Origin of the sequence: Paenibacillus xylanilyticus (assembly GCF_013359935.1) — a bacterium.
GTDB classification, from domain to species: domain Bacteria; phylum Bacillota; class Bacilli; order Paenibacillales; family Paenibacillaceae; genus Paenibacillus; species Paenibacillus xylanilyticus.
In genome coordinates this window covers 1-55,049 of sequence record NZ_JABMCB010000124.1, presented here as the reverse complement: position 1 = coordinate 55,049, position 55,049 = coordinate 1, and the positions used below count along the sequence as shown (strand labels likewise).

Sequence of the window (55,049 nt, the reverse complement as noted above, 5' to 3'; positions counted from 1 at the left end):
TAGTCGCCAGTATGGAAGGCACAAGGCCTATGCTGGTTGAGCTGCAGGCACTCATCTCGGCAACTCATTTTCCATCTCCCCGCCGTATGGCAACAGGGATAGACCATCATAGGCTGAACCTGATTATTGCGGTTCTCGAGAAGCGGATGGGCATGTTTTTGCAAACACAGGACGCATACCTGAATGTGGCCGGAGGCGTTCGGCTCGATGAACCGGCAGTAGATTTGGCGGTTGCGGTGAGCATTGCATCCAGTTTGAGAGATGTGCCGACCAAGCCGGATGACGTTATTTTTGGCGAGATTGGTTTGACAGGTGAGGTTCGGGCCGTATCACGGGCTGAACAACGTGTGAAGGAAGCCGAGAAACTGGGCTTCAAGCGAGTCATTTTACCGGAGAAAAGCTTAAAGGGCTGGAAACATCCTCGCGGGATACAACTGATCGGTGTGAATACCGTGGCAGATGCACTAGCGGTTGCTTTAGATTAGGGGGCATAACAAGATGAAGGATACGAGCCAACTGGATAAGATGAATGATTTGTTGAGGCTGATCGCACCAGGGACACCTTTCCGCGAAGGTCTGGAAAACGTGCTGCGCGCCAAGACGGGGGCACTGCTTGTTGTAGGATACAGCCCTGAAGTAATGGAAGTCGTTGACGGGGGATTCTCAATTAATTGTGATTTCTCCCCCAACTATCTATATGAGCTCGCCAAGATGGACGGTGCCATTATTCTTAGTGAGGATTTAAAGCGTATTCTGTACGCCAATACCCAGTTGATCCCGGATTCGTCCATCTCTTCCTCAGAGACAGGGATCCGTCACCGGACGGCAGAGCGGGTAGCAAAGCAAACGGGTAAATTGGTCGTATCGATATCGCAGCGCCGGAATATTATTACCTTGTATCAGGGAACGCTTAGATATTCGCTGAAGGAAATCGGAGTTATTTTAACGAAGGCGAATCAGGCGATCCAAACGCTTGAGAAATACAAAGCTGTACTGACGCAATCCCTTACGAATCTGAGCGCCTCCGAGTTCGAGGAATTGGTAACCATCCCTGAGGTAGTGAATGTGATTCAGCGTACCGAAATGGTGATGCGCATCAAAACGGAAATTAAGCGCTACATCCATGAACTCGGGAATGAGGGGCGGCTGATCTCCATGCAGATGGAAGAATTGGTCGGAACAACGGAGGAAGAGGCGTGGTTGCTCTACAAGGACTATGCTCGGGACGACAGTGACGAGAAAATCCGCGAAATTATCGTGGGCCTCAAACGACTTTCGGATGATGAGTTGCTCGATGCACATCATATTGTTCGTCTGCTCGGCTATCCATCGTCGGCTGCCACTTCGGAAGATTCGGTTGCACCACGCGGATATCGGGTATTGAATAAGATACCACGTCTTCCAAATGTCATTATCCATAACCTGGTGGATCAATTTGAACAATTGCCTCATGTGATTATGGCAACAATTGAAGAGCTGGATGAAGTGGACGGTATTGGTGAGGTACGTGCCCGGACCATTAAGGAAGGTCTGAAGCGTCTGCAGGAGCAGATGTTTATTGACAGACAAATGTAATCCAGAGCGATCATGGATAGATTTGCCTATAACGGCTTGAAGATGATGAGGTGAAGCAACGATGTTAACCAAATTCATTCCGAACCTCTTTACCTTGGGTAATCTGTTTCTTGGAATGATGGCGATACTGCTTGCAATCGATGGGAACTACAGCCTGGCCGCCATTATGGTGATCGTTGCCATGCTTCTGGACGGTTTGGATGGCAGGGTTGCGCGTGCGCTTAATGCCCAGAGTGAATTCGGCAAAGAGCTCGACTCCCTGTCCGACATGGTTTCGTTTGGCGCAGCTCCGGCGCTCATTATGTTTATGGTATCCTTTCAGGATGCCTCTCCGGTTCTCGCCTGGGTAGCCACAGCAAGCTTTCCCATCTGCGGAGCCATTCGACTAGCACGTTTCAACGTAAGACCTGGGATTCCCGGATATTTTACGGGTCTGCCCATTCCGGCAGCCGGAGGTGTGCTTGCAACGCTAACGTTGTTTAACAAGGATATTGGTCCGGTTAGCATGATGATAGCCACATTGTTATTATCCTATTTGATGGTAAGTTCACTTAAATACCCGAATTTCAAAAAGGTGGGTCTGCCGCGAAAAGCGATCTGGATTGCACCTTGGGTGGTCGTTTTCGCTGTAGCGGTTGCTGTCATTTTCCCGGAACAGTTGTCGAAGTTGATCTTCATTCCCCTGGTGCTGTACGCCCTGTATGGAATGAAGCATAATATGCGGACGGCAGCCTCGCGTAACCGGGCGAAGAAGCGCAAGGAAGAGAAGTCTTCCCGGTCTTCCGATCGGTGAATTCTTTTAATTCGCATCAATGCCCCAAAAATGCATAATAAAAAGCACGCATTCTCCTTCAGGAGTGTACGTGCTTTTTTTGTTATTCAAATCTATACAGTACCTATCTTTGTACAGCGAAGTTGCAGTTCATTACGACAAATTGAACATCCCTAACGTCGAACATTTCTGTGACTCGTGATTCACGACTTCTTCCATGTTGATATCCAGCAGATTGCAGAGAGCTGACATATAAAACAGGTTCCGCCCCAGTTCGGAGCTGATGACCTCTTTGCAATTCTCACACAATTCACCTTCCACATGCGTCTCCAGCAGGCCTTTGGTTTGAGCGATACCGCTCTCGGGGGCATATTTCTGCTTGGTGGCGTGCAGCTCAATGCAGCCGCATTCGGTAATGGCCTTGGACACGGCTCGGTTGACAGAAGCTCCGGCTTGTCCTGTTTTGGACAGTACATCAATCAGACTGCGATGACGCAGCAACAGCTCGGAAACCTGATCCTGAAAAGCCTGTAAACTTAGCGTACTCATTTTGCTACTCACCTCGGGATATGAATTGAATTCATTATATGCCAATAATTTACCTTCTTTCAACTGACGATTGCAACAATTCCAAAAAGTTCTTCTGAGCGGGATTAGTATTCTGAGAATTGGATCATACTGGATATGAAGATCAAGAACTTTTGAAGGAGGTGCAGGGACATATGTGGAAAAAAGGCATTTTAACTTTTACAGGATTGTGCGGTGCATGGTTTGGCTACACGGCATATCATCTGGCAGGAAAATCCGTCCCTTGGATGGCTGAATGGATTCAGTCGGCAGGGCTGCTGGGAGCAGGGGTAGCAACGGCACTGGGAGCTGTATTGTTTATGGCCGTGTGCAATATTGGTGGAGCGTTGTTGGCAAACAGACTACAGAATGGGATCGATGCTCTGGCCAAAGTACCGATGAACGAACTGGCGGCCGGCGCAGCAGGGACGGTTGCAGGATTGCTGGTAGCCTTGCTGCTCTATCCATGTTTGGCTTGGCTGGGGACAGCAGGAGAGGTGCTTCAGGTGGCACTGACGGCAGTTAGTGGATATTCGGGGTACATGCTGGCCATGGCCAAGAAAGACGATCTGGGGGCATTCTGGATGTCTGGGCGGTGGGGTCACCCAGAGGTGGACGAAGACAAACGGATGGAAGAGCATAAAATTTTGGATACCAGTGTCATTATTGATGGCCGCATCGCTGATATATGTAAAACCGGTTTTATCGAAGGCACTATTGTCATTCCGGAATTCGTTCTGGAGGAACTTCAGCATATTGCTGATTCATCGGATCTGCTGAAGCGGAACAGAGGACGGCGCGGGCTTGATATTTTAAACAAAATTCAGAAAGAACTCGACGTCAAGGTACTCATTTACGAGGGTGATTTCGAAGAAATATCGGAAGTGGACAGCAAACTGGTCAAACTTGCGAAAGTGCTTCAGGGCAAGGTCGTCACGAATGACTTTAACTTGAACAAGGTTTGTGAGCTTCAGGGTGTATCCGTGCTCAACATTAACGATCTCGCGAATGCGGTGAAGCCTGTGGTGCTTCCTGGTGAAGAGATTATGGTTCAAATCATCAAGGACGGTAAGGAGCATGGTCAAGGTGTTGCTTATCTGGATGACGGTACGATGATCGTTGTGGAAGGCGGACGAGAGTACATCGGCATGATGATGGAAGTGCTGGTGACCAGTGTGCTGCAAACTTCCGCGGGACGAATGATTTTTGCCAAGCCGAAACTGTTGGAAAAAGCCCAATAAAGCGGTATGATGGGTAGTGTATCGTTACGAGTATATTATAAGTGAATGATATCTCCGGGACGATAAACTGACAGACAAGGCAGGGATTGCGGCATGGATAAAGGGTGGGGTGTCGTCATTGTGGCAGCAGGTCGGGGAACCCGAATGGGCACAACCGAGAGCAAGCAGTTTCTGCTGCTGCAGGACAAGCCCGTTTTCATACATACGCTTGAGGTGTTTGCCGCTCTGAAGGAGATCAGTGAAATGGTGCTGGTAACCGGAGCCGCAGATGTTGAACGCTGCCTGGATTGGGTAAAAGAATACCGACTGGAGTCGCGTGTCCGTGTCATCCCCGGAGGGAAAGAGAGACAGCATTCTGTTCATGAAGGCCTGAAGGCCCTGAAGACGGATTGGGTTCTCGTTCACGACGGGGTACGTCCTTTTGTTGACCGTAAGCAGATTACAGGTTGCATGGAGGCCGCGATGTCGGGGGGAGCCGCTGTACTCGCCGTTCCCGTTAAGGATACGATTAAACAAGTGAATGCGGAGGGGATCGTTACGGCGACGCCTGACCGCAGCAGTCTGTGGAGTATTCAAACCCCGCAGGCTTTTCGTCTTTCTTCGCTGCTGCGTGCTTACGAGTCGGCGGCAAACGACGGATTCCTTGGGACAGATGATGCGATGCTGGCTGAGCGCCAGGGTTTGCCCGTCAAGGTTGTGGAAGGCAGTTATACCAACATCAAATTAACGACGCCGGAAGATTTGGAATATGCCGCGTTTTTGCTTGGGGGAGAGAAGAAGCGATGATACGTGTAGGACAGGGATTTGATGTACACCAGTTGGTGGAAGGACGGCCGTGCATTATTGGCGGAGTAACCATTCCTTATGAAAAAGGCTTGCTTGGACACTCGGACGCAGACGTGCTGCTGCATGCCATCAGTGATGCGATTCTGGGTGCTCTTGCACTCGGGGATATCGGCAAACACTTTCCGGATACTGATCCGGAGTTCAAGGATGCGGACAGCCTCAAACTGCTGGAGCATGTATGGCAGCTCGTGAAAGACCGCGGATATCGTTTGGGCAATATCGATTCAACCATTATTGCACAAAAACCGAAAATGGCTCCTTACATTCCACAGATGGCTGAGGTCATTGCCAAAGCGCTGGAAGCGGATGTTGACCAGGTAAATGTGAAAGCAACGACCACAGAGCAGCTCGGATTCCCTGGACGGGGAGAGGGCATTGCCGCCCAATCGGTTGTTTGCCTTGTTCGTGTATGATATTATCAACCAACTAGATACGGAGGGGATATTTTATGAGCACAGAAGTTCGTGTGCGCTACGCGCCAAGTCCAACGGGACACCTGCATATCGGGAATGCCCGTACGGCGCTGTTCAACTATTTGTATGCTAAGCATAATAACGGGAAATTCATCATTCGTATTGAAGATACTGACGTGAAACGGAACATTGCCGGTGGTGAAGAAAGCCAGCTGAAATATTTGAAATGGCTCGGAATCGAATGGGATGAAAGTATTGATGTGGGCGGAGAATACGGACCTTACCGTCAGACGGAACGTTTGGACATTTACCGCAAATACACCCAGGAACTTCTGGACAAAGGTTTGGCTTACCGCTGCTTCTGTACGGAAGAAGAATTGGAGCAGGAGCGTGAGGAGCAGACGGCACGTGGAGAAACCCCGCGTTATTCGGGCAAGCACCGTGACCTGACCCCAGAGCAAATCAGTGCGTTTGAAGCTGAGGGCCGCATTGCAAGTATTCGTTTCCGTGTACCGGAAGAACGTACATATACGTTCGATGACATGGTTAAAGGCACAATTTCATTCAACAGCAAGGAATCGGGCGACTTCGTCATTGTGAAAAAGGACGGCATTCCCACCTACAACTATGCAGTTGCAGTGGATGATCACCTAATGAAGATTTCCCACGTTCTCCGTGGGGAAGATCACATCTCAAATACACCTCGCCAGCTGATGATCTATGAAGCGCTGGGCTGGGAGCCGCCGCAATTCGGTCACATGACGCTGATCGTGAATGAAAATCACAAGAAGCTGAGTAAACGGGATGAATCCGTCATTCAGTTTATTGAACAATATGATCAGCTCGGCTATTTGCCGGAAGCGATGTTTAACTTCATCTCCCTGCTTGGCTGGTCGCCAGAAGGTGAAGAGGAAATTTTCTCGCAGGAGCAGCTGATTTCCATCTTTGATACCAAACGTTTGTCCAAGAGCCCTGCTGTATTTGATACGCATAAGCTTGCGCACTTGAACAATCACTATATTAAACATGCAGACCCGGAACGTATTGCTGAAATGGCTATTCCACATCTGCAAAAGGCAGGCCGGATTGCTTCTGAGTTGTCACCTGAACAGAAGGAATGGGCAAATACGCTCGTTCACCTGTATCAGGAGCAAATGACGGCAGCTTCCGACATTGTGGAATTGTCGGAGGTGTTCTTCCGCTCCCATCTGGAGCTTGATGCAGAAGCTGCCGCAGTACTTGGGGAAGAACAGGTACCAACGGTTCTGAAGGCCTTTGCCGATAAAGTGCAGGCAAGCGAAGAGTTTACACCAAGCAAAATGGCTGCGTTGATCAAGGAAGTACAGAAGGAAACCGGATTTAAAGGCAAACAGCTCTTTATGCCTATTCGTGTTGCGCTGACTGGGCAGACTCATGGACGTGACCTGAATCAGACGATCGTGCTGCTTGGCCGGGATACGGTTATCGAGCGTCTGCATGCACAGGTGAAAGGCGCGTAATACAGGACGGTTAGCTCCGTGTATTTCTGTTCCTGAACTCAGGTATTTAGTTTGGCCAAAGATGCCGCAAGGCTGTTGTCAGTCCATAACCTTTTCGCTATAATAGCAACACGAAGGTTAAATGACATTAATCATTATTTAAACATTTTACATTAATCCATAGAACAGCAAAGACCGGGAGGAGTAGACTGAACCGGACAGATTCAGAGAGGATGGCCCCACGGCAAAGAATGAATTTCTTTGGCTGCGGTGGCTGTGAGCCATCCGCTGTCCGTCAGCCGAAATGCGCCCGTGAGCTGCACAGCCGAATCCGGCCCCGCCTCTTGAACGTGCAGAAGAGGAAAACGTCAGGATAGGTTGTGACGGTTGGTTTCCGTTACCGAACCGCTTGAGGGTGCATTCTTATTTGTGCAGGAAAGGAACAGCGTACTTGGCTGACCAATCCTGTTATGTAAGAGTGAACCGAGCAGAGTGGGACCGCGATTAACGCCTCTGCAGCATTATGCTGCAGAGGCGTTTTTTGTTTAGGGCGAGTCAGCAGTACACTACCAAGAGGGCTGCGCCGTCCGGGATGCCGGAGGACGAAGACCTGAACAAGAGGGGAACGAGCATGTTTAAGAAGATCAGATCAGATATCCAGGCGGTGTTTGAAAACGATCCGGCTGCCCGGGGATGGTTCGAGGTCGTATTCACCTATTCGGGGCTGCATGCGATATGGGCGCACCGGATCGCACACTTTTTTTACAAACGCAGTTGGTTCTCGGTCGCCCGGTTCATTTCGCAGATCAGCCGTTTTATGACAGGAATCGAGATTCACCCTGGAGCTACCATTGGGAATCGGTTGTTTATTGACCATGGAATGGGCGTCGTTATTGGAGAAACCTGTGAAATTGGCGATGATGTTGTTATTTACCAGGGGGTTACTCTTGGCGGAACAGGGAAAGAAAAAGGAAAGAGACACCCGACGATTGGCAATAATGTGGTTATCTCATCCGGAGCCAAAGTACTCGGTTCATTCAGTGTTGGTGATCAATGTAACATTGGAGCCAACTCCGTGGTACTCAAAGAAGTGCCATCCAACAGCACCGTTGTAGGCATACCGGGAAGAATCGTCAAACAGGATGGACGACGGGTAGACCGTTTGAGCCAGCAGCTGCCCGATCCGGTCATTGACTCCCTGCGCAGTATGCAGCAAGAGATTGAACGGTTGCGTGAAGAGGTGCGTACACTACAGGATACCCGCAAGAGTGAGAATTCCCGTGATACAATAAATAAATAAGGAAGTATGGATGAAAGGAAAGTGACCATGACGCTTCAAATTTACAATACGATGAGTCGTACCAAAGAGAATTTCGTTCCCCAAGAGCCGGGGAAAGTGAAAATGTATGTATGCGGACCGACAGTGTATGATTACATTCACATCGGAAATGCACGTCCGGTTATTTTTTTCGACACAGTTCGCGGTTATCTGGAACAGACAGGACATGAAGTGAACTACGTTGTAAACTTCACGGATGTTGATGATAAACTGATTCGCAAAGCTGAACAGCTTGGTACGGATGTTCCTCATGTCGCAGAGAAGTTTATTGCGGCGTACTACGAAGATCTTGAGGGACTGGGGATTCCAAAGGCGAGCAGTAACCCGAGAGTAACGGAGAATATGCCGCTCATTATTGATTTTATCCGTGAGCTGGTTGAGAAGGGATTTGCCTATGAAAATGGTGGCGACGTGTATTATCGCACCGGCAAATTCGAGGAGTACGGCAAATTGTCAAAGCAGAACCTGCAGGAATTGCAGTTTGGGATCCGGATTGGTGTAGATGAACGCAAGGAACATCCGGAAGACTTCGTACTCTGGAAAGCGGCTAAACCGGGTGAGATCTATTGGTCCAGCCCTTGGGGGGATGGAAGACCAGGCTGGCATATCGAGTGCTCTGCCATGGCGCGTGAATACCTGGGTGATACGCTCGATATACACGGAGGCGGACAGGATCTGCAGTTCCCGCACCATGAGTGCGAATGCGCCCAATCCGAGGTGTTGACAGGCAAACCGCTCGCCAACTACTGGATGCATAACGGATTTATCCGCATCGATAACGAAAAAATGTCGAAATCGCTCGGTAACGGAGTGCTTGTAAAAGACCTTCGGACACAGTACAAACGTGAAGCCATTCGATATTTCATGTTGTCGACACACTATCGCAATCCGCTGAACTTTACCGAAGATACAATGGAACAAGCGCAAAACAGTGTGGATCGGATCGCGAATGCCGTAGGCAATCTGAAGCATCGTTTGCAGGCAGTAACGGTAGATCAGGATATTACGGCAGAGTTTGCTGCCAAACTGGAGCAGATCCGTCAGCAGTATCATGAGAAAATGCAGGATGATTTCAATACTCCGGATGCGATTACAGCTTTGTTTGAATGGGCTGCTGAAGCAAACCAACTGCTGCAAAAAGAAGTCGTGAACGCTGCGGAAATCCGTGCGCTGCTTGAACTCTTCAGTGAATTGAATGCGGTACTTCGCATTTATACGGACGCTGAGCCAGAGCTTCTGGATGAAGAGATTGAACGCCTGATTGAAGAGCGTACGGAGGCACGCAAGTCCAAGAACTGGGCACGAGCTGATGAAATCAGGGACGAATTGTCTGCGCAGGGCATATTGCTTGAGGATACGGCTCAAGGGATGAGATGGCGGCGCAAATGAGCGAGAAGCAGCTGGAAAAGTTGTCTGAAACTGTCGAACAATCTGAACAGAGCAAACATTCAGGTGGGGAACAAACAGAGGTAATGGTACAGGGAGGGTGGTTTCCATACCCGCCTTCCCGTCCTGCAAGGCTGATTCCTCCGATCGCACTCGCATATATCGGTGATGCAGTGTATGAGGTGGCGGTAAGGCAGTATCTGTTGTCCAAAGCCAATATGCGCCCAAACCATCTGCACCGCAGCGCAACAGGTCTGGTATCAGCCAAGGCACAGAGCCGCATCCTGACAGGGATAGAGGAAGTATTGACCGAAGAAGAGCGCGACATTGTAAGGCAGGGGCGTAACGCCAAGTCTGGCAGTATCCCCAAAAATGCGGATGTACTGGAATACAGACATGCCACGGCGCTGGAGTGCCTTATTGGTTACCTGTACAGTAGTGGTCGGCATGATCGCATGATCCAACTGATTACCCAGGGCATCGAGCATGCAGAAAACAATTCGCAATCAACGACAAAATAAAAACTAAACATAGCCGTCCTTGTGGTACAAGCCTGCAAGGGAGTACTTGCAAGGCGCAATAGAGAGGATCGAACAAAATGGAAGAAGAATGGATTGCTGGTAAGCACTCCGTGACGGAGGCGCTGCGTTCAGGCCGGACCATTAATAAAATATGGATCGCGGATACAGCACAGAAGCATTTGACTCAACCGATTATCGCGGAGGCGAAGAAACTCGGTATCGTGATTCAGCATGTGGACAAGCGTAAACTGGACCAAACGGTACCAGGTATTCAGCATCAAGGGGTTGTTGCCCAAGCAGCGCCATACGCTTATGTGGAGGTAGATGACATCCTCGCAGCGGCACATGCCAAAAATGAACAACCGTTTCTGATTCTACTGGATGAGATTGAGGATCCGCATAACCTTGGTTCGATTTTGCGGACAGCGGACTGCACGGGGGCTCATGGCGTGATTGTACCCAAACGTCGTTCGGCTGCAGTGACGGCTACGGTATCCAAAACATCCGCCGGGGCTGTGGAGTATGTACCCGTGGCACGTGTGAGCAATCTGGGACAAACGATCGATCGTCTCAAGGAAGCAGGCGTTTGGGTTGTGGGTACAGATGTAGCTGCGCAGGAAAGTGTATTTGGTAACGGGGTATTTACTGGTCCAGTGGCATTGGTGATCGGGAACGAGAACAAAGGTATGGGAAGGCTCATTCGGGAAAAATGCGATGTGCTGATCAAGCTGCCGATGCAAGGGCAGATTAACTCTCTGAATGCTTCCGTGGCGGCGGGTGTTGTCATGTACGAAGTGCTCCGTTCGCGCCAAGCACAGGGATAGATGGTATGGCTGATTCCCGGGATGTGCTTCTGGTAGACGGGTATAACATGATTGGCGACTGGCCAGAGCTGTCCAGACTGGCGGAAAGCGGGCTGGAGGAGGCGCGGAATCGTCTCCTCTTCCGTCTTGCTGATTATCAGGCGTTCTCTGGTCGCAAGGTCATCGTTGTTTTTGATGCCTATCTCGTACCCGGACTTGGTAAAACATTTACACAGAGCAAAGTGCAGATATATTTCACCAAGGAAAAAGAGACGGCTGACGAATGCATTGAGAGACTCGTACGGGAACTAAGCTCGCGGAGACGCCAAATCTATGTGGCCACAAGCGATATGGTAGAACAGCATGTCATTTTTGGACAGGGAGCACTGCGTGTATCTGCAAGGGAACTGTTGATTGAAGTCGAGCAGAATGAAAAAGAACTGCAGAAGCGTCTGGAGGAAGACCAGGCCAAGTCCAAGCGTAATACACTTGGAGCCAAGCTCAGCCCGGAAGTTCTGAAGCAGTTTGAGCGTTGGCGAAGGGAATAGGAGTACGGTTTTACAAATATTTCAATATTGAAAGTCTTGACAATTATGTTATTGATGTTCTTTTTTAGGCAGAGCGTGGTTGACGGTGTGAGGTGCCATCATATATACTGTTCGTATATTTCATAGAGTAGAGTAACGGTGTACCTTGCGTTGCAGCCGGAGGGATTGTCTGTGAGTGTCGACCTCAAAGATATCATGTTATCTAAGTATGATTACCAAAGTGACGAAGACATTGTCGAAGCGGTCCGTGAAGGTGAAAGCGAAGCGCTGGAGTTTTTGATTAACAAATATCGCAACTTTGTACGCGCCAAGGCAAGATCTTATTTTCTGATTGGGGCAGACCGGGAAGATATTATTCAGGAAGGAATGATTGGCCTCTACAAATCCATCCGTGATTTCAAAGGGGACAAACTGGCTTCGTTCAAAGCTTTTGCCGAGCTGTGTATCACCAGACAGATTATTACGGCAATCAAGACGGCAACACGTCAGAAACATATTCCGCTTAATTCCTATGTATCATTGGACAAGCCCATTTATGACGAAGAATCCGATCGTACGTTACTCGATGTGATTTGTGGAACCCAGGTCAGTGATCCTGAGGAGCTTATCATTAATCAGGAAGAATTTGTGGGCCTGGAAGATAAGATGTCAGAGATTTTAAGTGACTTGGAACGAAAAGTGTTGATGTTGTATCTGGACGGGAGATCTTATCAAGAGATTGCAGTAGATTTGGACCGGCATGTGAAGTCCATTGACAATGCACTCCAGCGTGTTAAGCGCAAACTTGAAAAGTACCTGGAAGTTCGAGATAATTGAACAATGTTGTTGATGACGGAAAAGGCTCGGGGTTTGAGTCTTTTTTTGCTGCTTTAAGTTTATAAGTCAAAAGATTGATAATACTAGTAATCGCTTGGTCCAAGCAGGAGAAGAGAAAAAATCAGAGACGCCCGATCTACACGCTTTTTGTACGGAACTTTTACCCAGTAATGAAAGGCTATTCTTTCATTGACATGGTTATACCCTTGTGATAAAGTGTTTTAGGTAGGCCTAAATTCGCGGCTTTTTTTTAGGATCAATTTAGAGACTCTCCTTTAAAGTGGAAGTCTTCGGGAGGTGTACATCATGCGGGTAATTATTACTTTGGCTTGTACAAACTGCAAACAAAGAAATTACACTACGACAAAAAACAAGCGTAATCACCCCGACCGCATGGAGATGAAGAAATTTTGCAAGTTTTGTAACGAGCAGACTTCTCATCGCGAAACCAGATAGTTTTTGGGAGGTGTAGTCGGCGTGAAACGTAGTTTCAAATCTCTGATTTCCTTTTTCTCAGAAAGCTGGGCTGAACTTAAAAAAGTTCGCTGGCCTAATCGTAAAGAGCTGACCAACTACACATTGATCGTTCTTGGTACTGTTGTGGTTATGACGCTGTTTTTTTGGGTCGTTGATATCGGCATCTCCGCTGTGATCGAAGCGATTATTTAAGAAGGGTCCCAGGTGGCTTGATATGGAAAAAAGATGGTACGTCGTTCATACCTACTCAGGGTATGAGAATAAGGTCAAAGCCAATTTGGAAAAACGCGTAGAGTCCATGGGCATGGAAGACAAGATATTCCGCGTTCTTGTTCCTATGGAAGAAGAAGTGGTAAACAAGGACGGTAAGAAAAAGACCGTAATGCGTAAAGTTTACCCCGGTTACGTTTTGGTGGAAATGATCCAAACGGATGACTCTTGGTATGTTGTTCGCAATACACCAGGTGTTACGGGATTTGTCGGTTCGACAGGTTCCGGGTCCAAACCAACCGCTCTGCTGCCTGAAGAAGTGGAACAAATTCTGAAGCATATGGGCATGGTTGAGCCGAAGCCGAAAATTGAATTCGACATTAAGGAATCCGTACGTATCAAAGTTGGTCCTTTTGCGAATTTTGTGGGCTCCGTGGAAGAAATCTTGGTAGACAAAAGCAAGTTGAAAGTGCACGTGAACATGTTTGGACGGGAAACACCGCTTGAGTTGGAATATACGCAAGTGGAGAAGATATAGTCTCTTCAAGTTTCTTGTGGGAGGACCGAAAGGTTCGTTAACCACTATTTTGCAAGGAGGTGTCAATCATGGCAAAAAAGGTAATCAAAATGGTAAAACTGCAAATTCCAGCAGGTAAAGCGAATCCAGCGCCTCCGGTAGGTCCAGCTTTGGGTCAAGCAGGTGTCAACATCATGGCATTCTGTAAAGAGTTCAACGCTCGTACAGCCGATCAAGCGGGATTGATTATTCCTGTTGAAATCACAGTATTCGAAGACCGTTCCTTTACTTTCATCACTAAAACTCCACCAGCAGCAGTTCTGTTGAAAGTGGCAGCTAAAGTTGAAAAAGGATCCGGCGAACCGAACAAGAAAAAAGTTGCTACCGTTAAACGTGATGCGGTACGTCAAATCGCAGAACAAAAAATGCCTGACCTGAATGCAGCGAGCGTTGAGTCCGCAATGCGTATGGTCGAAGGTACTGCCCGTAGCATGGGTATCACCATCGAAGACTAATCTTTCATTTGAAACATGGCTTCGTAAAGCCGGCCGATTCGCGGCCGGTTGATGTGGGAGGTATATCCGCTAACACCACAAAGGAGGAATATAACATGGCTAAACACGGTAAAAAATACCTGGAAGCTGCTAAGCTGATTGACAGCGAAGCAACTTACGAGCCTTCAGAAGCTGTAGAGCTTGTGAAAAAGGCAGCCACTGCAAAATTCGATGAAACCATCGAAGCAGCAGTACGCTTGGGCGTTGACCCACGTAAACAAGACCAGGCTGTACGTGGTGTTGTTGTCTTGCCACACGGCACAGGTAAAACACAACGCGTATTGGTATTTGCAAAAGGTGACAAAGCGAAAGAAGCGGAAGCGGCTGGCGCGGACTATGTTGGTGATGCAGACATGATCAACAAAATCCAACAAGGCTGGTTCGAATTCGACGTCTGCGTAGCGACACCAGATATGATGAGTGAAGTAGGTAAATTGGGCCGACTGCTCGGCGGTAAAGGTCTGATGCCTAACCCTAAAGCCGGAACGGTAACTTTCGATGTATCCAAGGCTGTTCAAGAAATCAAAGCCGGTAAAATCGAATATCGTCTGGATCGTGCAGGTCAAATTCATGCACCGATCGGTAAAGCTTCTTTCTCTTCTGAGCAACTGAATGAGAACCTTAAAGCTCTCATGGATGCTTTGAACCGTGCTAAACCGGCGGCAGCAAAAGGTGTTTATCTGAAGAATGTAAGTCTTTCTTCCACGATGGGCCCTGGCGCACGCGTGAACGCAGCAGCTTTTAGATAATAGTTCTTGACAGGCTTGTCCTGTTCTGATATTCTATAAAAGTTGTGAGTCCGAGTGACTGACCGTTGACATTTGAATATGCTTGCCGTAGACAGTAGGTGCCATCAGGCTTAATTTCCTACCGAGGTGTGATTATAGAACTTAGAACGATGCAAATCGATGATGAGTATATATCAAGCCTTCGTGATTCTACGGAGGCTTTTCTTAATGGGATAAATTTGATCAGGAGGTGTACAGTTTGGCAAACGCAAAAGTGATTCAAGCAAAACAAGAGTCCGTTGATGCAGTTACAGCAAAGTTGCGCGAGAGCGCTACGACAGTTGTTGTTGACTATCGCGGTCTGAACGTTGCCCAAGTAACTGAGCTGCGTAAGCAGCTTCGTGAAGCCGGAATCGAATTCCAAGTGCTGAAAAACACATTGCTTCGCCGTGCGACTGCTGCAGCAGAACTGACAGAACTCGATAGCGTTCTTACAGGTCCTACTGCAATTGCATTCAGCGCCGAAGATGCTGTGGCTCCAGCCAAAATTCTGAACGACTTCGCGAAAAAGAACGACGCACTGGAATTGAAAGGTGCAGTTGTTGAAGGTCGTGTAATCGGAGTAGAAGAAGTTAAAGCATTGGCAGAACTGCCATCCCGCGAAGGTCTCCTCTCCATGCTCCTCAGCGTGCTTCAAGCGCCAGTGCGCAACTTCGCGCTTGCGGTTAAAGCTGTTGCGGAAAAAGAAGAACAAGGCGCGTAAGCTACTTGATCTGAAAGCTGCTTAGGCGGCACTGAATTACAAAAAAATAAAATTATATATGGAGGTTCAATCATGAGTAAAGAGCAAATCTTGGAAGCAATCAAAGGCATGACTGTACTGGAACTGAACGATCTTGTTAAAGCAATCGAAGAAGAATTCGGCGTAACTGCTGCAGCTCCAGTAGCTGTTGCTGGTGGCGGCGCTGCAGCTGCAGAAGCTGAGCAATCCGAGTTCGACGTAATCTTGGCAAGCGCTGGCGCTTCCAAAATCAACGTTATCAAAGCAGTTCGTGAAATCACAGGTCTTGGCCTGAAAGAAGCTAAAGAAGTAGTTGACAATGCTCCAAAAGCATTGAAAGAAAAAGTTAGCAAAGAAGAAGCTGAATCCATCAAAGCTAAATTGGAAGAAGCAGGCGCTTCAATCGAAGTTAAATAATTTGGCTTTCATTAGCTAAATGAACAAAACAACAAACCCCTTGACTTATATCAAGGGGTTTGTTGCTGTAATTGTATATGGAAAGTGAGTGAGGACATGTCCAATCATTATTATTCGGACAAACCGCAGGTCGCACATGACAGACGGGCAACTGAGGCGGAGCTTCGTGGATGGAAATTGCGACTCGTTACGGATGCAGGTGTATTTTCCAAAAACGGAATTGATTACGGCAGCAGAGTGCTGATTGATGCAATGGAGTTAACTGCTGGAGCTCATGTTCTGGATGTGGGTTGTGGGTATGGACCGATTGGTCTTACGGCAGCCAAGCTTGCACCGGAAGGACATGTCACCATGATCGATATCAACGAGAGAGCGGTTGAACTTTCCAGGGAAAATGCAAAAGCAAATGGAATTACAAATGTAACAGTAATGCAAAGCAATCTACTGGCTGAAGTAAATAAGAAAGACTTTGATGTAATCCTGACCAACCCGCCAATTCGAGCGGGAAAAGAAACGGTTCATGCCATATTTGAGCAGGCACATCAGCATTTGAAGGTAGGCGGATCGTTGTGGGTTGTCATTCAGAAAAAGCAGGGAGCTCCTTCCGCAAAAGCGAAGTTGGAATCCTTGTTTGGCAGAGTGGAAGAAGTGACGAAGGATAAAGGCTACCGGATTTTCAAAGCGGTGAAAGCGGAGGAATCGTCCATAGACTAGTTTCCGATTTGTAAAGTAAGCAGGGGATGATTTTTTTTGCAATAGGACTATTGACTTGAAAATCAGGTCGTGGTATTATTGTAAAATGTCAGTATTAAGATGCCCTACTTGGCTTTAGCTAACTAAAAATGTCAACCTTTTTTTACGCCGAACGGGCTTATTATGCCTACGTTTGGCGTATAATATGTACATTTTGGGCAAACTGGGGATAAGTATGATTTGGAAAGACATCCGCCGATCAAAGTTGCTCTTTTTTCGAACGACATTCGAGTAAGGGCTTTTCTTTATTTGTGGATGCATTGCTTTGCTCTGTATGTGTACCATTATAAGGTTACAAACAGAGGTTCGCAACGAAATTTTTAAAGTGAGTAGACATTGAGGGGTGAGTTTAAGTTGGCAGGACATCTTGTTCAATATGGTCGACGCACTCGGCGCAGTTATGCACGAATTAACGAGATACTCGAAGTTCCGAACCTGATTGAGATCCAACAAAAATCTTACGATTGGTTTTTGGAGGAAGGGTTGCGCGAAATGTTCCAGGATATCTCGCCGATCCAGGATTTTACAGGAAACTTGATTTTGGAATTTATCGATTACAGTCTCGGTGAACCGAAGTATACAGTAGACGACGCGAAAGAGCGTGACGTTACTTATGCAGCACCGCTTCGGGTCAAAGTCCGGCTCATTAATAAGGAAACCGGAGAAGTCAAAGAGCAGGAAGTATTCATGGGAGATTTCCCGCTGATGACCGAAACCGGCACATTTATTATTAATGGTGCGGAACGGGTTATTGTCAGCCAGTTGGTTCGCTCTCCTAGCGTTTACTTCAGTACCAAAGTAGATAAGAACGCCAAAAAAACGTATACCGCTACAGTTATTCCTAACCGCGGCGCTTGGCTCGAACTGGAGATGGACGCGAAGGATGTCGTATACGTCCGGATCGACCGTACACGTAAAATACCAGTTACGGTTCTCCTGCGTGCACTTGGTTTTGGCACAGACGCTGAGATTCTGGATCTGCTCGGTAATGACGAATATATTCGCAACACGCTGGACAAAGACAATACTGACTCCACGGAGAAAGCGCTGATTGAGATTTATGAGCGTCTCCGTCCGGGCGAGCCGCCAACGCTGGATAATGCGAAAAGCTTGCTCGTAGCACGTTTCTTTGATCCAAAACGCTATGACCTGGCTAACGTGGGTCGTTACAAAATCAACAAAAAGCTCCACATCAAAAACCGTTTGTTCAATCAACGTTTGGCTGAGTCTCTCGTTGATACTGAAACAGGTGAGATTATTGCCGAAGCAGGTCAAATGGTTGACCGTCGTTTGCTGGACGAAATTATGCCGCATCTGGAGAAAAGCGTTGGTTTCCGCACGTATCACGTGGCTAACGGCGTTCTGGATGCAAATGATATCCCAATGCAAACCATTGATGTTTTCTCACCAATTGAAGATGGTAAAGTCGTTAAGCTGATAGCCAATGCAAATATTGATAAATCAGTGAAAAACGTAACACCGGCTGACATCATTTCTTCGATCAGTTATTTCATTAACCTTCTGCACGGCATCGGAAGCACTGATGATATCGATCACCTGGGTAACCGTCGTCTGCGTTCGGTTGGTGAACTCTTGCAAAACCAGTTCCGTATCGGTTTGTCCCGTATGGAACGTGTCGTTCGTGAGAGAATGTCCATTCAGGATGCTAACGTAATCACGCCGCAGGCTCTGATTAACATACGTCCTGTTATTGCATCCATTAAAGAGTTCTTCGGTAGCTCCCAGCTGTCGCAGTTTATGGATCAAACGAACCCACTCGGTGAGTTGACGCATAAACGTCGTCTGTCCGCACTCGGACCAGGTGGTTTGACGCGTGAGCGTGCAGGCATGGAAGTCCGTGACGTCCATCCATCCCACTATGGACGGATGTGTCCGATCGAGACACCAGAAGGACCAAACATTGGTTTGATCAACTCCTTGTCTACATTTGCCCGTGTGAACGAGTATGGTTTCATTGAAGCTCCGTATCGCTGGGTAGATCCGAAGACGGGTGTCGTAACAGAGCAAATCGATTACCTGACAGCAGACGAAGAGGATAACTATGTCATCGCTCAGGCGAATGCGAAACTGAATGAAGATAGTACATTTGAAGAAGAAGCGATCATTGTACGTTACAACAAGCAATCGGATAACATCCTTACGATGCCGAGTGAGCGAGTTGACTACATGGACGTATCTCCTAAACAGGTTGTATCCGTCGCTACGGCGCTCATTCCGTTCCTTGAGAACGATGACTCCAACCGTGCGCTCATGGGATCGAACATGCAGCGGCAGGCGGTTCCACTCTTGATTCCTAAAGCTCCGCTTGTAGGAACAGGTATGGAGCACAAAGCTGCAAAAGATTCCGGTGTATGTATTGTCTCCAAATATGACGGGATTATAGAGCGTTCTTCTGCGAATGAGATCTGGCTCCGTCGTGTGGAAGAGGTAGATGGTCAGGAAGTTAAAGGCGATATCGTTAAATATAAATTACACAAATTTATGCGTTCGAACCAAGGAACATGCATTAACCAACGTCCGATCGTCAAACGGGGTGCTGTTGTCAAAGCTGGTGACATCCTCGCCGATGGTCCTTCGACGGAAATGGGTGAACTCGCTCTGGGACGTAACGTCGTAGTTGCCTTCATGACTTGGGAAGGTTACAACTATGAGGATGCGATTCTGCTTAGTGAAAAACTCGTTAAGGAAGATGTTTATACTTCCATCCACATCGAGGAATATGAGTCAGAAGCGCGTGATACCAAGCTCGGACCTGAAGAGATCACACGTGATATCCCGAACGTTGGGGAAGAAGCGCTGCGTAACCTCGATGAGCGCGGTATTATCCGGATCGGTGCTGAAATTGCTGCTGGCGACATTCTGGTTGGTAAAGTAACACCTAAGGGTGTAACTGAACTGACTGCAGAGGAACGTCTCCTGCATGCGATTTTCGGTGAGAAAGCACGTGAAGTACGTGATACTTCCTTGCGTGTGCCTCACGGTACTGATGGTATCGTAGTTGATGTGAAAGTATTTACCCGTGAAAACGGTGATGAACTGCCTCCTGGTGTTAACCAACTCGTTCGTGTGTATATCGCTCAAAAACGGAAAATCTCCGAGGGTGATAAAATGGCCGGACGTCACGGTAACAAAGGGGTTGTGGCCCGTATCCTGCCGGAAGAAGATATGCCTTTCCTGCCGGACGGTACACCAGTTCAAATCGTTCTTAACCCGCTGGGCGTACCTTCCCGGATGAACATCGGTCAGGTACTCGAAGTTCACTTGGGTATGGCTGCCATGCAGCTCGGTATTCACGTAGCTACCCCTGTATTCGACGGAGCGAAGGAGTATGACGTCTTCGATACGATGGAAGAAGCAGGTATGCAGCGTAATGGTAAAACCGTTCTGTACGATGGCCGTACGGGTGAAGAATTTGAACGTGAAGTAACTGTCGGCGTCATGCACATGATCAAGCTGGCGCACATGGTTGATGATAAAATCCATGCCCGTTCCACAGGTCCTTACTCACTCGTTACGCAACAGCCGCTTGGTGGTAAAGCCCAATTCGGTGGACAACGTTTCGGGGAGATGGAAGTTTGGGCGCTTGAGGCTTACGGCGCTGCTTATACTCTGCAAGAAATCTTGACAGTTAAATCCGATGATGTTGTTGGTCGGGTGAAAACGTATGAGTCCATTGTCAAAGGTGAGAATGTTCCGGAACCAGGTGTTCCTGAATCATTCAAAGTATTGATCAAAGAGCTGCAAAGCTTGGGTATGGACGTTAAGATTTTGAGCGAAGATGAGCAAGAGATTGAAATGAAAGAAATGGACGATGAAGATGACGCTGCGAGCGACAAGCTCAGCCTCAACCTTGAGGGTTCAGAGGTCGGAGTGGAGTAACCGCTTCGGGCGCATGATGACCGGCGTTTTTCATCAGGCTCGCGTCTTGCTCCGGCTTCGGCCGGAGAGGGCGTAACCTAGAATACAGGAATTGGTTAAGGAGGGTTGCTCCTTGTTGGACGTCAACAATTTCGAATACATGAAGATCGGGCTTGCTTCCCCAGAAAAAATTCGTTCTTGGTCCCGCGGAGAAGTGAAAAAACCGGAAACGATCAACTATCGTACGTTGAAACCGGAAAAAGAAGGGCTGTTCTGCGAAAAGATTTTTGGCCCTACGAAAGACTGGGAATGTCACTGTGGTAAATACAAACGCGTCCGTTATAAAGGCGTTGTCTGTGACCGTTGTGGCGTTGAAGTAACACGTGCAAAAGTACGCCGCGAACGGATGGGCCATATTGAGCTCGCTGCTCCGGTATCGCATATCTGGTACTTCAAAGGTATTCCGAGCCGCATGGGTCTCGCTTTGGATATGTCTCCAAGATCACTTGAGGAGATTATCTATTTTGCATCTTATGTAGTAACTGATCCAGGAGAAACTCCACTGGAGAAAAAACAGCTGTTGTCCGAGAAGGAATATCGCAGCTACCGTGAAAAATACGGATATGGGTTCCAGGCTGGCATGGGTGCAGAAGCGGTTAAGAAACTGCTTCAAGACCTTGATGTGGACAAAGAGCTTGAATTCCTGAAGGAAGAGCTCCGCACTGCACAAGGACAACGTCGTAACCGTGCAATCAAACGTTTGGAAGTTATTGAAGCTTTCCGCAACTCGGGTAACAAACCTGAGTGGATGATCATGGATGTACTTCCTGTTATCCCGCCGGAACTTCGCCCAATGGTACAACTGGATGGTGGACGTTTTGCAACGTCTGACCTGAATGATCTGTATCGCCGTGTAATTAACCGGAACAACCGTCTGAAACGTCTGTTGGATTTGGGTGCACCAGACATTATCGTACAAAACGAAAAACGGATGCTGCAGGAAGCTGTTGACGCATTGATCGACAACGGTCGTCGCGGACGCCCGGTAACGGGTCCTGGTAACCGTCCATTGAAATCGCTCAGCCACATGCTGAAAGGTAAACAAGGACGTTTCCGTCAAAACTTGCTCGGTAAACGTGTTGACTATTCCGGTCGTTCCGTTATCGTTGTCGGACCTTACCTGAAAATGTATCAGTGTGGTCTGCCAAAAGATATGGCACTTGAACTGTTCAAGCCTTTCGTTATGAAAGAACTTGTAAATAAAGGGCTTGCCCATAATATCAAGAGCGCGAAACGTAAAGTAGAGCGTGTAAGTCCTGAAGTTTGGGATGTTCTTGAAGAAGTAATCAAGGAGCATCCGGTTCTGCTGAACCGTGCCCCTACGCTTCACCGTCTCGGTATCCAGGCATTTGAACCGATTCTGGTTGAAGGTAAAGCTATTCGTCTTCACCCGCTTGTATGTACAGCATACAATGCCGACTTTGACGGTGACCAAATGGCCGTGCACGTTCCGTTGTCCGCTGAGGCACAAGCGGAAGCACGCATCCTGATGCTTGCATCAGGTAACATTTTGAACCCGAAAGACGGTAAACCGGTTGTTACCCCTTCCCAGGATATGGTTTTGGGTTCTTACTACCTGACTATGGACAACAAGGAAGAAAAGGGAACAGGCATGATCCTGCGTACAGTTAACGAAGCTGTATCTGCGTATCAACGTGGTACTGCTGGGTTGCACGCACGCGTAGCGATTCCGGTTAAAGCGCTTGGCAAAACAAGCTTTACTGAAAAACAACAAGATGCAATGTTGCTGACAACTGTTGGTAAAATCATCTTTAACGAAATCTTCCCGGCAAGTTTCCCTTATATCAATGATGCAACTCGTTCGAACCTCTACCAAGGTACTGCGGAGCATTTCTTTGTATATGAGAAGGGGACTGACCTGAGAGAAGCAATCATGAACGCACCTCTAGCAGGTGGTGTTGGTAAGGAATATCTGGGTACAATCATCGCTCGTTGTTTTGAAATTTACCATACAACGGAAACTGCCGTTATTTTGGATAAAATCAAACAACTCGGGTTCACATACTCCACTCGTGCCGGTATTACGGTTGCGGTGTCGGACGTTATCGTTCCAGATGAGAAAACAGATATCCTTAGACAATCCGAAGAAAAAGCACAAATCGTTACGAACCAGTACCGTCGTGGTCTGATCACGAACGAAGAGCGCTATGACCGCATCATTGATATCTGGTCGAAATCGAAAGATGATATCACCGAGATTCTGATGAAGTCGATGGATCGTTACAACTCCATCATGATGATGGTTGACTCCAAAGCACGGGGTAACAAATCGCAGATCACCCAATTGGGCGGTATGCGTGGTCTGATGGCCAACCCGTCCGGTCGTATCATCGAGCTCCCAATCAAATCGAACTTCCGTGAAGGTCTGACGGTACTCGAGTACTTTATCTCGACTCACGGTGCCCGTAAAGGTTTGGCCGATACGGCCCTGCGTACAGCCGACTCAGGTTATCTGACTCGTCGTCTCGTAGACGTGGCACAAGACGTGATCGTGCGTGAAGATGATTGTGGTACAGATAAAGGATTTACGGTAAGCCGCATCCAGGATGGTAAAGAGGTTATTGAAGATCTCTATGACCGTATTGAAGGCAGATACTGCTTCGAGACTGTTCGTCATCCGGAAACAAAAGAAGTTATCGCACATCGCAATGAACTGATTGACTCTGACAAAGCTGAGGCGATCATCAAAGCGGGTGTAACCAAGTTGCAAATCCGTTCCGTACTCAGCTGCCGTGCTCGTCACGGTGTCTGCAAAAAATGTTACGGTCGCAACCTGGCGACTGGTAAACATGTGGAGATCGGTGAAGCAGTTGGTATTATTGCTGCCCAATCCATTGGTGAGCCAGGAACACAGCTTACAATGCGTACATTCCATACCGGTGGTGTAGCCGGAGACGATATTACGCAAGGTTTGCCGCGTATCCAAGAGTTGTTTGAGGCCCGTAATCCTAAAGGTCAAGCAACGATCAGTGAGATTGACGGTATTGTCAAAGAGATCCGCGAAGCGAAAGATCGTCGTGAGATCGAAATTCAAGGTGAAGCAGAATCCAAAGTATACTCTGTTACCTACGGTTCCCGTGTGCGCGTTAGCGAAGGCATGGAAATTGAAGCAGGCGACGAGTTGACGGACGGTTCTATCGATCCAAAAGAAATGCTGCGCATTAAAGGCGTACGTGGCGTACAGAACTACATTTTGCAGGAAGTACAACGCGTATACCGTAACCAAGGCGTAGAAATCAACGATAAACACGTTGAAGTTATGATCCGTCAAATGCTGCGTAAAATCCGTATCGTTGATGCAGGGGATACAACGCTGCTGCCGGGATCATTCGTGGATACGCATGAGTACGAAAGAGCTAACAAAACAGCGATTCTTAGTGATAAAGAGCCAGCGGTTGCGAAACCAATCCTGCTCGGTATTACAAAAGCGTCCCTGGAAACAGACTCCTTCCTCTCTGCGGCGTCATTCCAAGAGACTACACGTGTACTGACAGATGCAGCGATCAAAGGTAAAGTCGATCAGTTGCTCGGTCTGAAGGAAAATGTAATCATTGGTAAACTGATCCCTGCGGGTACAGGTATGAACCGTTACCGCAGCATCAAGTTTGCTGAGCCGGAAGATGGCCAATCTTCAGTAGAAGAACTTGAGCCGGTTTCTGTTGATTAAATAGATTTTCTCTCGCTAGATTGAGGGATAGAAGTTTTGTGCGTCAGGGAGCGGACGGTTGTTTTATACAGACGGACGTTTCCTGATGTGCGAAATCTTTGAATAAATGTTTTGGGATTAGCATTGACATTGCTTGCGCTAGATGCTAATATATCAAAGGTGCGTGAGCAGCTGATTGTATATGTCCTATTCGGAGGAATGAACAATGTCTAATGAAAAAGGCCTGCAAGATGCTCATGTCAAAATAGGTACTAAACAGACCATGCGGATGGTCCAGTCAGGAATGGCTGCTGAGGTCTATGTGGCTGAAGATAGTGATCCGCAGCTCACTTCCAAAATCATTGCCTTGTGTGAACAACACAATGTAAAGTACACGAGAGTGGACACAATGAAAAATCTCGGCAAAGCTTGCGGGATTGGAGTGGGAGCAGCAATGGCTGCTGTCGCAAAATGATAGGGTAAGGAACGTTTTTGTCCGAGAACTTTTTAGTGATTCTCCAAGGCAAAAACTTTTCATTTGTCTTTTTATGAACCGCCTGGGTCTGTGGACTTAGCGAAAAGAGGTTTATAAAGAAACATGAACAATTGAGGAAGGGGGTGGCAATCACATGCCAACTATTAACCAACTGGTACGTAAAGGACGTCAAGCTAAAGTTGAAAAGTCCAAATCACCAGCATTGCAAAAAGGGTTCAACGCTTTGAAACGTGAATCAACAAACATCAGTGCCCCACAAAAACGTGGTGTCTGCACTCGTGTAGGTACAATGACTCCACGTAAACCGAACTCTGCACTTCGTAAGTATGCCCGTGTTCGTTTGACGAACCGTCTCGAGGTAACTGCTTATATCCCGGGTATCGGACATAACCTTCAAGAGCACAGTGTTGTTTTGATTCGCGGAGGTAAAGTTAAGGACCTTGCAGGGGTTCGTTATCACATCGTTCGTGGTGCACTTGATACTGCAGGCGTAAACAACCGTATGCAAGCTCGTTCTAAATACGGTGCTAAACGTCCTAAAGCTAAAAAAGCCTAACACATTATAAGAAGCAATCTTAAATATCTCTCCGGGTTAATGCCCAGAGGATTAGGATCGGCTTAACAAGAAAGAAAGGGGGATATCCATGCCACGCAAAGGTCCAGTTACGAAAAGAGACGTGTTGCCAGATCCGGTATACAACAGCAAGTTGGTTACTCGTTTGATCAACCGCATCATGCTCGACGGAAAACGCGGTGTTGCTCAAAGCATTCTGTATAATGCGTTCAAGTTGATTCAAGAACGTACGGGTAATGACCCGATGGAAGTATTTGAAGCAGCAATCAAGAATATCATGCCAGTCCTGGAAGTTAAAGCTCGCCGTGTCGGCGGTGCCAACTACCAAGTACCAATCGAGGTAAAACCAGAGAGACGTACTTCTTTGGGATTACGTTGGCTCGTGAACTACTCCCGCAACCGCGGTGAGAAAACGATGGAAGAGCGTTTGGCAGCAGAGATCATCGATGCTTCCAACAACACAGGCGCTTCCGTTAAGAAACGTGAAGATACGCACAAAATGGCTGAAGCGAACAAAGCGTTTGCTCACTACCGTTGGTAGGATTCAGTTCACAATAATAACTTCAATTTTGAAGGGAGACCCATTTCATGGCTAGAGAGTTCTCCTTGAAAAATACACGTAATATCGGGATCATGGCTCATATTGATGCGGGTAAAACCACGACAACTGAGCGGATCTTGTTCTACACAGGCCGTACGCACAAAATCGGTGAAGTTCACGAAGGCGCTGCGACAATGGACTGGATGGAACAGGAACAGGAGCGCGGAATTACGATTACTTCCGCTGCGACTACCGCTGCTTGGAAGGGCCACCGCGTTAATATCATTGATACCCCGGGACACGTTGACTTCACTGTTGAAGTTGAACGTTCCCTTCGTGTATTGGACGGAGCAGTTGGTGTATTCAGTGCGAAAGAAGGCGTTGAGCCTCAGTCCGAAACCGTATGGAGACAGGCTGACAAGTACGGCGTACCTCGTATCGCTTACGTAAATAAAATGGATATCATCGGTGCTGACTTCCTGAATGTTGTTTCCGACATGCGTGATCGCCTTCAAGCGAACGCAGTTGCGATCCAACTTCCAATCGGCGCTGAAAATGATTTCAAAGGTATCATTGATATCGTTGGACAAAAGGCTCATATGTACAAAGATGACCTTGGTCAAGATATCGAAGAAACCGAAATTCCTGCGGAATTTGCAGATCAAGTTGAAGAACTCCGCAATGAATTGGTTGAGCGGGTTGCAGAACTTGACGAAGAATTGACTATGAAATACCTGGAAGGCGAAGAGATCACAGTTGATGAGATCAAAGCCGCTCTCCGTAAAGGTGTTGTTGAAGTTAAGATCTTCCCAGTTATCTGTGGATCCTCTTACCGTAACAAAGGTGTTCAACTGATGTTGGATGCTGTTATCGACTACTTGCCAGCTCCTATTGACGTTCCAGCAATCAAGGGTCTCCTTGAAGATGGAACAGAAGCAGTTCGTAAGTCTTCCGATGAAGAGCCATTCTCCGCATTGGCCTTCAAAATCATGACTGACCCTTACGTTGGTAAATTGACATTCTTCCGCGTATACTCCGGGGTTCTTCAATCCGGTTCTTACGTATTGAATGCAACTAAAAACAAACGTGAGCGTATCGGTCGTATCCTTCAAATGCACGCGAACAGCCGTCAAGAAATCACTGAAGTTTACTCCGGTGACATTGCAGCTGCCGTTGGTTTGAAAGATACAGGTACAGGTGATACACTATGTGATGAGAAACACCCGGTTATCCTGGAATCAATGAACTTCCCTGATCCGGTTATCGAAATCGCTGTTGAACCTAAAACCAAAGCTGACCAAGATAAAATGGGTGTTGCTCTCGGTAAGTTGACTGAAGAGGATCCAACTCTTCGTGCTCACACTGACGAAGAAACAGGCCAAACGATCTTGGCTGGTATGGGTGAGCTTCACCTTGATATCATCATCGACCGTATGCGTCGTGAATTCAAGGTTGAAACTACTGTGGGTAAACCACAAGTAGCTTACCGCGAAACATTCCGTGCACCAGCGCGTGTTGAAGGTAAATTCGTTCGTCAATCCGGTGGTCGTGGACAATACGGTCACGTATGGGTTGAGTTCGAACCACTCGAGCCAGGTACAGGCAGCCAGTTCGAAAGCAAGGTTGTCGGTGGATCTGTTCCGAGAGAATACATTCAACCTGCACTGTCAGGAATTGAAGAGCAAATGAAAAACGGCGTTATCGCAGGCTTCCCGCTTGTTGACGTTAAGGCTACTATCGTAGACGGATCTTACCATGATGTCGATTCCAACGAGATGGCATTTAAAATTGCCGGATCCATGGCGCTGAAAGCGGCGAAAGACAAATGTAGTCCAGTTCTGCTTGAGCCAATCATGAAAGTAGAAGTAACCGTTCCAGAAGAGTACATGGGTGACGTTATGGGTATGCTTAACTCCCGTCGTGGCCGCATCGAAGGTATGGATTCCCGTAGTGGAGCTCAAATTATTCGTGCTAAGGTACCTTTGTCTGAAATGTTCGGATACTCTACAACTCTTCGTTCCGGTACTCAAGGTCGCGGCGTATTCTCCATGGAGCTTTCTCACTATGAAGAAGTTCCTAAGAGCATCGCTGAAGAGATCGTTGCCAAAACAAAAGGCACCGAGTAGTTTTCTCACACTGGACGTAAGCGCATAGGATTAATGTTCTGGGCCTTATTGTCCGGTGAAAACATAAAATATAACATTTTAAGGAGGCCACGTTCAAATGGCAAAGGCTAAATACGAACGTAATAAACCACACGTTAACATTGGTACTATCGGTCACGTCGACCATGGTAAAACAACTCTGACTGCTGCAATCACAACTGTATTGTCCAAAACTTACGGTGGTGCAGCAATCGCATTCGATCAAATCGACAAAGCTCCAGAAGAGCGCGAACGCGGTATCACAATCTCCACAGCTCACGTTGAGTACGAAACTGACGCGCGTCACTACGCTCACGTAGACTGCCCAGGTCACGCCGACTATGTTAAAAACATGATCACTGGTGCGGCACAAATGGACGGAGCTATCCTGGTAGTATCCGCAGCTGACGGCCCAATGCCACAAACTCGTGAGCACATCTTGCTCTCCCGTCAAGTAGGCGTACCTTACATCGTTGTATTCTTGAACAAATGCGACATGGTTGAAGACGAAGAGTTGTTGGAATTGGTTGAAATGGAAGTTCGCGACCTGCTCAACGAATATGAGTTCCCAGGTGACGATACTCCAATCACTCGTGGATCCGCTCGTGAAGCTCTGCAAAACCCTGATGGTGAGTGGGCTCAAAAAATCGTTGAGATGTTCAAAGAGATCGATACTTACATCCCAACTCCAGAGCGCGACACTGACAAACCATTCTTGATGCCAGTTGAGGATGTATTCTCCATCACTGGTCGTGGTACAGTTGCTACAGGTCGTGTAGAGCGTGGTACTGTTAAAGTCGGTGAAGAAATCGAAATCGTGGGTATCCACGAAGAAACTAAAAAATCCGTAGTTACGGGCGTTGAAATGTTCCGTAAATTGCTGGATTCCGCTCAAGCGGGTGACAACATCGGCGCATTGCTGCGTGGTGTTGACCGTAACAACATCGAGCGTGGACAAGTATTGTCCAAACCAGGTTCTGTTAAGCCACACACAGAATTTACAGCTCAAGTATACGTTCTGACTAAAGAAGAGGGTGGACGTCACAAACCTTTCTTCACAGGATACCGTCCACAATTCTATTTCCGTACAACTGACGTAACAGGTATCATCAACCTGCCAGAAGGTACTGAAATGGTAATGCCAGGCGACAACATCACAGTAACTGTACAACTGATCAATCCAATCGCGATTGAAGAAGGTACACGCTTCGCGATTCGCGAAGGTGGACGTACAGTTGGTGCCGGTGCAGTAGCATCCATCCAAAAATAATTCAGCCTACTGCTGAATAAGCATATGCAACAGTGTACTGTAACGAGTAACATTGTATTGTAACGAAGCTTCGGAAGAGTTCTTTATCCGACATCGGATAAAGAACTCTTTTATTATGTATAAAGGATTCGGAACCTGCGTCATTAAAAAGAAGGACATTCAAGTATATAAAAGAGATTGGTTAAGGCAGCTTGCATAGCTAAGATAACAGCACATTAAACAACTTCGATTCTATTGAAAGATTAGTTTAAATGTTTTTCTTAAATATGCTTGCAATACGCCCATTTTTTCTATATAATAATGAATGTTGTTCTGAGACGTTGCGATGATGTGAGAGGTTACTGGCACACCCGGCCCCTTTGCCATGGGAGGGTTGTCGGAAAATTTTCACGGAGTATGTCCGATAATAAATTGGGCGATAGAAGGAGGGACTAAAATGGCAAAGCAAAAAATTCGTATTCGTTTGAAAGCTTACGACCACAGAATTCTTGATCAATCCGCGGAGAAAATTGTTGAAACAGCAAAACGTTCGGGTGCAGGTGTATCCGGTCCGATTCCGCTTCCAACTGAAAAACAAATCATTACTATTCTTCGTGCGGTACACAAGTACAAGGATTCTCGGGAACAGTTCGAGCAACGCACACATAAGCGTTTGATCGACATCGTTAACCCGACTCCACAAACTGTGGATGCCTTGATGCGCTTGGATCTGCCGTCCGGTGTAGATATCGAAATCAAACTGTAATATAAAGCAACAAAGACCATGTATAAAGGAAAAGAGGTGTCAACATGAAAGGTATCTTAGGAAAAAAACTTGGAATGACTCAAGTGTTTACCCCTGAAGGTAACGTAGTTCCAGTAACGGTTATCGAAGCAGGACCTTGTGTTGTTTTGCAAAAGAAAGATATTGAGAACGATGGCTATGAAGCAGTTCAAATCGGTTATTCCGATAAGAAAGAGAAAAATGCCAATAAGCCAGAAGCAGGACACGCTAAAAAAGCGAATACTGCCCCTAAGCGCTACGTTCGTGAACTTCGCGGCATCAACATCGCGGAATATGAAGTTGGCCAAGAATTGAAAGCTGACATTTTCGCAGAAGGCGAATTCGTTGACGTAACGGGTATTTCTAAAGGTAAAGGTTTTGCCGGCGTAATCAAACGTTGGGGACAAAGCACTGGACCTATGTCTCACGGTTCTCGTTATCACCGTGGCCCGGGTTCGATGGGTTCGATCCAAGCTAACCGCGTTCCTAAAGGCAAACACTTGCCAGGACACATGGGACATGAGACTGTTACAATTCAACGTCTGGAAGTTGTAAAAGTAGACGCTGAGCGTAACGTGTTGCTCGTGAAGGGTTCCATTCCTGGACCGAAAAACAGTCTTGTAAAAGTTAAAGAAACGGTGAAAAAATAACCACTGAAGAAAGGAGGAACACAAAATGCCAAAAGTATCAGTTTACAATGTAGATGGTAGCCAAGTGGGCGAAGTTGAACTGAACGATGCAGTATTCGGAGTAGAGCCGAACACATCCGTTCTTTACGATGCAGTGCTTATGCAACGCGCTTCCCTTCGTCAAGGTACCCACAAAGTAAAAGGACGTTCTGAAGTACGTGGCGGTGGACGTAAGCCTTGGAAACAAAAAGGTACAGGTCGTGCTCGTCAAGGTTCGATTCGTTCTCCACAATGGAAAGGCGGCGGTATCGTATTTGGTCCGACACCACGGAGCTATGCGTACAAACTGCCTAAGAAAGTTCGCCGTCTGGCGATCAAATCAGCTCTTTCATCCAAAGTGCTCGACAACGACATTATCGTTTTGGACGCTCTCTCACTGAGCACGCCTAAAACTAAAGAATTCGCAGCCATCTTGAACAACTTGAAAGTTGGACGCAAAGCTTTGATCGTAGCTCCTAGCTATGATGATAATGTGGCTCTTTCCGCACGGAATATTCCTGGCGTGAAATTCGTAGCAGCTGACGGCATTAATGTTCTTGACGTGCTTGCGCACGACAAACTGATCATTACGAAAGAAGCAGTTCAGAAGGTAGAGGAGGTGCTCGCGTAATGAAGGATCCTCGTGATATTGTTAAACGTCCGATTATTACGGAACGTACTGCTGACATGATGAATGACTTGAAATATGTATTTGAAGTCGATATCCGTGCAAACAAAACCGAGATCAAAAAAGCCGTGGAAGCTATTTTCAACGTAAAAGTGAAAAACGTGAACACTCTTCGTGTTCCAGCTAAGCCAAAACGGTACGGACGTTATTCCGGATATACTAGCGAATGGAAAAAAGCGTTTGTAACACTGACACAAGACAGCAAAACGCTTGAGTTCTTTGAAACTGTATAATTGAAATTGTTGAAGTAAGGAGGGAAACCCAGTGCCAATCAAAAAGTATAAACCGACATCCCCGGCAAGACGGAACATGTCCGTATCTACATTTGAGGAAATCACCACAGATCAGCCGGAGAAATCGTTGTTGGCCCCACTGAGCAAAAAAGCAGGCCGCAACAACCAAGGTAAAATTACAGTTCGTCATCACGGTGGTGGACACAAACGTAAATACCGTATCATCGACTTCAAACGTACTAAAGATGGAATACCGGGCCGCGTTGCTACGATCGAGTATGACCCGAACCGTACATCGAACATCGCCCTGATCCACTATGCTGATGGTGAGAAACGTTACATCATCGCTCCAAAAGGATTGAAAGTTGGAGATCAAATCTTCTCCGGTCCTGGATCTGACATCAAAATCGGTAACGCACTGCCGCTTGAAAACATTCCAGTAGGTACCGTTATCCACAACATCGAGTTGAAACCAGGTAAAGGCGGACAATTGGTTCGTGCTGCTGGTACAGAAGCTCAATTGCTTGGTAAAGAAGATAAATACGTTTCCGTTCGTCTCTCTTCCGGAGAAGTTCGCCGTATTCTGAAAGTTTGCCGCGCAACAATCGGATCTGTTGGTAACCAAGACCACGAGCTCATCAAAATCGGTAAAGCCGGTCGTAGCCGTTGGTTGGGACAACGTCCTGAAGTTCGTGGTGTAGTAATGAACCCTAACGATCACCCTCACGGTGGTGGTGAAGGTCGTGCTCCAATCGGACGTAAATCGCCAATGTCACCATGGGGTAAACCTACTCTTGGTTACAAAACGCGTAAGAAAAATAAAGCTTCTGATAAATACATCATTCGCCGCCGCACGAAGTAATACACACTGTGCATAACTTCGTGAGGCATCTGCGGATGCACAATAGCTACGTTTGAAGGGAGGATCTCCACATGAGTCGCAGTTTGAAAAAAGGGCCATTCATTGATGGCTACATGCTGAAAAAGGTAGAAGAGATGGAAGCTTCCGGTAAAAAGAACGTTATTAAAACCTGGTCCCGTCGCTCTACAATTTTCCCGCAATTCATCGGACACACATTTGGCGTATATGACGGACGTAAACACGTACCTGTATACGTGACTGAGGACATGGTCGGACACAAACTGGGTGAGTTCGCTCCAACCCGTACGTACAAGGGCCATACTGATGATGACAAGAAAACAAGAAGATAAATGATCATCTTTAATGTTTGAGAGGAGGTTACACAATGGAAGCAAAAGCACATGCTAAGTTTATCCGGATTGCTCCTCGTAAAGTTCAACTCGTTGTTGACTTGATTCGCGGCAAGCAAGTTGGTGAGGCGGTTGCCATTCTCCGTCACACTCCGAAATCCGCTTCTCCAATCGTTGAGAAGTTGCTTAACTCCGCTATTGCGAATGCGGAACATAACTATTCTATGGATGTTAATAACTTGGTCATCTCGCAAGCTTACGTGAACCAAGGACCGACAATGAAACGTTTCCGCCCTCGTGCAATGGGACGTGCAAGTCGTATTAACAAACGTACTAGCCACATCACTTTGGTGGTATCTGAAAAGTAGAAGGAGGGAAAACGTGTGGGCCAAAAGGTAAATCCGGTCGGACTCCGTGTCGGAGTAATCCGTGACTGGGAATCTAAATGGTATGCAGGCAAAGACTTCGGTGATCTTTTGATGGAAGACGTGAAAATTCGTGAATTCCTGAAAAATAAATTGAAAGACTCCGCTATGTCTCGTGTTGAAATCGAGAGAGCGGCAAACCGCGTAAACGTAACGATTCACACAGCGAAACCAGGTATGGTAATCGGTAAAGGTGGATCTGAAGTTGAGAATCTTCGTAATCAAATTACGAAAATTGCTGGCGGTAAAAAAGTACACATCAACATCTCTGAAATTAAGAACCAAGACCTGGACGCAATCCTGGTAGCAGAAAGCATTGCACAACAACTGGAACGTCGCGTTTCTTTCCGTCGTGCTCTGAAACAAGCTATTCAAAGAACTATGCGCTCTGGTGCAAAAGGTATTAAAACTCAAGTGGGCGGACGTCTTGGCGGAGCTGAGATCGCACGTTCGGAAGGCTACAGCGAAGGAACTGTTCCACTGCACACGCTTCGTGCCGACATCGACTACGGTACAGCAGAGGCTCATACAACTTACGGCCGTATCGGCGTAAAAGTATGGATCTATCGTGGAGAGGTTCTTCCTACGGCTAAGAAACAAGCTGCTAAGGAAGGAGGCAACTAATCATGTTGGTACCAAAACGTGTAAAACACCGTAAGCAACAACGCGGACATATGAAAGGCCAAGCAAAAGGCGGAACTACGCTGAACTTTGGCGAATACGGTCTGCAAGCTACGGAACCGGCTTGGATTACGAACCGTCAGATCGAAGCGGCTCGTATTGCGATGACTCGTTACATCAAACGTGGTGGTAAAGTCTGGATCAAAATTTTCCCTGACAAACCAATCACTCAAAAGCCTCTCGAGGTTCGGATGGGTAGCGGTAAAGGTAACGTAGAAAAATGGGTTGCAGTTGTGAAACCAGGTAAGATCATGTTTGAACTTGCTGGTGTACCGGAGGATATCGCACGCGAAGCGATGCGTCTTGCCGCTCACAAACTGCCAATCAAAACGAAGTTTGTGAAACGTGAAGAATTGGGTGGTGAAGCAAATGAAAGCTAGTGAATTTCGCAACCTAACCTCTGCTGAAATCGAGCAAAAGATTGCCGGATTTAAAGAAGAACTCTTTAACCTCCGCTTTCAACTCGCTACCGGTCAGCTGGATAACCCGACTCGAATCCGTGATGTGCGGAAAGAAATAGCTCGTGCTAAAACCATTATCCGTGAAAGAGAACTGGGAATCGGTTAATTAGGGATCGGATGTACAGTCCGTCCGTAATCAGGAAGGAGGCCAACAATGAGCGAAGAACGTAACGCACGTAAAGTGCAAATCGGTAAAGTGGTCAGCGATAAAATGGATAAAACGATCGTTGTTGCTGTAGAAACCTACAAAAAACACGAATTGTACCATAAACGTATCAAAGTCACTAAAAAATTCAAAGCGCATGACGAAGAAAACACTGCGAAAATCGGTGACACGGTGAAAATCATGGAAACTCGTCCGCTTTCGAAAGATAAACGCTGGAGACTTGCTGAAATCGTTGAAAAAGCGGTTATCATCTAATGCGTCAGCAGCATAGCTGAAAGGAGGAATACTAAATGATTCAACCATTTACACGTTTGGCTGTAGCCGACAACTCCGGTGCGAAGGAACTGATGTGTATCCGCGTACTCGGCGGTACGGGACGTCGTACAGCACAAATCGGTGATCTGATCGTTTGTTCTGTAAAACAAGCAACACCAGGCGGCGTTGTCAAAAAAGGTGATGTAGTTAGAGCGGTTGTCGTTCGTACTAAACGTTCTGTGCGTCGTAAAGACGGTTCCTACATCGGTTTTGATGAAAATGCAGCAGTTGTTGTAAAAGACGACAGAAGCCCACGTGGAACACGTATTTTCGGACCTGTTGCTCGTGAACTTCGCGAGAAAGACTTCATGAAAATCGTTTCCTTGGCCCCAGAAGTTATCTAAAGCGTAAAGCTTAATCTCGTGATGTTAGAAACAGGAGGTGTACGAAATGCCAAGAGTGAAAAAAGTTCTGGAATCCCATAACAACAAACTTCACGTTAAAAAAGAAGATACGGTTATGGTGATCAGCGGTAAAGACAAAGGTAAAAAAGGCCGTGTCATCGCTGCTTATCCTCGTGAGAACCGCGTCCTTGTGGAAGGTGTTAACATGATCAAAAAACACCAGAAGCCTAACCAGCAAAATCCGCAAGGCGGCATTATCGAGAAGGAAGCTCCGATTCACGTTTCCAACGTAATGCACATCGATCCAAAGAGCGGAAAAGTAACCCGTGTAGGTTACAAAGTGTTGGATAACGGAAAGAAAGTGCGTGTTGCTAAACGTTCCGGAGAAATTATCGACTAATTGAACCGAATGAGAAAGGAGGGCTATGATTCATGGCATCAAGAATGAAAGAACGTTACCTGCAAGAAATCGCTCCTGCTTTGATGCAGAAGTTTAACTATACAACGGTAATGCAAGTGCCGAAAATCGAGAAAATCGTTATCAACATGGGTGTGGGCGACGCTGTCCAAAACTCCAAAGTGTTGGATTCCGCAGTAAACGATTTGCAACTGATCGTAGGTCAAAAACCTGTAATCACTCGTGCTAAAAAATCTATCGCAGGTTTCAAACTGCGTGAGAACATGCCTATCGGTGTGAAAGTTACATTGCGCGGCGAGCGTATGTACTACTTCCTCGATAAACTGTTCAACGTTACATTGCCTCGTGTCCGCGACTTCCGTGGTGTATCGAGCAAAGCGTTCGATGGACGTGGTAACTATACACTGGGTCTGAAAGAACAACTGATCTTCCCAGAGATCGAGTACGATAAAGTAGACAAAGTCCGCGGTATGGATATTGTTATTGTAACAACGGCGAAAACAGACGAAGAGTCCCGTGAATTGCTCACGCAACTGGGAATGCCTTTCGTAAAATAAGTTGGCATAACGTTTCCGGGTGTCTGGAAGGACTCCCTTTTCTCCGAAATTATTTAGGAGGTGTCAGGCTAAAGTGGCAAAAACTTCGATGAAAGTTAAACAACAACGCACACCAAAGTTTAAAGTACGTGCTTATACACGCTGTGAGCGTTGCGGACGTCCACATTCGGTACTGCAGAAGTTCAAAATTTGCAGAATTTGCTTCCGTGAATTAGCTTATAAAGGCCAGATTCCTGGCGTGAAAAAAGCAAGCTGGTAAAAAGTCCTGAACGGGAAGGAGGTTAACTCACAATGACTATGTCTGATCCAATTGCAGATATGCTTACTCGTATTCGTAATGCGAACACAGTTCGTCACGAAACAGTAGAAATGCCTGCTTCGACAATGAAAAAACAAATCGCCGATATCCTGAAGCGTGAAGGTTTCATCCGTGACGCTGAAGTTATCGATGATAACAAACAAGGGATTATCCGTGTTTTCCTGAAATACGGTCAAAATAACGAGCGCGTTATCACTGGTCTGAAAAGAATCAGTAAACCTGGTCTTCGTGTTTACACGAAAAGCAACGAAGTACCTCGTGTACTTGGTGGCCTGGGTATCGCGATCATCTCGACATCCAAAGGTGTTATGACGGACAAAGAAGCTCGTCAATCGAAATCCGGCGGAGAAGTCGTTTGCTACGTTTGGTAATATAACGTCACAAGATAGGAGGTGCAACATATGTCTCGTATTGGTCGCAAACCAATTACAGTACCAAGTGGTGTGGACATCACACTGGACAACACCGTTATTACGGTAAAAGGACCAAAAGGAACTCTGACTCGTGAACTTCATAAAGACATGAAGGTTACAGTTGAGAACAACGAAATTACAGTTGTGCGTCCTTCCGATAACAAAACTCATCGTTCTTTGCACGGCACAACGCGCAGCGTTGTAAACAACATGGTGAGTGGCGTTACTGAAGGATTCGCAAAATCTCTGGAGCTGGTTGGGGTCGGATATCGTGCAAGCAAATCCGGAGATAAAATCGTTCTGAACGTTGGGTACTCTCACCCGGTTGAAATTACACCGGAAGCGGGAATCGAATTCGAAGTTCCTTCGAATACGAAAATCATCGTTCGCGGGATCGATAAAGAGCGTGTAGGTGCTTACGCTGCTAAAATTCGTTCCGTTCGTGAACCTGAGCCGTACAAAGGTAAAGGTATTAAATATGAAGGCGAGCGTATCATCCGTAAGGAAGGTAAAGCCGGTAAGAAGAAATAAGATTTCTCTTACCGCCTTTGCGCGGCTTTCGGCTTGCTTGCTTCGTGTGTTTCTAATATACCCCGTGGCTTCCGGTTTGAAGCCAGCGAGGTAACCTGAAAGGAGTGAATCCCTGAGATGATTACGAAACCAGATAAAAACAAGGCTCGTCTGAAAAGACACCTTCGTGTTCGTAAGAAAATCCAAGGAACGGCAGCACGTCCTCGTTTGAACGTATTCCGTTCTGGTAAACATATGTATGCTCAAATTATCGATGATGTAGCTGGTGTAACAATCGCTTCCGCGTCTACCGTAGACAAAGAATTGAGCAGCGACATCAAAAATGGTGCATCTGTTGAATCAGCTCGTAAAGTCGGCGAACTCGTTGCTAAACGTGCGAAAGACAAAGGTGTTTCCAACATCGTATTTGACCGTAGCGGATATCTGTACCATGGTCGTATCGCAGCATTGGCTGAAGCGGCTCGTGAAGCAGGACTTGAGTTTTAAGATATTTTTCAAAAGGAGGTTAACGACTTGCGTGTAGATCCGAATACTTTGGAACTGACTGAAAGAGTTGTAAATATTAATCGCGTAGCTAAAGTAGTAAAAGGCGGACGCCGTTTCAGCTTTAGCGCACTGGTTGTAGTCGGCGACGGCAACGGCTGGGTTGGAGCTGGTATCGGTAAAGCGGGCGAAGTACCTGATGCAATTCGCAAAGGTATTGAAGACGCTAAGAAAAACCTTGTACACGTTCCACTCGTAGGAACATCGATTCCTCACTTGGTAACAGGTAAGTTCGGCGCAGGACGCGTTCTGTTGAAACCAGCATCTGAAGGTACTGGTGTTATCGCTGGTGGTCCTGTACGTGCGGTTCTCGAACTTGCTGGTGTAGGTGACATTTTGACAAAATCTCTGGGTTCTTCGAATTCCATGAACATGGTCAATGCGACTTTGGAAGGTTTGTCCCGTTTGAAGCGTGCTGAAGACGTGGCTAAACTGCGCGGAAAATCCGTCGAAGAGCTTCTGGGTTAAGGAGGGAATCTCATGGCTAAATTAGAAATTACCCTCGTCCGCAGCTTGATCGGACGTCCGGAGACGCAAAGAACAACTGTGAAAACATTGGGCTTGCGCAAAATCAACAGCAAAGTGGTTCAAAACGATAATCCTGCTATTCGTGGCATGATTAACAAAGTAAGTCACTTGGTTGCTGTTAAAGAAGTAGAAGCTTAATATCGGGATAATCCCACAAATCTTTAAGGAGGTGCAACGAACGATGAAGTTACATGAGCTTTCCCCAGCTCCTGGATCCCGCAAAGAACGCAAACGTCTTGGTCGCGGTCCAAGTAGTGGTACGGGTAAAACATCAGGTCGCGGTCACAAAGGACAAAACGCTCGTTCCGGCGGTGGTGTGCGTCCGGGCTTCGAAGGTGGACAAAATCCATTGTATCGTCGCTTGCCAAAACGCGGTTTCGTAAACCCAACTCGCAAAGAATATGCGGTTGTGAATATTGAAGACCTGAACAGTTTTGCTGCGGGTACTGAAGTAACTCCAGAATTCTTGATGACGAATGGCGTAGTTAAAAACGCTAAATCCGGAATCAAAATCCTGGGTAACGGTGAAGTCACTGTGAAGCTGACTGTTAAAGCTAACAAGTTTTCTCAATCTGCGGTGGAGAAAATTGAAGCTGCCGGCGGTACAACCGAGGTGATTTAATGTTCAAGACCCTAAAGAATATCTGGCGGGTTGAAGATCTGCGCAAAAGGGTATTATTTACCCTTTTTGTACTGATCATTTACCGCATCGGATCCTTCGTTCCAGTACCTGGAGTTAACAAAGAGGTTTTCGAAGCGACAAATTCTGCGGGTAAAGAAGTTTTTGGACTTCTCAATACGTTCTCGGGTGGAGCACTGTTCCAGTTCTCGATCTTTGCACTCGGGATCGTACCTTACATCACTGCGTCTATCATAGTACAGTTGCTTTCCATGGACGTTATCCCTAAGTTAGCGGAATGGGCAAAGCAAGGTGAACAAGGTAAGAAAAAATCAGCACAGCTTACTCGTTATTTGACGATTGGGCTGGCATTGATTCAAGCGTTTGGTACGTCGATCGGATTCAACCGCTTGTACAATACAGAGATGGTGCCTAACGCCACTTTTGCTGATTATATCTTGATTGCGATTGTACTTACGGCCGGTACTTCATTCCTGATGTGGCTTGGTGAGCAGATCACCGAGAAGGGCATAGGAAACGGGATCTCGATCTTGATCTTCGCAGGTATCCTATCAACGGTGCCTAACATTATCAAACAAACAATCGAGTCCGACTTCATCCAACCTGATCAGTTGTTTATGAACATCCTTAAAGGGGTAATCGTCGCAATTGTTATTGTGCTGATTATCATCGGTGTCATTTACATTCAGCAGGCGATTCGGAAAATTCCTGTACAGTACGCTAAACGTGTTGTAGGTAACAAAATGTACGGTGGACAGAATACACATATCCCGCTGAAGATTAACGCAGCAGGTGTTATCCCTGTCATCTTTGCTTCATCTCTGTTGATGTTCCCTACGATTATCGCCAACTTCTGGGCTGATCGTTTATGGGCACAGTGGATCGGACAAAATCTGACTACTCACAAACCTTTGGGTATGTTATTGTATGTTGTGATGATCTTCGGTTTCACTTTCTTCTATACTTTTGTACAGATGAATCCACAGCAGATGGCTGATAATATGAAAAAGAACGGCGGTTACATCCCAGGCATTCGCCCGGGTAAAGCAACCGAGAAATATCTGACCCGTGTCATGACTCGTTTGACAATGGCCGGAGCCATCTTCTTGGCAGTCATTTCCGTTCTGCCTGTATTCTTAGGGGCACTTTCTGGTTTGCCTCAATCAGCGCAAATTGGAGGAACATCTCTCCTGATCGTTATCGGTGTTGCGCTGGATACCATGAAGCAAATCGAAAGCCAATTGATCAAACGCCACTACAAAGGTTTTATCAATAAATAGGCAATAGGTACCGGTCAAGCTAAGATTTACTTGCCGGCACCTATTGTGCTGTTTGTTGATGTAGGGTAGTCTTGGAGGGAGTGACATAACGTGAACATCCTATTCATGGGCCCTCCGGGGGCAGGAAAAGGAACGCAAGCAGACGTCATCGTGAAAGAGTTCGGTATTCCCCACATTTCAACAGGCGATGCATTTCGTCTCGCGATTAAGCAGGGAACTCCCATTGGCCTGAAAGCCAAGGAATATATGGATCAAGGATTGCTTGTACCAGATGATGTAACCATTGGCATCGTTGAAGAACGATTGCAGCAGCCTGACTGCAGAGAAGGTTTCCTCTTGGATGGTTTTCCGAGAACCCTGTCTCAAGCTGAAGCGCTCGATGGCATTCTGGACCGACTGAACTCAGGTCTCGATCATGTAATCAACCTGAAAGTGGACCGCGACAAATTGCTAGCCCGTCTGACGGGTCGTCGCATTTGCAAAAACTGTGGCGCCACTTATCATGTCGTATTCAATCCGCCTAAGCAGGAAGGTATTTGTGATAGATGCGGCGGCGAGTTGTACCAACGTTCGGATGATAACGAAGAGAGCGTGGGCACCCGTCTCGACGAATATATCAACAAAACAGCACCACTCCTCACGTTTTATGAGAACAAAGGTCTTCTTCGTCAAATGGACGGAGAACAGGATATTGATCAAGTCTCTCAAGAGATCGTGTCCTTACTGCGAGGTTAATTGAATGATCATTGGTAAGTCCGAAACGGAACTGGGCTTGATGAGGGAAGCAGGGAGAATTGTTGCGGAAACGCATCGTCTCTTGGCAGAGCATATCGCTCCCGGTATTACGACTGGAGAACTTGACCATATGGCCGATCAATACATCCGCAGTCAAGGAGCTGTGCCGTCTTTCAAAGGTTATAACGGTTTTCCTGCCAGTGTGTGCGCTTCAGTAAATGAAGAGTTGGTGCATGGATTTCCCGGCAAACGCAAGTTGAACGAGGGCGATATTGTTACGTTTGACATTGGCGCGCAGTACCAGGGGTATCATGGAGATTCTGCCTGGACTTATCCGGTCGGCCGTATTTCCGAAGAAGCCCGTCGTCTTCTGGACGTTACCGAGGCTTCGTTATACGCAGGTCTGGCGCTAGTTAAACCGGACGTTCGCTTGTTTACTATATCTCATGCGATTCAGAAATATATTGAGGATGCCGGTTTTTCTGTAGTTCGTGAATATGTCGGTCACGGCATAGGCGCAGATCTGCACGAAGAACCACAAATTCCGAACTATGGTCTTCCTGATCGGGGACCACGGCTTAAAGCGGGCATGGTGCTGGCCATAGAGCCGATGGTTAACGCAGGCAGACGGTATGTGAAAACGTTGGAAGATAACTGGACTGTCGTAACTGTTGACGGATCGTTATGTGCCCACTTTGAACACACCGTAGCAGTTACACCAGATGGCATGGAAATTTTCACAAAACTGAATGCGTAGGTGATGAGGCATGAACAATCAGTCTAATCCGCAGCTCGGTCAACTTGTGAAGATCCGTAAAGGCCGCAATGCGGACCAAGCCGCGGTAATTGTTGCTATAGCGGACAGTAAGTTCGTGTATATTGCGGATGGAGACAAACGAAAGTTTGATCAGCCTAAGAAGAAGAATATTCTTCATTTGGAGCTCCAGCCAATGATCAGCAGTGAGGTCGTAAACAGTTTAAACGAGAGTGGTCGGGTGACAAACGGAAAGCTCCGCTATGCGGTTCATTCGTTTCTGGAATCCACCAACATTCAAGCTGAAGAGAAAGGAGACTGACTAATGGCCAAGGAAGATGTCATTGAAGTGGAAGGTACGGTTCTTGAACCGCTGCCGAATGCAACATTCAAGGTTGAGCTTGAGAACGGTCATCAAATTCTCGCTCACGTTTCCGGCAAGCTGCGGATGCACTTTATCCGTATCCTGACTGGTGACAAAGTAGTTGTTCAGTTATCGCCTTATGATTTGACAAAAGGACGTATAACTTACCGTAAATAGTAGTAGACAGTTGCAATGAACTGTGAAGCTTGAAGCGGGTTTTGCCCGGCAAAACTTGCGAAAGCTTCGAAGCCGGTTTTACAATGGTAAAACGAGGTCAATGCTTACGAAGAGAGTTTTGCTAAGCAGAACTTTGAGGAGGTAATTCACATGAAGGTAAGACCTTCGGTCAAACCGATTTGCGAAAAATGCAAAGTCATTCGCCGCAAAGGGAATGTTATGGTTATCTGTGAAAATCCGAAACACAAACAAAAACAAGGTTAATGAAGGGGGTGTAGCGTAAAATGGCACGTATAGCTGGTGTGGATTTGCCACGTGATAAGCGCGTTGAGATCGCCTTGACTTATATTTTCGGAATCGGTAAAACGACTTCCCAGAAAATTCTGAGCTCTACAGGCATCAATCCGGACACTCGTGTTCGTGATTTGACGGAAGATGAAGTCAGCAAATTGCGTGAAAGTATCGACAAAGAGGTCAAAGTAGAAGGTGACCTGCGTCGTGAAATCTCTTTGAATATTAAACGTTTGACGGAGATCGGTTGTTACCGTGGAGTTCGTCATCGTCGTGGTCTGCCTGTTCGTGGACAACGTACGAAAACGAATGCTCGTACTCGTAAAGGTCCTCGTCGTACAGTAGCGAACAAGAAGAAATAATAAGGGGGGATAAGAGAAAATGGCTAAACCGAAAAAAGTCGTACGTACTAAACGTCGTGACCGTAAAAATATTGAATCTGGCGTGGCACATATCCGTTCCACTTTCAATAACACTATCGTTACCATTACGGATCCTCACGGAAATGCAATTTCGTGGGCAAGCTCCGGCGGCCTCGGATTCAGAGGTTCCCGTAAATCGACTCCGTTTGCTGCACAAATGGCTGCTGAGACTGCTGCCAAAGCTGCAATGGAACATGGGATGAAAGCCGTTGAGGTTATGGTTAAAGGACCAGGCGCAGGCCGTGAAGCAGCGATCCGCTCTTTGCAAGCTGCAGGTCTTGAAGTTAACCTGATCAAAGACGTAACTCCAGTCCCGCATAACGGATGCCGTCCTCCAAAACGTCGTCGTGTCTAATGAGATTTGCCCCTGCGTGTGGTATAAATCCAGCACAATCTGCTAATAATGGTTGTTTAGGCATACTACTACATGTTTTCGCAAGAGAAGGTAAATGTTTCATAGAGGACCGACGTTTTGAAGGAGGGGTATTGCAGTGATTGAAATCGAAAAGCCGAAAATTGAGACGGTAGACGTCAACGATGATGGCACCTATGGGAAATTCGTAGTAGAACCGCTGGAGCGCGGATACGGTACGACGCTTGGAAACTCGCTTCGCCGAATCTTGCTCTCGTCACTGCCGGGTGCGGCAGTGTCTTCGGTTCAAATCGATGGCGTTCTGCATGAATTTGCTACAGTTCCTGGCGTAATGGAAGATGTAACGGAGATTATTCTTAACCTGAAAGCTTTGTCGCTTAAGATTCATTCGGATGAGGAGAAAGTGCTCGAGATTGATGCTGAAGGCGAAGGAGCAATCACGGCTGGAGATATCCGTGCTGACTCTGATGTGGAAATCCTTAACCCGGATTTGCATATTGCTACGCTCGGACCAGGTTCGAGACTTCACATGCGTATTTTTGCCAATCGCGGTCGCGGCTACGTCCAGGCAGATCGGAATAAACGCGATGACCAGCCGATCGGCGTCATCCCAGTCGATTCCATCTTCACCCCGATCAGCCGCGTTAACTACGCTGTGGAAAATACGCGTGTCGGCCAAGTAACCAACTATGACAAGCTCACGTTGGAAGTTTGGACTGACGGAAGTATTCGTCCTGAAGAGGCTGTAAGCCTTGGCGCTAAAATTTTGACCGAGCATTTGATGCTCTTCGTGGGTCTTACAGACGAAGCGAAAGACGCTGAGATCATGGTCGAAAAAGAAGAAGACAAAAAAGAAAAAGTACTCGAAATGACGATCGAAGAGCTGGATCTCTCTGTTCGTTCCTACAACTGCCTTAAACGTGCCGGTATTAATACCGTACAAGAGCTGACTACGAAAACGGAAGAAGACATGATGAAAGTCCGTAACCTCGGACGCAAGTCTTTGGAAGAAGTTCAAGAGAAGCTCGAGGAACTCGGTTTGGGACTCCGTACAGAAGAATAGACAGCCGAGTGCTTGAAGTGAAGGAGGGAAAACAATGGCATACCAAAAGTTGGGCCGTAACTCCAGCGCACGTAAAGCTTTGTTCCGTGACCTGGTAACCGACCTGTTCTTATACGAACGCATTCAGACAACTGAAGCGAAAGCAAAAGAGGTTCGCTCTATTGCTGAAAAACTGATCACTAAAGCGAAAAAGGGAGATCTTCATGCCCGTCGCCAAGTGGCAGCTTATGTTCGCCGCGAAACTATCGATGGTGAGCAAGATGCAATCCAAAAACTGTTTAGCGAATTGTCCGGTCGTTACGCTGAGCGTCCAGGTGGATACACACGTATCCTGAAACTGGGACCTCGTCGTGGTGACGCTGCGCCTATGGTTTACTTGGAACTGGTTGACCGCGCGTAAAACAGATGAGATGAGGAAAGGGGACAGAGTCGTTGATTCTGGGTTAACCCTTTTTTTCACTTCATTTCGGAATTCGTGCTGTAATAGAAGCTCCGGAAGGGGCTTCTTTTGCTGTTCGGGATAGGCATGTATAGTATGGAACAAAGGTGTGGTAATGATGCGCAACTTGTGCATGACGCTAACTTATGATGGCACTGCTTATTATGGCTTCCAGGTACAGCCGGGAGGGAATACCATTCAGGATCATCTTGAAGATGCCATTTGTGCATTAACAGGTGAGAAGGTAAAGATCACGGGGTCTGGTAGAACGGACGCGGGTGTTCATGCCCGTAGACAGATCTTCAATTTTACCACGGAATCTCAAATCCCGATTGAACGTTGGTGTATTGCGCTTAACTCTAGACTACCCTCGGATATTGTTGTTATTGACGCCATGGAAGTGCCGCTCGATTTTCATTCTCGCTATGCTGCGAAAACGAAGACGTACCGCTATACTGTCAATGCAAATCAATTCCCGGATGTATTCAACAGAAGACTGCAATACCACCATCACGCCAGGTTGGACATAACTGCAATGCAGGAGGGGCTTCGTCATTTTATCGGTACGTATGATTTCACCTCCTTTGCTTCTCGCAAGTCTCAGAAAGACAATCATGTGCGATCGGTATATGATGCATGGATAGATGTGGACCGCTCAATGTGCAGAGACCATCCGCGCGATCAAGGTGTCATTCATATTTATGTGAGCGGCAACGGCTTTTTGCAGCATATGGTACGCATCATTGTTGGTACACTGCTGGAGATCGGAGAGGGTAAACGGAAAGCCTCTGATGTACCGGATATGATTGCTGCATGCAATCGTTCTGCTGCAGGACCAACTGCGGTTAGCAGCGGTTTAATGCTCTGGGATCTTGAATATAAAAAAGATTAAATTTGGTGAGTGAAAAGGTTAATTAACACTTGCGATTTAAGCTGCTATCATGTAATATAAAAGTTGTGTTTTCTTAATGGCTTTCCCACAGCCCCAATTAAGAGGTTCACATCGCAACAACTATCCATCAACACCTAAAGTTATCACTTAATGAACGAAGATAAATGAAAATGATGATTTTGAACATTTTAAGGAGGAACTTTTCATGCGTACCACGTACATGGCGAAGCCTAACGAAGTTGAGCGCCAATGGCACATCATTGATGCCGAAGGCAAAACGCTCGGACGTTTGGCAAGCGAAGCAGCTGCTTTGATCCGCGGCAAACATAAGCCACAATTCACTCCACATGTGGACACTGGCGATTTCGTAGTTATCATCAATGCGGAGAAAATCGTATTGACTGGTAAAAAAATGCAAGACAAAAAATACTACCGTCACTCGATGCACCCAGGTGGTTTGAAAGTAACTACTGCTGAAGAGATGGTTAAAAACAAACCGGAACGTATGTTGGAATTGGCTGTTCGCGGTATGCTTCCTAAAACTCGCATGGGCGAAAAAATGAAGCTGAGACTTAAAGCGTACAGAGGCACTGAGCATCCACATGCAGCACAAAAACCAGAAGTTTACGAACTTCGCGGTTAATTAAAAGGAGGACAGTTTCATGGCACAAGTACAATACTATGGGACAGGTCGTCGTAAACATTCGGTAGCTCGTGTTCGCCTTGTACCGGGTGAAGGACGCATTGTCATCAATAAACGTGATATTAATGAATACTTCGGTTTGGAAACACTCAAACTGATCGTAAAACAACCACTGACTTTGACAGAAACGCTCAGCAACTATGACGTTCTGGTTATCGCTCATGGTGGCGGAATCTCCGGTCAAGCCGGCGCAATCCGTCATGGTATCTCCCGTGCTCTGTTGAAAGCAGATCCGGAATACCGTGCTTCCCTGAAAAAAGCAGGATTCCTGACTCGTGACCCAAGGATGAAAGAACGTAAAAAATACGGTCTCAAAGCCGCTCGTCGCGCTCCTCAGTTCTCCAAACGTTAAGATGTTTTACAAGCCTCTGGCCTTCAGCCAGAGGCTTTTTTGTTGTCTATAAAACATGGATTAGTTAATCCAATAGGATGATGCGGACAATTTGTCATATGTATGTGATCTAACATAGCTTATTTCTCATCTTAAACTTGGCTCAAGATAGATCATTCCGGACAGGGTATACGAGACCACAACCATCAGCATTTCCTATGAAATCAATAAAAGACACTTATATGTAAGCACGGAGAATTTAAAGTTTTTTCATGTTCGGTTTATCTCTATGCATCTCATATTTGGTTTTTGGCACGAGCATTATCATTACGAATTTTAGTACAGTTTAATCCAAATAACCCAGTAGGGACAAAGAATTTCACGATTAGCATAGCGAATTGGACTCTAATACCTTCTAACCTGGTTAAGTTAATTGCAATGGATTCATTTGAAGAGAATCTAAGTGTTCACAAAATGATTGGTAATCCACTCACAAAAATGGGCTGCAAATGAATCATTTTACTTGTGGCAGGCATTGACATCCCCCCTGAAAGATTTATACTATACTTAATTCATATTAGATTAGTCGGCATTAAAGTTTTGGGGAAAAGCAGAATGGGGGAAATTCAGAATGAACTTGTTGGAAAAAGAAAATCTTGCGCGGGTGAAAGCAGAAGAATTGGAAAACGCAAGCCCTGAGGATATTATCCGTTACGCTGTTGAGACATTCCCAAATATCACTTTTGCATGCAGCTTTGGTGCGGAAGATGTTGTACTTGTTGATATGCTTCAAAAGATCAGTCCATCTACGGATATTTTTTATCTCGACACCGATTTTCATTTTAAGGAAACGTATGAGACGCGTGACGCCATGAAGGAGAAATACAATCTTGATTTCGTACGGGTCTCTCCCAAAATCACTCCTGAAGAACAGGCAGCTCAACATGGAGAGGAATTATGGAAATCGGATCCTAATGCTTGCTGCAATATTCGCAAAGTTGAGCCGCTGACACGTATACTCTCCAAATATGATGCTTGGATTACGGGAATTCGTAGAGATCAGGCGCCGACTCGTGCCAATGCGAAGAAGGTGGAGTACGACACCAAATTTGGACTTATGAAATTTAATCCGATTGCTCATTGGACATCAGAGGATGTGTGGGAATATATTCGCGCCAATAATGTTGTATACAATCCTCTGCATGACCAGAACTACCCGAGCATCGGTTGTGAATATTGCACACGTCAAGTTATGCCTGGAGAAGATCCGCGTGCAGGACGATGGTCCGGTAATGACAAAACAGAATGCGGACTTCATAAATAAAGTTCTCCAACTTCACTGCGGAAGAGATGGATATAGCAGCGTTGTTATTCGAGCATAGTTTTTACTGCACCAAATGTGGCAACATGGCATCAAGCCAAAACTTGCCCACATGGCAAAGAGCATCACATGACGTTGTCCGGTACGAAAGTGGTGGTTTGCTTCGTGATGGAGAGTGCCCTCCACCAGAGTTTACGCGTCCTGAGGTAGCTGAAGTATTGATCGAAGGAATGGCTGAGCAAGTCCGCTCCTAACGGTATATTTGTCCACCTTGTCCCATATAGATGATTAGAGTCATTTATAGGGACGAGGTGGTTTTTTTATGCGCAGGAAAAATATGGGGAAGCATTTTGTTGTTTGGATTCGTCTTCGCACAGTGAAGAGGGTTCTGTTAAGCCTCTGTCTGCTAGCCATGTTGGTAGCTGTGGTGACGTATGAGCTCCCTTCAACCAAGATGTCCGGATACTGGGGCTTGCCATTAGCGGGCAAGGTCATCGCCATAGATGCAGGGCATGGCGGACCTGATGGAGGAGCTGTGAGCAAGCAGGGGGTCATTGAGAAAGATATCAATTTGTCGATAGCCTTGTATGTGCGGGATTATCTTCAGCAAGCTGGAGCGCTGGTGGTCATGACACGCGAGATCGATACAGATTTGGCCGAGTCAGATACCAGGGGGTACTCCAAACGCAAGACAGAAGATCTTAAACAAAGAGTAAGGCGCATTGAAGACAAACAGGCAGATTTGTTTATCAGCATCCACATGAACAGTGTGCCTTCGAACCGCTGGAGTGGTGCGCAGGTATTTTATACACCTAACCACCCGGACAATGAAGGATTGGCCAATCTGCTTCAGCAAGAAATGATTCGTAATCTTGAAAATACTGATCGAATTGCGAAAACGGTAAATACCGTCTATCTGCTGCAGGCATTGAAAATTCCCTCTGCTCTAGTCGAGGTTGGGTTCCTTTCTCATCCGGAAGAAGCGCGTCTTCTTGCCGATGAAGCATACCAGCGTAAAGTAGCCGCTTCCATTTATAACGGGATCCTGCGATATTCCTCTGGCGAACGTCCCAAAAGTTAGTCACAAGGTAAAGGAGAATGGTATAATTAACGCAGCATACCTAATTACATGCCAATAGATAAAGCTGAGGTGCTGTATGATGATATCAAAAGAACAGATACTTGAACTATTGCAACCTTTACAGGAACCACAATTGGGAGTGAGTCTGACCGAGCTGCAATGGATCCGTGATGTCATGGTAAAGGAAAATCATGTGGCGCTGACCATTGTAACACTGGACAATCAGACTGAGGATACAACTGCTCTTAGTGATGCCGCGCGTAACCTGATGTCCCAGCACGGTATTAATGATGTACATATACGTCTGCGTGCAGCATCAGAGCATGAACGAGAGAGCTTGAATGCAGGACAACCCGGGAATGAACCAAATGATGAAGAAGTGCTTGTTAAAGGCCATGCAGCAGGTCTGGATGGACATGAGCTGCTAAGCCCCGAATCGGGTGTTCGTTATATTGCAGTAGCAAGTGGCAAAGGTGGGGTAGGTAAATCTACAGTCACAGTGAATTTGGCAGCTGCTCTGGCTCGGCAAGGTAAAAAGGTCGGACTGATTGATGCGGACATCTATGGCTTTAGTGTTCCTGATATGATGGGGATCGAAGAATACCCTGTTGTAGAGGACGGTGTGATTCAGCCAGTAGAACGTTTCGGTGTGAAAGTGATGTCCATGGGATTTTTCATTCGTGAAAACAACCCTGTAATCTGGCGTGGCCCTATGCTGGGTCGGATGCTGCGTCAGTTCTTCACTGATGTGAATTGGGGAGAACTTGATTACATGCTGCTTGATTTGCCTCCAGGGACGGGTGACGTCGCTTTGGATGTTCATCAAATGCTGCCACAGAGTAAAGAGATCATCGTTACCACACCTCATGCAACAGCAGCATTTGTAGCTGCCAGGGCTGGTGCAATGGCGATTCAGACAGAGCATGAGCTGCTCGGTGTGGTGGAGAACATGGCTTATTATGAATGTGGCAAATGTGGAGAGAAGGACTATGTATTTGGTCGTGGGGGTGGCGGACGTCTTGCGGAGAGTCTGCACACAGAGTTACTAGCGCAGATTCCTTTAGGAACACCCGATAATCATCCATCGGAGCCTGATTTCTCCCCATCTGTATACAAGACCGATACACGAATCGGTGCTATCTACGATGAAGTAGCCCAATCCATCGACGCGAAATTTTAATGGCTCAACACTCTAATCTACAGCTAAAAAGCCTGCATCCCATCGGATGCGGGCTTTTATTTAGCTGTAAAGCTGCAAGCGACCTTCATAAAATTTGAATTTAGCTTGGTGATCTTTTATGAGCCGCCGCCACCGCCACCGCCGGAGTCACCACCGCTTCCACCATCTCCGCTGTCACCGCCGCCCTCACCACTACCGCCTTCACCTTCCTGGCCGCCGCCTTGTCCACCTTGTTCTTGTCCACCCGATTCAACCTTTGGCTGCAGCTCTTCCTGTACTACTTTCTTAAGCAGGGTGAGTACTTCCATTCGGAATAACGGATTCTGCATGACTTCCTGCATAACGGTCATGGTCTGTTTGCGGTACTCTGGTGTTTTGGTCATGTCCATAAACATTTTGGATACTTCTGGAGATTTCATGATATCCCCGATCGATTTCTGATAAGTTGGATCCTTAATTAGCTCCATATGGAGCTGTTTGCTCTGCGAGTTGATGGCTTTGGCAAACTCACCGGCAAATTTCGGGTCTGTCATGATTTTTTCAAATTCTTTTTGATACTCGGGAGCTGTAATGGTATCTTTAACCGCAATACGTATTTGTTCCGAAGATTGCATAGGCATTAACATTTTCATACCAATGGTTCCAGATCCACCACCTGATCCGCTTCCACCTTGTTCTGATTCCCCGCCTTCACCACCACCTGATGAACTTTGCCCCGTAAGAGCTTCTTCAACAGCTTTCTTGCCTTCATCACTTTTTAAAATATCCACGATCATCGTTTTCATCTCTTTATAACTGCCCTGAGGAGGCGAAGAACTCTGATCTGAACCACAGCCGGCGAGCATGACGGAAAGCCCGAATACGACACAGCATAGCTGCCACAAAGGCCGTTTCATGTGCATAACCCCTCCTTGAATAGATACTGCATGTAGTATGTGATAGCAAAGCACTAAATATGTTGAACGATGATGGTTTTTTGCTGAGAAGGTTGGTAAAATAAACTCTCGGGGGTGGAAAACATTTGAATTTACGTAAATGGTTTTTCCTATTTTGGACAGCCTTACTTATTGGGGCTGCGGGATCGTTAGTGACAGGCTTGATTATGATGCTCGTGAACGGGGAAAAAACGAATGGAATGACCGATTTCCTACTGTATCTCCTCATTTTGTTTGGTTCAGGCGTTATGATTAGTGTGTATTCTCAAATGGGTTTTTTCGCTTACTTGATATTGAATTATATGGGCAAAGGTGTATTTCCGAAACGCGGATGGCAAATAGTACAGCTCGTATTAACCGTGTTGGCCCTGCTGGACGTCATGTTTTTGCGTTTGTTCGTCGGTGGCGGAAGAGAACGTCTATCCGATATTGTACTGGGAATTATTATTTTGGCAGCTGCAATTGTTACCGCTTACGTGAAGGTGAAACAGACACATATCTCGGCAATGGTGCCAACGCTCTTTTTTATGATTGCAGTCACCGTGGTGGAAACGATCGGTGTGTTGCGAATAGATGTGAATGCAGCTACCATCTTTATTGTGATCCCATTGCTGGTATGTAATGCGTACCAAATGCTTATATTACATAAGCTGGTGGATGGATCTGTGGAGCAGACAGTGAGTGGTAGAGCGGAGCAAGTGTAGGAAAGGCTGGCATTGTGAGTTGATTTATAAAAACGCCAAAAAAGAGCTAACCATGTTAGCTCTCTTTTCATTTGTGCTGCTGTACCTTTAATATTAGTTATACCGTCTATGGATGAATGATGAATTTCTGTAGTGTAGTATTACTGTGCACTGGCTTGATCACGAACTTCGGTCCCTTTGGCACTGGAATGATTCAGCAACTCGGAAACTGTAACAAATTCATACCCTTGGTTTCGCAACTTATCTATAATGACAGGCAATGCTTCATGAGTCTGCTTGGAAGAATCACTCGCGTGCAGCAATACGATATCCCCAGGGTGAGCTTTGCTGACCACACGATCTACAATGGTCTGTACCCCGGGATTTTTCCAATCCTGCGAGTCAGTGTCCCATTGTACAACCTGATAGTTTAGACTGCTGGCTACCTGAAGTACGCGTTTGTCAAAATCCCCATTGGGCAGACGGAGCAAATTCGGTTCTTTTCCCGTTAAATCGGTTAAAATGCTATGAGCTGTCGAAATTTCCTTGCGAATTTCTTCTTCGGTCATGCTGCTGTAATTATCGTGCTTATGCCCGTGGCTGCCAATTTCGTATCCTGCCTCCTTAATGGAGGTTACGATCTCGGGGTGAGTCTTGCTCCAAGGGGAGGATAAGAAAAAGGTTGCCTTCTCTACCTTATTATCCTGCAGTACTTTCAGAATTGGCTCTGTGCGCTTGTCTCCCCAGCTAATATCAAAGGTAAGTGCAATGACTTTCTTCTCTGTTGGTACGTTGTACACAGCCGACGGTGCATCCTCTGAGAATACAGAAACATTGCCACTTTCCAGATAAATAATCCCGATAGCAAAGACGGCAGCAGCCAGCACAATCAGGAAACGTTTAATCTTTTTCCCACTAAATACATAGAACGAGTTCATTTCAATAAGCGCCCCTCTCCCATAAGAAATGCTTGTTTATTCTCCAATGTATGCTCGTACCGCGTAGTTATTCGCTCAGAAATTTGTTTGTCCATCATCTTTATTTAACAGGAGGTAATTATGCTGAAATTGAGTACATTTCTAAAAGATCTAGGATCCATTCGCAGCGCTCTAATCTGGTCAGTCCTATTGTTCGTTGCAGGTATAGGCGCCGGGTGGGTGAGTACTGGACCGCTGCAGGAGATATTATTGAATCAAATAGGTGGATTGCGTGAAGTTAGCGAACGACTTGAACAGGGCGGGAATGTGCAGTGGAATTTCTTTATATTTATCTTTTTTAATAATGCCATTAAAAGTGTGCTTGTAATCTATGCGGGTATTTTCTTTGGCATTTTGCCGGTTATCTTTTTAATTATCAATGGAATGGTTATCGGTTTTCTTGTGCACTTTACCACGAACAATGGGGCAAGCCTTTTTGATATTGTGGTGAAGGGACTATTACCCCATGGGATCATTGAAATTCCAGTTATCATCATTGCCTGTGCGTTTGGACTCAAATTCGGGGGACTGGCATTCAGAAGTTTGGTACAGCTTGGAAGCGCCAAGCGGCAGATGTTAGGAAAACAGTGGGAGACTTTCTTAAAGAGAACATTAACCGCTTCCTGTTGGATTGTTATTCTGCTGTTCATTGCAGCCATTATCGAAAGTACAATTACCTTCAGCATTGTGCGTGGATAAATTTGTATGGAATGACATTCATAAATTTTCAGAAAGTTGACCATAACAATAAAACGGGTTTCAGCAAACTCCCTCAATATGCAAGTTATACAGAAATATGAGGGGGAGCTGGGATCGGCGCGCTCTAAAATATCTCCGACTATAGAGAAACGGGGGACATCCCAAACAAACGGGAGTGCGCCATTATCCATATGCAGAAAAAGGAGAACTCTTAATGCTGGGTATGCTGTTTAACGAGAAGGAATGTAAGGAGCTCGATTATGTATTACGTAAAGAGCTGGATGAAATGTTGTTTGACCTAAGTGATAATCGTCTCGACCAGGAGATCAAATACGCAATAGCAAGTAGATACAAAACAGTATTCCGCATGTACGCAAGATTTGCTCCTCCGAAGGAGTTGTCCAAATACGCAAGAAGCGGCAAACTTAAAAAATCCAAACCGTAAGAGGCAATGCAGGGGATCAGGATATGTCGTTTGAATGAAGAGCGAGGTGCGGCCGCTGCACCCAGCGCTGTACCTCTATACTGGAATAATCAATGAATAGAATAAGATGCTGATCATTTTGTCGAAAAAGGGTTGACCTTTTTGATAAGATATGATAAATTAATTTTCGTTCCTTTTTTAGGACAAACCGAACAAAACAAGCATTGATATGAAATCGAATGAAAAACATTTGAAAAAAAGTGCTTGCAAAGTTAGGTTGAACATGATATATTATAAAAGTCGCCGCTGAAACGACGACGATAAGAAAAACAGTAATAAATTGAATGTTTGATCTTTGAAAACTGAACAACGAGTGAGTAACGATCTTGCTTGCAAGATCGACGCTGAGAAATCGGTACGCGTCATTTGACTGTATGATTTCGAAGCACAATTGAGATTTTTAATCTCGTCAGATTCAAAATGAGCTAATCGCTCTTTTCAATACCCCAGATGATTTTCATAGCGTCTAACCGCGCTGCTGAAATTCATCTTTATTGGAGAGTTTGATCCTGGCTCAGGACGAACGCTGGCGGCATGCCTAATACATGCAAGTCGAGCGGACTTGAAGAGAAGCTTGCTTCTCTGAT

General features: G+C 46.4%; 72 protein-coding genes, 1 rRNA gene and 1 other annotated feature (1 of these 74 running past the window's edge). Of the genes, 70 read left to right on the top strand and 3 right to left on the bottom strand.

Annotation, left to right across the window (positions count from 1 at the left end; all coding sequences use genetic code 11):
* From radA to pssA, 3 genes are all read left to right on the top strand, one after another.
* Positions 1–485 carry the 3' portion of a DNA repair protein RadA gene (gene radA, locus HP552_RS02595; RefSeq protein WP_095293438.1) on the top strand. The gene continues 883 nt to the left of window position 1, outside the view, so the window shows 485 of its 1,368 coding nt (coding positions 884–1,368); its start codon lies off the left edge, out of view; the stop codon is at positions 483–485.
* Between the two features lie 13 nt (positions 486–498).
* Entirely contained in the window at positions 499–1,575 is a 1,077-nt protein-coding gene (gene disA / locus HP552_RS02590; RefSeq protein ID WP_175394113.1) for a DNA integrity scanning diadenylate cyclase DisA, read from the top strand.
* A gap of 61 nt (positions 1,576–1,636) precedes the next feature.
* Positions 1,637–2,368, top strand: coding sequence for a CDP-diacylglycerol--serine O-phosphatidyltransferase (gene pssA, locus HP552_RS02585; protein ID WP_175394112.1), 732 nt, complete (start codon positions 1,637–1,639; stop codon positions 2,366–2,368).
* A 132-nt stretch (positions 2,369–2,500) separates the two neighbouring features.
* Here pssA and HP552_RS02580 read toward each other — a convergent pair whose 3' ends face one another.
* Positions 2,501–2,896 (bottom strand): nucleoside triphosphate pyrophosphohydrolase family protein, encoded by a 396-nt coding sequence (locus tag HP552_RS02580; RefSeq protein WP_095293446.1) that lies wholly within the window; start codon positions 2,894–2,896, stop codon positions 2,501–2,503.
* A gap of 173 nt (positions 2,897–3,069) precedes the next feature.
* Here HP552_RS02580 and HP552_RS02575 point away from each other — a divergent pair, with 173 nt between their 5' ends.
* The 63 genes from HP552_RS02575 to salA all read left to right on the top strand — a co-directional run bounded on the left by HP552_RS02575 (position 3,070) and on the right by salA (position 50,684).
* A complete protein-coding gene (locus tag HP552_RS02575) occupies positions 3,070–4,155 on the top strand; it encodes a PIN/TRAM domain-containing protein (protein ID WP_175394111.1) in 1,086 nt (361 codons plus the stop codon).
* Between the two features lie 93 nt (positions 4,156–4,248).
* Positions 4,249–4,941, top strand: coding sequence for a 2-C-methyl-D-erythritol 4-phosphate cytidylyltransferase (ispD, locus tag HP552_RS02570; RefSeq protein WP_175394110.1), 693 nt, complete (start codon positions 4,249–4,251; stop codon positions 4,939–4,941).
* Positions 4,938–5,414, top strand: a complete 477-nt coding sequence (gene ispF / locus HP552_RS02565) for a 2-C-methyl-D-erythritol 2,4-cyclodiphosphate synthase (RefSeq protein WP_095293433.1) — start codon at positions 4,938–4,940, stop codon at positions 5,412–5,414. Before ispD ends, ispF begins: the two co-directional genes overlap by 4 nt.
* A 35-nt stretch (positions 5,415–5,449) precedes the next feature.
* Positions 5,450–6,913, top strand: coding sequence for a glutamate--tRNA ligase (gene gltX / locus HP552_RS02560; RefSeq protein WP_175394109.1), 1,464 nt, complete (start codon positions 5,450–5,452; stop codon positions 6,911–6,913).
* A 610-nt stretch (positions 6,914–7,523) separates the two neighbouring features.
* On the top strand, positions 7,524–8,192 hold the full coding sequence (gene cysE, locus HP552_RS02555) for a serine O-acetyltransferase (protein WP_175394108.1): 669 nt from the start codon (positions 7,524–7,526) through the stop codon (positions 8,190–8,192).
* A 27-nt stretch (positions 8,193–8,219) separates the two neighbouring features.
* On the top strand, positions 8,220–9,620 hold the full coding sequence (gene cysS / locus HP552_RS02550; protein WP_175394107.1) for a cysteine--tRNA ligase: 1,401 nt from the start codon (positions 8,220–8,222) through the stop codon (positions 9,618–9,620).
* An 83-nt stretch (positions 9,621–9,703) separates the two neighbouring features.
* Positions 9,704–10,138: a Mini-ribonuclease 3 gene (locus HP552_RS02545; protein WP_175394119.1), complete on the top strand. Its 435-nt coding sequence runs from the start codon at positions 9,704–9,706 to the stop codon at positions 10,136–10,138.
* Positions 10,139–10,215: 77 nt separating this feature from the next.
* On the top strand, positions 10,216–10,962 hold the full coding sequence (gene rlmB, locus HP552_RS02540) for a 23S rRNA (guanosine(2251)-2'-O)-methyltransferase RlmB (RefSeq protein WP_175394106.1): 747 nt from the start codon (positions 10,216–10,218) through the stop codon (positions 10,960–10,962).
* Positions 10,963–10,967: 5 nt separating this feature from the next.
* The gene (locus tag HP552_RS02535; RefSeq protein WP_175394105.1) at positions 10,968–11,489 is read left to right on the top strand and encodes an NYN domain-containing protein; all 522 of its coding nucleotides are present in this window, start codon (positions 10,968–10,970) and stop codon (positions 11,487–11,489) included.
* 171 nt (positions 11,490–11,660) lie between these two features.
* Positions 11,661–12,305 (top strand): RNA polymerase sporulation sigma factor SigH, encoded by a 645-nt coding sequence (gene sigH, locus HP552_RS02530; protein WP_024633601.1) that lies wholly within the window; start codon positions 11,661–11,663, stop codon positions 12,303–12,305.
* Positions 12,306–12,611: 306 nt separating this feature from the next.
* A complete protein-coding gene (gene rpmG / locus HP552_RS02525) occupies positions 12,612–12,761 on the top strand; it encodes a 50S ribosomal protein L33 (protein WP_072735843.1) in 150 nt (49 codons plus the stop codon).
* A 21-nt stretch (positions 12,762–12,782) separates the two neighbouring features.
* Positions 12,783–12,974 (top strand): preprotein translocase subunit SecE, encoded by a 192-nt coding sequence (secE, locus tag HP552_RS02520; RefSeq protein WP_024633600.1) that lies wholly within the window; start codon positions 12,783–12,785, stop codon positions 12,972–12,974.
* A gap of 22 nt (positions 12,975–12,996) precedes the next feature.
* On the top strand, positions 12,997–13,530 hold the full coding sequence (nusG, locus tag HP552_RS02515) for a transcription termination/antitermination protein NusG (RefSeq protein ID WP_056697652.1): 534 nt from the start codon (positions 12,997–12,999) through the stop codon (positions 13,528–13,530).
* A 68-nt stretch (positions 13,531–13,598) separates the two neighbouring features.
* On the top strand, positions 13,599–14,024 hold the full coding sequence (gene rplK, locus HP552_RS02510) for a 50S ribosomal protein L11 (RefSeq protein WP_175394104.1): 426 nt from the start codon (positions 13,599–13,601) through the stop codon (positions 14,022–14,024).
* Positions 14,025–14,119: 95 nt separating this feature from the next.
* Positions 14,120–14,812, top strand: a complete 693-nt coding sequence (rplA, locus tag HP552_RS02505; RefSeq protein ID WP_175394103.1) for a 50S ribosomal protein L1 — start codon at positions 14,120–14,122, stop codon at positions 14,810–14,812.
* 67 nt (positions 14,813–14,879) lie between these two features.
* Positions 14,880–15,026, top strand: a sequence feature (ribosomal protein L10 leader region).
* Between the two features lie 24 nt (positions 15,027–15,050).
* Positions 15,051–15,554, top strand: coding sequence for a 50S ribosomal protein L10 (gene rplJ / locus HP552_RS02500; protein WP_095293427.1), 504 nt, complete (start codon positions 15,051–15,053; stop codon positions 15,552–15,554).
* 72 nt (positions 15,555–15,626) lie between these two features.
* Positions 15,627–15,989 carry a 50S ribosomal protein L7/L12 gene (rplL, locus tag HP552_RS02495; RefSeq protein WP_175394102.1) on the top strand — a complete coding sequence of 121 codons (363 nt, stop codon included), beginning with the start codon at positions 15,627–15,629 and terminating at the stop codon, positions 15,987–15,989.
* A gap of 96 nt (positions 15,990–16,085) precedes the next feature.
* Positions 16,086–16,703 (top strand): class I SAM-dependent methyltransferase, encoded by a 618-nt coding sequence (locus tag HP552_RS02490; RefSeq protein WP_175394101.1) that lies wholly within the window; start codon positions 16,086–16,088, stop codon positions 16,701–16,703.
* Positions 16,704–17,096: 393 nt separating this feature from the next.
* On the top strand, positions 17,097–20,642 hold the full coding sequence (rpoB, locus tag HP552_RS02485; protein ID WP_175394100.1) for a DNA-directed RNA polymerase subunit beta: 3,546 nt from the start codon (positions 17,097–17,099) through the stop codon (positions 20,640–20,642).
* 112 nt (positions 20,643–20,754) lie between these two features.
* Entirely contained in the window at positions 20,755–24,369 is a 3,615-nt protein-coding gene (rpoC, locus tag HP552_RS02480; RefSeq protein ID WP_175394099.1) for a DNA-directed RNA polymerase subunit beta', read from the top strand.
* A 205-nt stretch (positions 24,370–24,574) separates the two neighbouring features.
* On the top strand, positions 24,575–24,823 hold the full coding sequence (locus HP552_RS02475) for a ribosomal L7Ae/L30e/S12e/Gadd45 family protein (protein ID WP_175394098.1): 249 nt from the start codon (positions 24,575–24,577) through the stop codon (positions 24,821–24,823).
* 154 nt (positions 24,824–24,977) lie between these two features.
* Positions 24,978–25,400: a 30S ribosomal protein S12 gene (rpsL, locus tag HP552_RS02470; protein ID WP_017692070.1), complete on the top strand. Its 423-nt coding sequence runs from the start codon at positions 24,978–24,980 to the stop codon at positions 25,398–25,400.
* Positions 25,401–25,488: 88 nt separating this feature from the next.
* Positions 25,489–25,959, top strand: a complete 471-nt coding sequence (gene rpsG, locus HP552_RS02465; protein WP_007432586.1) for a 30S ribosomal protein S7 — start codon at positions 25,489–25,491, stop codon at positions 25,957–25,959.
* 47 nt (positions 25,960–26,006) lie between these two features.
* Positions 26,007–28,085: an elongation factor G gene (gene fusA, locus HP552_RS02460; RefSeq protein ID WP_175394097.1), complete on the top strand. Its 2,079-nt coding sequence runs from the start codon at positions 26,007–26,009 to the stop codon at positions 28,083–28,085.
* Positions 28,086–28,182: 97 nt separating this feature from the next.
* Positions 28,183–29,373 carry an elongation factor Tu gene (gene tuf, locus HP552_RS02455; RefSeq protein WP_175394096.1) on the top strand — a complete coding sequence of 397 codons (1,191 nt, stop codon included), beginning with the start codon at positions 28,183–28,185 and terminating at the stop codon, positions 29,371–29,373.
* Positions 29,374–29,809: 436 nt separating this feature from the next.
* Positions 29,810–30,118: a 30S ribosomal protein S10 gene (rpsJ, locus tag HP552_RS02450; RefSeq protein WP_017692074.1), complete on the top strand. Its 309-nt coding sequence runs from the start codon at positions 29,810–29,812 to the stop codon at positions 30,116–30,118.
* A 44-nt stretch (positions 30,119–30,162) separates the two neighbouring features.
* Entirely contained in the window at positions 30,163–30,786 is a 624-nt protein-coding gene (gene rplC / locus HP552_RS02445) for a 50S ribosomal protein L3 (RefSeq protein ID WP_175394095.1), read from the top strand.
* Between the two features lie 25 nt (positions 30,787–30,811).
* Positions 30,812–31,435, top strand: a complete 624-nt coding sequence (gene rplD / locus HP552_RS02440) for a 50S ribosomal protein L4 (protein ID WP_095293419.1) — start codon at positions 30,812–30,814, stop codon at positions 31,433–31,435.
* Positions 31,435–31,725: a 50S ribosomal protein L23 gene (gene rplW, locus HP552_RS02435; protein ID WP_024633586.1), complete on the top strand. Its 291-nt coding sequence runs from the start codon at positions 31,435–31,437 to the stop codon at positions 31,723–31,725. The genes rplD and rplW overlap by 1 nt, the downstream gene beginning before the upstream one ends.
* 31 nt (positions 31,726–31,756) lie before the next feature.
* The gene (gene rplB / locus HP552_RS02430; RefSeq protein ID WP_175394094.1) at positions 31,757–32,587 is read left to right on the top strand and encodes a 50S ribosomal protein L2; all 831 of its coding nucleotides are present in this window, start codon (positions 31,757–31,759) and stop codon (positions 32,585–32,587) included.
* Between the two features lie 71 nt (positions 32,588–32,658).
* Positions 32,659–32,937, top strand: a complete 279-nt coding sequence (gene rpsS / locus HP552_RS02425; RefSeq protein WP_056697694.1) for a 30S ribosomal protein S19 — start codon at positions 32,659–32,661, stop codon at positions 32,935–32,937.
* A 35-nt stretch (positions 32,938–32,972) separates the two neighbouring features.
* The gene (gene rplV, locus HP552_RS02420; protein ID WP_095293416.1) at positions 32,973–33,305 is read left to right on the top strand and encodes a 50S ribosomal protein L22; all 333 of its coding nucleotides are present in this window, start codon (positions 32,973–32,975) and stop codon (positions 33,303–33,305) included.
* 15 nt (positions 33,306–33,320) lie between these two features.
* Positions 33,321–33,986 carry a 30S ribosomal protein S3 gene (rpsC, locus tag HP552_RS02415; protein ID WP_090924673.1) on the top strand — a complete coding sequence of 222 codons (666 nt, stop codon included), beginning with the start codon at positions 33,321–33,323 and terminating at the stop codon, positions 33,984–33,986.
* Positions 33,987–33,988: 2 nt separating this feature from the next.
* Entirely contained in the window at positions 33,989–34,423 is a 435-nt protein-coding gene (gene rplP, locus HP552_RS02410; RefSeq protein ID WP_076292170.1) for a 50S ribosomal protein L16, read from the top strand.
* Positions 34,413–34,610, top strand: a complete 198-nt coding sequence (gene rpmC / locus HP552_RS02405; RefSeq protein WP_017692083.1) for a 50S ribosomal protein L29 — start codon at positions 34,413–34,415, stop codon at positions 34,608–34,610. Before rplP ends, rpmC begins: the two co-directional genes overlap by 11 nt.
* A 48-nt stretch (positions 34,611–34,658) precedes the next feature.
* Positions 34,659–34,925 carry a 30S ribosomal protein S17 gene (gene rpsQ, locus HP552_RS02400; protein ID WP_175394093.1) on the top strand — a complete coding sequence of 89 codons (267 nt, stop codon included), beginning with the start codon at positions 34,659–34,661 and terminating at the stop codon, positions 34,923–34,925.
* 35 nt (positions 34,926–34,960) lie between these two features.
* The gene (gene rplN / locus HP552_RS02395) at positions 34,961–35,329 is read left to right on the top strand and encodes a 50S ribosomal protein L14 (protein ID WP_090905289.1); all 369 of its coding nucleotides are present in this window, start codon (positions 34,961–34,963) and stop codon (positions 35,327–35,329) included.
* A 46-nt stretch (positions 35,330–35,375) separates the two neighbouring features.
* Positions 35,376–35,729 (top strand): 50S ribosomal protein L24, encoded by a 354-nt coding sequence (gene rplX, locus HP552_RS02390; RefSeq protein WP_024633578.1) that lies wholly within the window; start codon positions 35,376–35,378, stop codon positions 35,727–35,729.
* Between the two features lie 32 nt (positions 35,730–35,761).
* Positions 35,762–36,304 (top strand): 50S ribosomal protein L5, encoded by a 543-nt coding sequence (gene rplE / locus HP552_RS02385; protein WP_175394092.1) that lies wholly within the window; start codon positions 35,762–35,764, stop codon positions 36,302–36,304.
* A 73-nt stretch (positions 36,305–36,377) separates the two neighbouring features.
* A complete protein-coding gene (locus tag HP552_RS02380) occupies positions 36,378–36,563 on the top strand; it encodes a type Z 30S ribosomal protein S14 (protein WP_013312154.1) in 186 nt (61 codons plus the stop codon).
* Between the two features lie 32 nt (positions 36,564–36,595).
* On the top strand, positions 36,596–36,994 hold the full coding sequence (gene rpsH / locus HP552_RS02375; RefSeq protein WP_095293413.1) for a 30S ribosomal protein S8: 399 nt from the start codon (positions 36,596–36,598) through the stop codon (positions 36,992–36,994).
* Between the two features lie 30 nt (positions 36,995–37,024).
* Positions 37,025–37,567, top strand: coding sequence for a 50S ribosomal protein L6 (gene rplF, locus HP552_RS02370; RefSeq protein ID WP_017692089.1), 543 nt, complete (start codon positions 37,025–37,027; stop codon positions 37,565–37,567).
* A gap of 117 nt (positions 37,568–37,684) precedes the next feature.
* On the top strand, positions 37,685–38,053 hold the full coding sequence (gene rplR / locus HP552_RS02365; RefSeq protein ID WP_175394091.1) for a 50S ribosomal protein L18: 369 nt from the start codon (positions 37,685–37,687) through the stop codon (positions 38,051–38,053).
* 27 nt (positions 38,054–38,080) lie between these two features.
* Entirely contained in the window at positions 38,081–38,578 is a 498-nt protein-coding gene (gene rpsE, locus HP552_RS02360; RefSeq protein WP_017692091.1) for a 30S ribosomal protein S5, read from the top strand.
* 12 nt (positions 38,579–38,590) lie between these two features.
* Positions 38,591–38,776, top strand: a complete 186-nt coding sequence (rpmD, locus tag HP552_RS02355; RefSeq protein WP_017692092.1) for a 50S ribosomal protein L30 — start codon at positions 38,591–38,593, stop codon at positions 38,774–38,776.
* A 43-nt stretch (positions 38,777–38,819) separates the two neighbouring features.
* Positions 38,820–39,260, top strand: a complete 441-nt coding sequence (gene rplO, locus HP552_RS02350) for a 50S ribosomal protein L15 (protein WP_095293411.1) — start codon at positions 38,820–38,822, stop codon at positions 39,258–39,260.
* Positions 39,260–40,558: a preprotein translocase subunit SecY gene (gene secY, locus HP552_RS02345; RefSeq protein ID WP_095293410.1), complete on the top strand. Its 1,299-nt coding sequence runs from the start codon at positions 39,260–39,262 to the stop codon at positions 40,556–40,558. Before rplO ends, secY begins: the two co-directional genes overlap by 1 nt.
* A gap of 90 nt (positions 40,559–40,648) precedes the next feature.
* Complete coding sequence (locus HP552_RS02340) at positions 40,649–41,293, top strand: adenylate kinase (protein ID WP_175394090.1); 645 nt, start codon at positions 40,649–40,651, stop codon at positions 41,291–41,293.
* 4 nt (positions 41,294–41,297) lie between these two features.
* Positions 41,298–42,050, top strand: coding sequence for a type I methionyl aminopeptidase (gene map / locus HP552_RS02335; RefSeq protein WP_175394089.1), 753 nt, complete (start codon positions 41,298–41,300; stop codon positions 42,048–42,050).
* A gap of 10 nt (positions 42,051–42,060) precedes the next feature.
* Complete coding sequence (locus tag HP552_RS02330) at positions 42,061–42,369, top strand: KOW domain-containing RNA-binding protein (RefSeq protein WP_024633568.1); 309 nt, start codon at positions 42,061–42,063, stop codon at positions 42,367–42,369.
* Positions 42,370–42,372: 3 nt separating this feature from the next.
* Positions 42,373–42,588, top strand: coding sequence for a translation initiation factor IF-1 (gene infA, locus HP552_RS02325; protein ID WP_017692098.1), 216 nt, complete (start codon positions 42,373–42,375; stop codon positions 42,586–42,588).
* Between the two features lie 150 nt (positions 42,589–42,738).
* A complete protein-coding gene (gene rpmJ, locus HP552_RS02320) occupies positions 42,739–42,852 on the top strand; it encodes a 50S ribosomal protein L36 (RefSeq protein ID WP_003333770.1) in 114 nt (37 codons plus the stop codon).
* 20 nt (positions 42,853–42,872) lie between these two features.
* Entirely contained in the window at positions 42,873–43,241 is a 369-nt protein-coding gene (gene rpsM / locus HP552_RS02315) for a 30S ribosomal protein S13 (RefSeq protein ID WP_095293406.1), read from the top strand.
* A 19-nt stretch (positions 43,242–43,260) separates the two neighbouring features.
* Positions 43,261–43,656, top strand: coding sequence for a 30S ribosomal protein S11 (gene rpsK, locus HP552_RS02310; RefSeq protein WP_017692100.1), 396 nt, complete (start codon positions 43,261–43,263; stop codon positions 43,654–43,656).
* A gap of 136 nt (positions 43,657–43,792) precedes the next feature.
* On the top strand, positions 43,793–44,737 hold the full coding sequence (locus tag HP552_RS02305) for a DNA-directed RNA polymerase subunit alpha (RefSeq protein WP_024633566.1): 945 nt from the start codon (positions 43,793–43,795) through the stop codon (positions 44,735–44,737).
* 34 nt (positions 44,738–44,771) lie between these two features.
* Positions 44,772–45,137, top strand: coding sequence for a 50S ribosomal protein L17 (rplQ, locus tag HP552_RS02300; protein WP_017692102.1), 366 nt, complete (start codon positions 44,772–44,774; stop codon positions 45,135–45,137).
* Positions 45,138–45,294: 157 nt separating this feature from the next.
* Entirely contained in the window at positions 45,295–46,068 is a 774-nt protein-coding gene (truA, locus tag HP552_RS02295; RefSeq protein ID WP_175394118.1) for a tRNA pseudouridine(38-40) synthase TruA, read from the top strand.
* 205 nt (positions 46,069–46,273) lie between these two features.
* Positions 46,274–46,711, top strand: a complete 438-nt coding sequence (rplM, locus tag HP552_RS02290; RefSeq protein ID WP_175394088.1) for a 50S ribosomal protein L13 — start codon at positions 46,274–46,276, stop codon at positions 46,709–46,711.
* 19 nt (positions 46,712–46,730) lie between these two features.
* Entirely contained in the window at positions 46,731–47,123 is a 393-nt protein-coding gene (rpsI, locus tag HP552_RS02285; protein ID WP_056697740.1) for a 30S ribosomal protein S9, read from the top strand.
* A gap of 610 nt (positions 47,124–47,733) precedes the next feature.
* Complete coding sequence (locus HP552_RS02280; RefSeq protein ID WP_175394087.1) at positions 47,734–48,426, top strand: phosphoadenylyl-sulfate reductase; 693 nt, start codon at positions 47,734–47,736, stop codon at positions 48,424–48,426.
* Positions 48,427–48,452: 26 nt separating this feature from the next.
* Positions 48,453–48,677 carry a hypothetical protein gene (locus tag HP552_RS02275; RefSeq protein ID WP_246310730.1) on the top strand — a complete coding sequence of 75 codons (225 nt, stop codon included), beginning with the start codon at positions 48,453–48,455 and terminating at the stop codon, positions 48,675–48,677.
* A gap of 68 nt (positions 48,678–48,745) precedes the next feature.
* Entirely contained in the window at positions 48,746–49,504 is a 759-nt protein-coding gene (gene cwlD / locus HP552_RS02270) for an N-acetylmuramoyl-L-alanine amidase CwlD (protein WP_175394085.1), read from the top strand.
* A 79-nt stretch (positions 49,505–49,583) separates the two neighbouring features.
* Positions 49,584–50,684 carry an iron-sulfur carrier protein/transcriptional regulator SalA gene (salA, locus tag HP552_RS02265; RefSeq protein ID WP_175394117.1) on the top strand — a complete coding sequence of 367 codons (1,101 nt, stop codon included), beginning with the start codon at positions 49,584–49,586 and terminating at the stop codon, positions 50,682–50,684.
* Between the two features lie 116 nt (positions 50,685–50,800).
* On the opposite strand, the gene gerD is transcribed toward salA, so the two are convergent.
* The gene (gerD, locus tag HP552_RS02260; RefSeq protein WP_175394084.1) at positions 50,801–51,580 is read right to left on the bottom strand and encodes a spore germination lipoprotein GerD; all 780 of its coding nucleotides are present in this window, start codon (positions 51,578–51,580) and stop codon (positions 50,801–50,803) included.
* A 125-nt stretch (positions 51,581–51,705) separates the two neighbouring features.
* Between gerD and HP552_RS02255 the strand changes: the two genes are divergently transcribed.
* On the top strand, positions 51,706–52,323 hold the full coding sequence (locus HP552_RS02255; RefSeq protein WP_175394083.1) for a KinB-signaling pathway activation protein: 618 nt from the start codon (positions 51,706–51,708) through the stop codon (positions 52,321–52,323).
* 140 nt (positions 52,324–52,463) lie between these two features.
* Here HP552_RS02255 and pdaB read toward each other — a convergent pair whose 3' ends face one another.
* The gene (pdaB, locus tag HP552_RS02250) at positions 52,464–53,240 is read right to left on the bottom strand and encodes a polysaccharide deacetylase family sporulation protein PdaB (RefSeq protein WP_110756607.1); all 777 of its coding nucleotides are present in this window, start codon (positions 53,238–53,240) and stop codon (positions 52,464–52,466) included.
* Positions 53,241–53,360: 120 nt separating this feature from the next.
* On the opposite strand from pdaB, the gene HP552_RS02245 reads away from it, so the two are divergent.
* The 3 genes from HP552_RS02245 to HP552_RS02235 form a co-directional block, all read left to right on the top strand.
* On the top strand, positions 53,361–53,978 hold the full coding sequence (locus tag HP552_RS02245) for a stage II sporulation protein M (RefSeq protein WP_175394082.1): 618 nt from the start codon (positions 53,361–53,363) through the stop codon (positions 53,976–53,978).
* 214 nt (positions 53,979–54,192) lie between these two features.
* A complete protein-coding gene (locus HP552_RS02240) occupies positions 54,193–54,423 on the top strand; it encodes a hypothetical protein (RefSeq protein WP_095293396.1) in 231 nt (76 codons plus the stop codon).
* A gap of 530 nt (positions 54,424–54,953) precedes the next feature.
* Positions 54,954–55,049: ribosomal RNA gene (locus HP552_RS02235) — 16S ribosomal RNA — on the top strand; the annotation flags it as partial.

What these genes read in the sequence shown, in the direction of transcription:
- HP552_RS02280 (WP_175394087.1), top strand. Translation starts at nt 47,734, where the DNA reads ATGAACTTGTTGGAAAAAGAAAATCTTGCGCGGGTGAAAGCAGAAGAA.
- tuf (WP_175394096.1), top strand. Translation starts at nt 28,183, where the DNA reads ATGGCAAAGGCTAAATACGAACGTAATAAACCACACGTTAACATTGGT.
- rplP (WP_076292170.1), top strand. Translation starts at nt 33,989, where the DNA reads ATGTTGGTACCAAAACGTGTAAAACACCGTAAGCAACAACGCGGACAT.
- rplK (WP_175394104.1), top strand. Translation starts at nt 13,599, where the DNA reads ATGGCAAAAAAGGTAATCAAAATGGTAAAACTGCAAATTCCAGCAGGT.
- rplM (WP_175394088.1), top strand. Translation starts at nt 46,274, where the DNA reads ATGCGTACCACGTACATGGCGAAGCCTAACGAAGTTGAGCGCCAATGG.
- secY (WP_095293410.1), top strand. Translation starts at nt 39,260, where the DNA reads ATGTTCAAGACCCTAAAGAATATCTGGCGGGTTGAAGATCTGCGCAAA.
- rplX (WP_024633578.1), top strand. Translation starts at nt 35,376, where the DNA reads ATGCCAAGAGTGAAAAAAGTTCTGGAATCCCATAACAACAAACTTCAC.
- rpsH (WP_095293413.1), top strand. Translation starts at nt 36,596, where the DNA reads ATGACTATGTCTGATCCAATTGCAGATATGCTTACTCGTATTCGTAAT.
- rpsL (WP_017692070.1), top strand. Translation starts at nt 24,978, where the DNA reads ATGCCAACTATTAACCAACTGGTACGTAAAGGACGTCAAGCTAAAGTT.
- rpsI (WP_056697740.1), top strand. Translation starts at nt 46,731, where the DNA reads ATGGCACAAGTACAATACTATGGGACAGGTCGTCGTAAACATTCGGTA.
- pssA (WP_175394112.1), top strand. Translation starts at nt 1,637, where the DNA reads ATGTTAACCAAATTCATTCCGAACCTCTTTACCTTGGGTAATCTGTTT.
- cysS (WP_175394107.1), top strand. Translation starts at nt 8,220, where the DNA reads ATGACGCTTCAAATTTACAATACGATGAGTCGTACCAAAGAGAATTTC.
- rplV (WP_095293416.1), top strand. Translation starts at nt 32,973, where the DNA reads ATGGAAGCAAAAGCACATGCTAAGTTTATCCGGATTGCTCCTCGTAAA.
- rplC (WP_175394095.1), top strand. Translation starts at nt 30,163, where the DNA reads ATGAAAGGTATCTTAGGAAAAAAACTTGGAATGACTCAAGTGTTTACC.
- HP552_RS02245 (WP_175394082.1), top strand. Translation starts at nt 53,361, where the DNA reads ATGCTGAAATTGAGTACATTTCTAAAAGATCTAGGATCCATTCGCAGC.
- rplQ (WP_017692102.1), top strand. Translation starts at nt 44,772, where the DNA reads ATGGCATACCAAAAGTTGGGCCGTAACTCCAGCGCACGTAAAGCTTTG.
- rplE (WP_175394092.1), top strand. Translation starts at nt 35,762, where the DNA reads ATGGCATCAAGAATGAAAGAACGTTACCTGCAAGAAATCGCTCCTGCT.
- rplD (WP_095293419.1), top strand. Translation starts at nt 30,812, where the DNA reads ATGCCAAAAGTATCAGTTTACAATGTAGATGGTAGCCAAGTGGGCGAA.
- rplR (WP_175394091.1), top strand. Translation starts at nt 37,685, where the DNA reads ATGATTACGAAACCAGATAAAAACAAGGCTCGTCTGAAAAGACACCTT.
- HP552_RS02490 (WP_175394101.1), top strand. Translation starts at nt 16,086, where the DNA reads ATGTCCAATCATTATTATTCGGACAAACCGCAGGTCGCACATGACAGA.
- pdaB (WP_110756607.1), bottom strand. Translation starts at nt 53,240, where the DNA reads ATGAACTCGTTCTATGTATTTAGTGGGAAAAAGATTAAACGTTTCCTG.
- rplL (WP_175394102.1), top strand. Translation starts at nt 15,627, where the DNA reads ATGAGTAAAGAGCAAATCTTGGAAGCAATCAAAGGCATGACTGTACTG.
- HP552_RS02475 (WP_175394098.1), top strand. Translation starts at nt 24,575, where the DNA reads ATGTCTAATGAAAAAGGCCTGCAAGATGCTCATGTCAAAATAGGTACT.
- rpsQ (WP_175394093.1), top strand. Translation starts at nt 34,659, where the DNA reads ATGAGCGAAGAACGTAACGCACGTAAAGTGCAAATCGGTAAAGTGGTC.
- HP552_RS02580 (WP_095293446.1), bottom strand. Translation starts at nt 2,896, where the DNA reads ATGAGTACGCTAAGTTTACAGGCTTTTCAGGATCAGGTTTCCGAGCTG.
- HP552_RS02240 (WP_095293396.1), top strand. Translation starts at nt 54,193, where the DNA reads ATGCTGGGTATGCTGTTTAACGAGAAGGAATGTAAGGAGCTCGATTAT.
- fusA (WP_175394097.1), top strand. Translation starts at nt 26,007, where the DNA reads ATGGCTAGAGAGTTCTCCTTGAAAAATACACGTAATATCGGGATCATG.
- cysE (WP_175394108.1), top strand. Translation starts at nt 7,524, where the DNA reads ATGTTTAAGAAGATCAGATCAGATATCCAGGCGGTGTTTGAAAACGAT.
- nusG (WP_056697652.1), top strand. Translation starts at nt 12,997, where the DNA reads ATGGAAAAAAGATGGTACGTCGTTCATACCTACTCAGGGTATGAGAAT.
- rplO (WP_095293411.1), top strand. Translation starts at nt 38,820, where the DNA reads ATGAAGTTACATGAGCTTTCCCCAGCTCCTGGATCCCGCAAAGAACGC.
- disA (WP_175394113.1), top strand. Translation starts at nt 499, where the DNA reads ATGAAGGATACGAGCCAACTGGATAAGATGAATGATTTGTTGAGGCTG.
- rpmG (WP_072735843.1), top strand. Translation starts at nt 12,612, where the DNA reads ATGCGGGTAATTATTACTTTGGCTTGTACAAACTGCAAACAAAGAAAT.
- rpmJ (WP_003333770.1), top strand. Translation starts at nt 42,739, where the DNA reads ATGAAGGTAAGACCTTCGGTCAAACCGATTTGCGAAAAATGCAAAGTC.
- HP552_RS02545 (WP_175394119.1), top strand. Translation starts at nt 9,704, where the DNA reads ATGGTACAGGGAGGGTGGTTTCCATACCCGCCTTCCCGTCCTGCAAGG.
- HP552_RS02535 (WP_175394105.1), top strand. Translation starts at nt 10,968, where the DNA reads ATGGCTGATTCCCGGGATGTGCTTCTGGTAGACGGGTATAACATGATT.
- rpsM (WP_095293406.1), top strand. Translation starts at nt 42,873, where the DNA reads ATGGCACGTATAGCTGGTGTGGATTTGCCACGTGATAAGCGCGTTGAG.
- rpsS (WP_056697694.1), top strand. Translation starts at nt 32,659, where the DNA reads ATGAGTCGCAGTTTGAAAAAAGGGCCATTCATTGATGGCTACATGCTG.
- rlmB (WP_175394106.1), top strand. Translation starts at nt 10,216, where the DNA reads ATGGAAGAAGAATGGATTGCTGGTAAGCACTCCGTGACGGAGGCGCTG.
- infA (WP_017692098.1), top strand. Translation starts at nt 42,373, where the DNA reads ATGGCCAAGGAAGATGTCATTGAAGTGGAAGGTACGGTTCTTGAACCG.
- gerD (WP_175394084.1), bottom strand. Translation starts at nt 51,580, where the DNA reads ATGAAACGGCCTTTGTGGCAGCTATGCTGTGTCGTATTCGGGCTTTCC.
- rplF (WP_017692089.1), top strand. Translation starts at nt 37,025, where the DNA reads ATGTCTCGTATTGGTCGCAAACCAATTACAGTACCAAGTGGTGTGGAC.
- HP552_RS02330 (WP_024633568.1), top strand. Translation starts at nt 42,061, where the DNA reads ATGAACAATCAGTCTAATCCGCAGCTCGGTCAACTTGTGAAGATCCGT.
- rpmD (WP_017692092.1), top strand. Translation starts at nt 38,591, where the DNA reads ATGGCTAAATTAGAAATTACCCTCGTCCGCAGCTTGATCGGACGTCCG.
- rpsJ (WP_017692074.1), top strand. Translation starts at nt 29,810, where the DNA reads ATGGCAAAGCAAAAAATTCGTATTCGTTTGAAAGCTTACGACCACAGA.
- ispD (WP_175394110.1), top strand. Translation starts at nt 4,249, where the DNA reads ATGGATAAAGGGTGGGGTGTCGTCATTGTGGCAGCAGGTCGGGGAACC.
- rplN (WP_090905289.1), top strand. Translation starts at nt 34,961, where the DNA reads ATGATTCAACCATTTACACGTTTGGCTGTAGCCGACAACTCCGGTGCG.
- rpmC (WP_017692083.1), top strand. Translation starts at nt 34,413, where the DNA reads ATGAAAGCTAGTGAATTTCGCAACCTAACCTCTGCTGAAATCGAGCAA.
- rplW (WP_024633586.1), top strand. Translation starts at nt 31,435, where the DNA reads ATGAAGGATCCTCGTGATATTGTTAAACGTCCGATTATTACGGAACGT.
- salA (WP_175394117.1), top strand. Translation starts at nt 49,584, where the DNA reads ATGATATCAAAAGAACAGATACTTGAACTATTGCAACCTTTACAGGAA.
- rplA (WP_175394103.1), top strand. Translation starts at nt 14,120, where the DNA reads ATGGCTAAACACGGTAAAAAATACCTGGAAGCTGCTAAGCTGATTGAC.
- ispF (WP_095293433.1), top strand. Translation starts at nt 4,938, where the DNA reads ATGATACGTGTAGGACAGGGATTTGATGTACACCAGTTGGTGGAAGGA.
- HP552_RS02275 (WP_246310730.1), top strand. Translation starts at nt 48,453, where the DNA reads ATGGATATAGCAGCGTTGTTATTCGAGCATAGTTTTTACTGCACCAAA.
- rpsK (WP_017692100.1), top strand. Translation starts at nt 43,261, where the DNA reads ATGGCTAAACCGAAAAAAGTCGTACGTACTAAACGTCGTGACCGTAAA.
- HP552_RS02575 (WP_175394111.1), top strand. Translation starts at nt 3,070, where the DNA reads ATGTGGAAAAAAGGCATTTTAACTTTTACAGGATTGTGCGGTGCATGG.
- truA (WP_175394118.1), top strand. Translation starts at nt 45,295, where the DNA reads ATGCGCAACTTGTGCATGACGCTAACTTATGATGGCACTGCTTATTAT.
- map (WP_175394089.1), top strand. Translation starts at nt 41,298, where the DNA reads ATGATCATTGGTAAGTCCGAAACGGAACTGGGCTTGATGAGGGAAGCA.
- cwlD (WP_175394085.1), top strand. Translation starts at nt 48,746, where the DNA reads ATGCGCAGGAAAAATATGGGGAAGCATTTTGTTGTTTGGATTCGTCTT.
- gltX (WP_175394109.1), top strand. Translation starts at nt 5,450, where the DNA reads ATGAGCACAGAAGTTCGTGTGCGCTACGCGCCAAGTCCAACGGGACAC.
- rpsG (WP_007432586.1), top strand. Translation starts at nt 25,489, where the DNA reads ATGCCACGCAAAGGTCCAGTTACGAAAAGAGACGTGTTGCCAGATCCG.